Annotated in this window: 51 protein-coding genes and 5 tRNA genes (1 of these 56 running past the window's edge); 39 read left to right on the plus strand and 17 right to left on the minus strand. The window is 72.4% G+C overall.

Annotated elements, in window-relative coordinates:
* Together ABZ714_RS12115 and ABZ714_RS12120 are read left to right on the plus strand one after the other, a co-directional pair.
* Positions 1 to 1557, plus strand: a 1557-nt coding sequence (locus tag ABZ714_RS12115; RefSeq protein ID WP_358825090.1) for an acyl-CoA carboxylase subunit beta, incomplete at its 5' end; no start/stop codon positions are given.
* Positions 1558 to 1625: 68 nt separating this feature from the next.
* Entirely contained in the window at positions 1626 to 1829 is a 204-nt protein-coding gene (locus ABZ714_RS12120; protein WP_358825091.1) for an acyl-CoA carboxylase subunit epsilon, read from the plus strand.
* A gap of 177 nt (positions 1830 to 2006) precedes the next feature.
* Here ABZ714_RS12120 and ABZ714_RS12125 read toward each other — a convergent pair whose 3' ends face one another.
* The 8 genes from ABZ714_RS12125 to ABZ714_RS12160 all read right to left on the minus strand — a co-directional run bounded on the left by ABZ714_RS12125 (position 2007) and on the right by ABZ714_RS12160 (position 12703).
* Positions 2007 to 2588 (minus strand): ATP/GTP-binding protein, encoded by a 582-nt coding sequence (locus ABZ714_RS12125; protein ID WP_130585192.1) that lies wholly within the window; start codon positions 2586 to 2588, stop codon positions 2007 to 2009.
* Positions 2569 to 3282: a DUF742 domain-containing protein gene (locus tag ABZ714_RS12130; protein ID WP_358825092.1), complete on the minus strand. Its 714-nt coding sequence runs from the start codon at positions 3280 to 3282 to the stop codon at positions 2569 to 2571. Before ABZ714_RS12130 ends, ABZ714_RS12125 begins: the two co-directional genes overlap by 20 nt.
* A 98-nt stretch (positions 3283 to 3380) precedes the next feature.
* Complete coding sequence (locus tag ABZ714_RS12135; protein WP_358825178.1) at positions 3381 to 3794, minus strand: roadblock/LC7 domain-containing protein; 414 nt, start codon at positions 3792 to 3794, stop codon at positions 3381 to 3383.
* Positions 3795 to 3804: 10 nt separating this feature from the next.
* Positions 3805 to 7185: a nitrate- and nitrite sensing domain-containing protein gene (locus ABZ714_RS12140; protein WP_358825093.1), complete on the minus strand. Its 3381-nt coding sequence runs from the start codon at positions 7183 to 7185 to the stop codon at positions 3805 to 3807.
* A gap of 337 nt (positions 7186 to 7522) precedes the next feature.
* Positions 7523 to 8107 (minus strand): ATP/GTP-binding protein, encoded by a 585-nt coding sequence (locus ABZ714_RS12145; RefSeq protein ID WP_358825094.1) that lies wholly within the window; start codon positions 8105 to 8107, stop codon positions 7523 to 7525.
* A complete protein-coding gene (locus ABZ714_RS12150) occupies positions 8088 to 8489 on the minus strand; it encodes a DUF742 domain-containing protein (RefSeq protein ID WP_358825095.1) in 402 nt (133 codons plus the stop codon). Before ABZ714_RS12150 ends, ABZ714_RS12145 begins: the two co-directional genes overlap by 20 nt.
* A gap of 131 nt (positions 8490 to 8620) precedes the next feature.
* Positions 8621 to 9034: a roadblock/LC7 domain-containing protein gene (locus tag ABZ714_RS12155; protein ID WP_358825179.1), complete on the minus strand. Its 414-nt coding sequence runs from the start codon at positions 9032 to 9034 to the stop codon at positions 8621 to 8623.
* Positions 9035 to 9043: 9 nt separating this feature from the next.
* On the minus strand, positions 9044 to 12703 hold the full coding sequence (locus ABZ714_RS12160; RefSeq protein ID WP_358825096.1) for a nitrate- and nitrite sensing domain-containing protein: 3660 nt from the start codon (positions 12701 to 12703) through the stop codon (positions 9044 to 9046).
* A gap of 978 nt (positions 12704 to 13681) precedes the next feature.
* Between ABZ714_RS12160 and ABZ714_RS12165 the strand changes: the two genes are divergently transcribed.
* The 9 genes from ABZ714_RS12165 to ABZ714_RS12205 all read left to right on the plus strand — a co-directional run bounded on the left by ABZ714_RS12165 (position 13682) and on the right by ABZ714_RS12205 (position 17719).
* On the plus strand, positions 13682 to 13870 hold the full coding sequence (locus tag ABZ714_RS12165; protein WP_358825097.1) for a hypothetical protein: 189 nt from the start codon (positions 13682 to 13684) through the stop codon (positions 13868 to 13870).
* Between the two features lie 274 nt (positions 13871 to 14144).
* Positions 14145 to 14930, plus strand: coding sequence for a fumarylacetoacetate hydrolase family protein (locus ABZ714_RS12170; protein WP_358825098.1), 786 nt, complete (start codon positions 14145 to 14147; stop codon positions 14928 to 14930).
* On the plus strand, positions 14923 to 16419 hold the full coding sequence (gene gltX, locus ABZ714_RS12175) for a glutamate--tRNA ligase (protein WP_358825099.1): 1497 nt from the start codon (positions 14923 to 14925) through the stop codon (positions 16417 to 16419). The genes ABZ714_RS12170 and gltX overlap by 8 nt, the downstream gene beginning before the upstream one ends.
* A 9-nt stretch (positions 16420 to 16428) precedes the next feature.
* Positions 16429 to 17148 (plus strand): HAD family hydrolase, encoded by a 720-nt coding sequence (locus ABZ714_RS12180; RefSeq protein ID WP_358825100.1) that lies wholly within the window; start codon positions 16429 to 16431, stop codon positions 17146 to 17148.
* A gap of 87 nt (positions 17149 to 17235) precedes the next feature.
* Positions 17236 to 17307: transfer RNA gene (locus tag ABZ714_RS12185), tRNA-Gln, on the plus strand.
* 21 nt (positions 17308 to 17328) lie between these two features.
* Positions 17329 to 17401: transfer RNA gene (locus ABZ714_RS12190), tRNA-Glu, on the plus strand.
* A gap of 61 nt (positions 17402 to 17462) precedes the next feature.
* Positions 17463 to 17535 (plus strand) — tRNA-Glu (locus ABZ714_RS12195).
* Between the two features lie 16 nt (positions 17536 to 17551).
* Positions 17552 to 17623: transfer RNA gene (locus ABZ714_RS12200), tRNA-Gln, on the plus strand.
* Positions 17624 to 17646: 23 nt separating this feature from the next.
* Positions 17647 to 17719 (plus strand) — tRNA-Glu (locus ABZ714_RS12205).
* Positions 17720 to 17901: 182 nt separating this feature from the next.
* On the opposite strand, the gene ndgR is transcribed toward ABZ714_RS12205, so the two are convergent.
* Positions 17902 to 18618, minus strand: a complete 717-nt coding sequence (ndgR, locus tag ABZ714_RS12210) for an IclR family transcriptional regulator NdgR (protein WP_058942291.1) — start codon at positions 18616 to 18618, stop codon at positions 17902 to 17904.
* A gap of 142 nt (positions 18619 to 18760) precedes the next feature.
* Between ndgR and leuC the strand changes: the two genes are divergently transcribed.
* From leuC to ABZ714_RS12230, 4 genes are all read left to right on the plus strand, one after another.
* Positions 18761 to 20188, plus strand: coding sequence for a 3-isopropylmalate dehydratase large subunit (gene leuC, locus ABZ714_RS12215; protein WP_358825101.1), 1428 nt, complete (start codon positions 18761 to 18763; stop codon positions 20186 to 20188).
* A gap of 6 nt (positions 20189 to 20194) precedes the next feature.
* Positions 20195 to 20788 carry a 3-isopropylmalate dehydratase small subunit gene (gene leuD, locus ABZ714_RS12220; RefSeq protein ID WP_358825102.1) on the plus strand — a complete coding sequence of 198 codons (594 nt, stop codon included), beginning with the start codon at positions 20195 to 20197 and terminating at the stop codon, positions 20786 to 20788.
* A gap of 114 nt (positions 20789 to 20902) precedes the next feature.
* Complete coding sequence (locus ABZ714_RS12225) at positions 20903 to 21130, plus strand: hypothetical protein (protein WP_358825103.1); 228 nt, start codon at positions 20903 to 20905, stop codon at positions 21128 to 21130.
* Between the two features lie 164 nt (positions 21131 to 21294).
* The gene (locus tag ABZ714_RS12230; protein ID WP_358825104.1) at positions 21295 to 21945 is read left to right on the plus strand and encodes an HU family DNA-binding protein; all 651 of its coding nucleotides are present in this window, start codon (positions 21295 to 21297) and stop codon (positions 21943 to 21945) included.
* A gap of 136 nt (positions 21946 to 22081) precedes the next feature.
* Here the strand turns inward: ABZ714_RS12230 and ABZ714_RS12235 are convergent, their stop codons facing one another.
* Both ABZ714_RS12235 and cofC read right to left on the minus strand, forming a co-directional pair.
* The gene (locus ABZ714_RS12235; RefSeq protein WP_358825105.1) at positions 22082 to 22285 is read right to left on the minus strand and encodes a hypothetical protein; all 204 of its coding nucleotides are present in this window, start codon (positions 22283 to 22285) and stop codon (positions 22082 to 22084) included.
* Between the two features lie 450 nt (positions 22286 to 22735).
* Complete coding sequence (gene cofC, locus ABZ714_RS12240; RefSeq protein ID WP_358825106.1) at positions 22736 to 23371, minus strand: 2-phospho-L-lactate guanylyltransferase; 636 nt, start codon at positions 23369 to 23371, stop codon at positions 22736 to 22738.
* A 218-nt stretch (positions 23372 to 23589) separates the two neighbouring features.
* Between cofC and ABZ714_RS12245 the strand changes: the two genes are divergently transcribed.
* The 3 genes from ABZ714_RS12245 (at position 23590) to ABZ714_RS12255 (ending at position 26898) form a co-directional block, all read left to right on the plus strand.
* On the plus strand, positions 23590 to 24342 hold the full coding sequence (locus ABZ714_RS12245; protein ID WP_358825107.1) for a lysophospholipid acyltransferase family protein: 753 nt from the start codon (positions 23590 to 23592) through the stop codon (positions 24340 to 24342).
* The gene (locus ABZ714_RS12250) at positions 24339 to 25370 is read left to right on the plus strand and encodes an NAD(P)H-dependent glycerol-3-phosphate dehydrogenase (protein ID WP_358825108.1); all 1032 of its coding nucleotides are present in this window, start codon (positions 24339 to 24341) and stop codon (positions 25368 to 25370) included. The genes ABZ714_RS12245 and ABZ714_RS12250 overlap by 4 nt, the downstream gene beginning before the upstream one ends.
* 370 nt (positions 25371 to 25740) lie before the next feature.
* Entirely contained in the window at positions 25741 to 26898 is a 1158-nt protein-coding gene (locus ABZ714_RS12255) for a D-alanine--D-alanine ligase family protein (RefSeq protein ID WP_358825109.1), read from the plus strand.
* A 117-nt stretch (positions 26899 to 27015) separates the two neighbouring features.
* On the opposite strand, the gene ABZ714_RS12260 is transcribed toward ABZ714_RS12255, so the two are convergent.
* Both ABZ714_RS12260 and ABZ714_RS12265 read right to left on the minus strand, forming a co-directional pair.
* Positions 27016 to 27537 (minus strand): DUF3515 domain-containing protein, encoded by a 522-nt coding sequence (locus ABZ714_RS12260; protein ID WP_358825110.1) that lies wholly within the window; start codon positions 27535 to 27537, stop codon positions 27016 to 27018.
* Between the two features lie 20 nt (positions 27538 to 27557).
* Positions 27558 to 27791 carry an Lrp/AsnC ligand binding domain-containing protein gene (locus ABZ714_RS12265; RefSeq protein WP_358825111.1) on the minus strand — a complete coding sequence of 78 codons (234 nt, stop codon included), beginning with the start codon at positions 27789 to 27791 and terminating at the stop codon, positions 27558 to 27560.
* 329 nt (positions 27792 to 28120) lie between these two features.
* Between ABZ714_RS12265 and ABZ714_RS12270 the strand changes: the two genes are divergently transcribed.
* Both ABZ714_RS12270 and thiD read left to right on the plus strand, forming a co-directional pair.
* Positions 28121 to 29083: a thiamine-phosphate kinase gene (locus tag ABZ714_RS12270; RefSeq protein ID WP_358825112.1), complete on the plus strand. Its 963-nt coding sequence runs from the start codon at positions 28121 to 28123 to the stop codon at positions 29081 to 29083.
* Positions 29084 to 29099: 16 nt separating this feature from the next.
* Positions 29100 to 30005: a bifunctional hydroxymethylpyrimidine kinase/phosphomethylpyrimidine kinase gene (gene thiD / locus ABZ714_RS12275; protein WP_358825113.1), complete on the plus strand. Its 906-nt coding sequence runs from the start codon at positions 29100 to 29102 to the stop codon at positions 30003 to 30005.
* A 391-nt stretch (positions 30006 to 30396) separates the two neighbouring features.
* Here thiD and rpmB read toward each other — a convergent pair whose 3' ends face one another.
* Entirely contained in the window at positions 30397 to 30582 is a 186-nt protein-coding gene (rpmB, locus tag ABZ714_RS12280; protein WP_003957616.1) for a 50S ribosomal protein L28, read from the minus strand.
* A gap of 293 nt (positions 30583 to 30875) precedes the next feature.
* Between rpmB and ABZ714_RS12285 the strand changes: the two genes are divergently transcribed.
* From ABZ714_RS12285 to mutM, 9 genes are all read left to right on the plus strand, one after another.
* Positions 30876 to 32501: a DAK2 domain-containing protein gene (locus tag ABZ714_RS12285; RefSeq protein ID WP_358825114.1), complete on the plus strand. Its 1626-nt coding sequence runs from the start codon at positions 30876 to 30878 to the stop codon at positions 32499 to 32501.
* A 49-nt stretch (positions 32502 to 32550) separates the two neighbouring features.
* Entirely contained in the window at positions 32551 to 34836 is a 2286-nt protein-coding gene (recG, locus tag ABZ714_RS12290) for an ATP-dependent DNA helicase RecG (protein WP_358825115.1), read from the plus strand.
* Positions 34837 to 35124: 288 nt separating this feature from the next.
* A complete protein-coding gene (gene rsmD, locus ABZ714_RS12295) occupies positions 35125 to 35727 on the plus strand; it encodes a 16S rRNA (guanine(966)-N(2))-methyltransferase RsmD (protein ID WP_358825116.1) in 603 nt (200 codons plus the stop codon).
* Positions 35728 to 35753: 26 nt separating this feature from the next.
* The gene (gene coaD, locus ABZ714_RS12300) at positions 35754 to 36233 is read left to right on the plus strand and encodes a pantetheine-phosphate adenylyltransferase (protein WP_358825117.1); all 480 of its coding nucleotides are present in this window, start codon (positions 35754 to 35756) and stop codon (positions 36231 to 36233) included.
* Between the two features lie 73 nt (positions 36234 to 36306).
* Entirely contained in the window at positions 36307 to 37092 is a 786-nt protein-coding gene (locus ABZ714_RS12305; RefSeq protein WP_358825118.1) for a hypothetical protein, read from the plus strand.
* 379 nt (positions 37093 to 37471) lie between these two features.
* On the plus strand, positions 37472 to 38110 hold the full coding sequence (locus ABZ714_RS12310; RefSeq protein WP_358825180.1) for a YceD family protein: 639 nt from the start codon (positions 37472 to 37474) through the stop codon (positions 38108 to 38110).
* A gap of 2 nt (positions 38111 to 38112) precedes the next feature.
* Positions 38113 to 38286, plus strand: coding sequence for a 50S ribosomal protein L32 (gene rpmF / locus ABZ714_RS12315; RefSeq protein ID WP_003965982.1), 174 nt, complete (start codon positions 38113 to 38115; stop codon positions 38284 to 38286).
* A 19-nt stretch (positions 38287 to 38305) separates the two neighbouring features.
* The gene (rnc, locus tag ABZ714_RS12320) at positions 38306 to 39145 is read left to right on the plus strand and encodes a ribonuclease III (RefSeq protein ID WP_358825119.1); all 840 of its coding nucleotides are present in this window, start codon (positions 38306 to 38308) and stop codon (positions 39143 to 39145) included.
* Between the two features lie 138 nt (positions 39146 to 39283).
* The gene (mutM, locus tag ABZ714_RS12325; protein WP_358825120.1) at positions 39284 to 40138 is read left to right on the plus strand and encodes a bifunctional DNA-formamidopyrimidine glycosylase/DNA-(apurinic or apyrimidinic site) lyase; all 855 of its coding nucleotides are present in this window, start codon (positions 39284 to 39286) and stop codon (positions 40136 to 40138) included.
* Positions 40139 to 40194: 56 nt separating this feature from the next.
* On the opposite strand, the gene ABZ714_RS12330 is transcribed toward mutM, so the two are convergent.
* On the minus strand, positions 40195 to 41073 hold the full coding sequence (locus tag ABZ714_RS12330) for a CAP domain-containing protein (protein ID WP_358825121.1): 879 nt from the start codon (positions 41071 to 41073) through the stop codon (positions 40195 to 40197).
* A gap of 196 nt (positions 41074 to 41269) precedes the next feature.
* Between ABZ714_RS12330 and ABZ714_RS12335 the strand changes: the two genes are divergently transcribed.
* The 5 genes from ABZ714_RS12335 (at position 41270) to ABZ714_RS12355 (ending at position 48614) form a co-directional block, all read left to right on the plus strand.
* Positions 41270 to 41551 carry an acylphosphatase gene (locus tag ABZ714_RS12335; protein WP_045852843.1) on the plus strand — a complete coding sequence of 94 codons (282 nt, stop codon included), beginning with the start codon at positions 41270 to 41272 and terminating at the stop codon, positions 41549 to 41551.
* 391 nt (positions 41552 to 41942) lie between these two features.
* Entirely contained in the window at positions 41943 to 42161 is a 219-nt protein-coding gene (locus ABZ714_RS12340) for a hypothetical protein (RefSeq protein WP_358825122.1), read from the plus strand.
* A 324-nt stretch (positions 42162 to 42485) separates the two neighbouring features.
* On the plus strand, positions 42486 to 46055 hold the full coding sequence (gene smc, locus ABZ714_RS12345) for a chromosome segregation protein SMC (protein WP_358825123.1): 3570 nt from the start codon (positions 42486 to 42488) through the stop codon (positions 46053 to 46055).
* Positions 46056 to 46499: 444 nt separating this feature from the next.
* Complete coding sequence (locus ABZ714_RS12350; RefSeq protein WP_358825124.1) at positions 46500 to 47921, plus strand: sugar porter family MFS transporter; 1422 nt, start codon at positions 46500 to 46502, stop codon at positions 47919 to 47921.
* Positions 47922 to 48026: 105 nt separating this feature from the next.
* The gene (locus tag ABZ714_RS12355; protein ID WP_358825125.1) at positions 48027 to 48614 is read left to right on the plus strand and encodes a DUF4231 domain-containing protein; all 588 of its coding nucleotides are present in this window, start codon (positions 48027 to 48029) and stop codon (positions 48612 to 48614) included.
* A gap of 82 nt (positions 48615 to 48696) precedes the next feature.
* Here ABZ714_RS12355 and ABZ714_RS12360 read toward each other — a convergent pair whose 3' ends face one another.
* Complete coding sequence (locus ABZ714_RS12360; RefSeq protein WP_358825126.1) at positions 48697 to 49959, minus strand: GNAT family N-acetyltransferase; 1263 nt, start codon at positions 49957 to 49959, stop codon at positions 48697 to 48699.
* Between the two features lie 292 nt (positions 49960 to 50251).
* Between ABZ714_RS12360 and ftsY the strand changes: the two genes are divergently transcribed.
* Positions 50252 to 51475, plus strand: coding sequence for a signal recognition particle-docking protein FtsY (ftsY, locus tag ABZ714_RS12365; RefSeq protein WP_358825127.1), 1224 nt, complete (start codon positions 50252 to 50254; stop codon positions 51473 to 51475).
* 202 nt (positions 51476 to 51677) lie between these two features.
* On the opposite strand, the gene ABZ714_RS12370 is transcribed toward ftsY, so the two are convergent.
* Positions 51678 to 52391, minus strand: a complete 714-nt coding sequence (locus ABZ714_RS12370; RefSeq protein WP_358825128.1) for a bifunctional DNA primase/polymerase — start codon at positions 52389 to 52391, stop codon at positions 51678 to 51680.
* A 443-nt stretch (positions 52392 to 52834) separates the two neighbouring features.
* Between ABZ714_RS12370 and ABZ714_RS12375 the strand changes: the two genes are divergently transcribed.
* From ABZ714_RS12375 to ABZ714_RS12390, 4 genes are all read left to right on the plus strand, one after another.
* Positions 52835 to 54316 carry a hypothetical protein gene (locus ABZ714_RS12375; RefSeq protein WP_358825181.1) on the plus strand — a complete coding sequence of 494 codons (1482 nt, stop codon included), beginning with the start codon at positions 52835 to 52837 and terminating at the stop codon, positions 54314 to 54316.
* A 434-nt stretch (positions 54317 to 54750) separates the two neighbouring features.
* Positions 54751 to 56109 carry an ammonium transporter gene (locus ABZ714_RS12380; RefSeq protein ID WP_358825129.1) on the plus strand — a complete coding sequence of 453 codons (1359 nt, stop codon included), beginning with the start codon at positions 54751 to 54753 and terminating at the stop codon, positions 56107 to 56109.
* Positions 56106 to 56444, plus strand: coding sequence for a P-II family nitrogen regulator (locus tag ABZ714_RS12385; protein ID WP_358825130.1), 339 nt, complete (start codon positions 56106 to 56108; stop codon positions 56442 to 56444). The genes ABZ714_RS12380 and ABZ714_RS12385 overlap by 4 nt, the downstream gene beginning before the upstream one ends.
* Positions 56445 to 56505: 61 nt before the next feature.
* Positions 56506 to 57130, plus strand: the beginning of a protein-coding gene (locus ABZ714_RS12390; protein WP_358825131.1) for a [protein-PII] uridylyltransferase. It continues 1988 nt past the right edge of the window; 625 of the gene's 2613 nt are visible here — the first part of the coding sequence; the start codon lies at positions 56506 to 56508; its stop codon lies beyond the right edge, outside the window.

The following is a 57130-nucleotide window of genomic DNA, read 5'->3' on the forward strand; positions in this document are numbered from 1 at the left end:
CCACCTCGTCGTCCCGCCGCGGGGGTTGCGGCCCGGCCCCCGGGGGGGGGGGGGGCGGGGCGCGCCCCCCCCCCCCCCGCGACCGAGGCCCAGCACGCCAAGGGCAAGCTGACCGCGCGCGAGCGGATCGCGCTGCTGCTGGACGAGGGCTCCTTCCACGAGGTGGAGCAGTTGCGTCGGCACCGGGCCACCGGCTTCGGCCTGGAGGCGAAGAAGCCGTACACGGACGGTGTGGTCACCGGCTGGGGCACGGTCGAGGGCCGGACGGTCTTCGTCTACGCCCATGACTTCCGGATCTTCGGCGGAGCGCTGGGCGAGGCCCACGCCACCAAGATCCACAAGATTATGGACATGGCCATCTCGGCGGGCGCCCCGCTGGTCTCCCTGAACGACGGCGCCGGTGCCCGGATCCAGGAGGGCGTCTCCGCCCTCGCCGGATACGGCGGCATCTTCCAGCGGAACACCAAGGCGTCCGGGGTCATCCCGCAGATCTCCGTGATGCTCGGCCCCTGCGCGGGCGGCGCGGCCTACAGCCCCGCCCTGACCGACTTCGTCTTCATGGTCCGCGAGACCTCCCAGATGTTCATCACCGGGCCCGACGTCGTCAAGGCCGTCACCGGTGAGGAGATCACCCAGAACGGCCTCGGCGGCGCCGATGTGCACGCGGAGACCTCGGGCGTGGCGCACTTCGCCTACGACGACGAGGAGACCTGCATCGCCGAGGTCCGCTACCTCCTCTCGATGCTCCCGCAGAACAACCGGGAGAACCCGCCGCAGGCCGCCTCGTCCGACCCGGCCGACCGGCGCTCCGACGTCCTGCTCGACCTGGTGCCCGCCGACGGCAACCGCCCGTACGACATGCACAAGGTCATCGAGGAACTCGTCGACGACGGCGACTACCTGGAGATCCACGAGCGCTGGGCCCGCAACATCATCTGCGCCCTCGGCCGGCTCGACGGCCAGGTCGTCGGTGTCGTCGCCAACCAGCCGCAGTCCCTGGCCGGGGTCCTCGATATCGAGGCATCCGAAAAAGCTGCACGTTTCGTCCAGATGTGCGACGCTTTCAATATTCCGATCATCACCCTGCTGGACGTCCCCGGGTTCCTCCCGGGCGTCGACCAGGAGCACGGCGGGATCATCCGGCACGGCGCCAAGCTGCTCTACGCCTACTGCAACGCGACCGTGCCCCGGATCTCGCTGATCCTGCGCAAGGCGTACGGCGGCGCCTACATCGTGATGGACTCCCAGTCCATCGGAGCCGACCTCACCTACGCGTGGCCGACCAACGAGATCGCCGTGATGGGCGCCGAAGGCGCCGCCAATGTGATCTTCCGCCGCCAGATCGCCGACGCGGAGGATCCCGAGACCATGCGGGTCCGGATGGTCAAGGAGTACAAGTCCGAGCTGATGCACCCCTATTACGCGGCCGAGCGGGGCCTGGTCGACGATGTGATCGACCCCGCCGAGACCCGCGAGGTGCTGATCGCCTCCCTCGCGATGCTCCGGACGAAGCACGCCGACCTGCCGTCCCGGAAGCACGGCAACCCGCCGCAGTAGGCGCCGCCCGTGCCGCCCCGCCCACCCGACGACCACCGCGTACCACGAGAACACGGAGCCCGAAGACGATGACTGCCCCGGCCACCGATCCCTCCCTGCTGCGCGTCGAGAAGGGCCACTGCGAGCCCGAGGAGCTGGCCGCGATCACCGCGGTCCTGCTCGCCCGCGCGGCTGCCGCGCCCGCCCCCGCCGCCGACACCCGGACCACCGCGCCCTGGCGCCGGCTGGAGCGGCAGCGGGCCTTCCAGGTCTCGCACAGCTGGCAGGGCTGACCACCCGCTGCACCGTGACACTGTGACACCGCGCCCCGGCCCCGGAACCCCCGGACCGGGGCGCCGGTGCGTCCGGGCCCGGCGAACTCCGGCAGCCCTGTCCTGCCGAAGAAACGCCTGAGGCCCGTACCCCCTTCCCGAAGGGGGTACGGGCCTCAGGCGGAAGCCGGGGTCCTCTTACCGAAGCCGGGCCATGAGGGCGTGTTCGACGAGGGTGATGAGGGCGCTTTTGGCGTCGGCGCGGTGGCGGGCGTCGGTGGTGATGATGGGGGTGTCGGGGCCGATCTGGAGGGCTTCGCGGACTTCTTCGGGGGTGTAGGGCTGGTGTCCGTCGAAGCCGTTGAGGGCGATGACGAAGGGGAGGCCGCTGTTTTCGAAGTAGTCGACCGCGGGGAAGCAGTCGGCGAGGCGTCGGGTGTCGACGAGGACGACGGCTCCGATGGCTCCTCGGACGAGGTCGTCCCACATGAACCAGAAGCGGTCCTGTCCGGGGGTGCCGAAGAGGTAGAGGATGAGGTCCTGGTCGAGGGTGATGCGGCCGAAGTCCATGGCGACGGTGGTGGTGGTTTTGTCGCCGGTGTGGGTGAGGTCGTCGATGCCGGCGGATGCGCTGGTCATGACGGCTTCGGTACGCAGCGGGTTGATCTCCGAGACGGCGCCGACGAACGTGGTCTTGCCCACGCCGAAACCGCCCGCCACCACGATCTTCGCGCTGGTGGTTGAGCGAGGCGCGCCGCCGCTAGAGCTTGCGAAGTCCACTGAGCACCCTTTCGAGCAGTGTCACGTCTGGCTGACCGCCGGCGGTCTCGTCGCCGCCGGGCTGGTGAATGGCGACGAGTCCGGCCTCTGCCAGGTCGGCGACGAGGATCCGGGCAACGCCGAGGGGAATGGAGAGCAGGGCCGAGATCTCCGCGACCGACTTGATCTCGAAACACAACCGGCAGATCCGCTGGTGCTCGGGCAACTGGCCCTGGAGCCTGGCGGGATCCGCGGTGGTGCTGACCAGCGCCTCGATGGCGAGCTGGTAGCGCGGCCGGGTCCGGCCGCCGGTCATGGCGTACGGCCGTACCAGCGGACTGGGCCGACTCGTGCCGGAAGACCCGTAGGGCCCGGAAGACTCGGCACGGTGTCGGCCCGAGCCGTCGTTCGGACGGCGCTGGTACGGCCGGGGTTGCCCGGGGCGGGGTGTCCCCTGCCCCGGACCGGGCTGGTCATGGCCGTCCGGTGGACCCGCCTGACCGGGATCGCCGGTATGGCCCGGGCCGTATCGGGGATCGTACGAAGGGTCGTACTGTTGCTGCTGGTACTGCGGTGGCTGCGGAACGGACCAGGAGGGCGAGCCCTCCGGTCTGCCCGGCGCCGCGGGAAAGGGGTAGCCGTGGTGCGAGTGACCGCCCTGGGGCCGCTGTCGCGTACCGCCGTCGTCGGGGCGTCCGCCCGGGGGTGTTGCCACGTTTCCTCCTCCTGCTGCGCGTAGCGGTGCTGTGTCCCTGTGGAGCCGCCGCCACCGCACCCTAGTGGCGCGGTGGCGCGAGGGGTCCCGACCGCCGGTTAGTTGAGAAGACTGCCCTGCAGCTCCGCTCGGAGATCGGGGGTGAGCACACTGCCCGCCCGGTCCACCAGAAGGGCCATCTCATAGCCCACCAGGCCGATATCGGCCTCCGGGTGGGCCAGCACGGCCAGGGACGAGCCGTCGGAGATCGACATGATGAAGAGGAAACCCCGCTCCATCTCGACCACCGTCTGGTTGACGGCGCCGCCCTCGAAGATCCGGGACGCGCCCGCGGTCAACGAGGTCAGCCCGGAGGCGACCGCCGCCAACTGGTCGGCCCGGTCCCGGGGGAAACCGTCGGACATCGCCAGCAGGAGTCCGTCGGCGGAGACCACCACGGTGTGGGACACCCCGGGGGTGTTGTCCACGAAATTGGTGATCAACCAGTTCAGATTCTGCGCCGCCTGGCTCATCGGGCTCACACTAACGCTCCTGGTTGTAGGTACTGCCCGGGCCACCGTCATGATCGTAGGTGTCCGGTCCGTTCGTGTCGGTCCCCGCGCTGCGCCCCCGCTGGACACCGCGGCGCAGATTGCTCAGCCTGCCACGAACGTCCTCCGGGGCGCGCGAGATCTGCGGAAGCCCGTCCTGCGGCGTCTGCTCCGCCGTGCCCTCGATGAGGTTGGCCTTGGGCACTCGCCGGGGGAGGCCGGACGAGGTGACCCCGCCCGCCTTCGGCTCCCGCAGCTTCCCGGCCCGCTGCCAGCGCTCGTCGTTGGCCGAACGCCAGTCCTCGGCCTCACCTGCGACGGCCTCGTTGCCGCCGTCGGCGAACGCCTCGGGCTGAGCGCCCAGCGGCGCTTGCGGAACCTGATCCCCGGACGGCTGCCACGAATCGGCCCCGGGCCGGTCCTGCTCGGACCGCGCCCGCACGGGGCCACGGCGGGGCAGACCGGCCTCGGTCATTTCATGACCGCTGTTCGGAGATGGTCCCGGACGCTCGAAGCCTACGCGGTCCGTGCCCGGTGTGGGGGTGCTCTGGCCGGATTCCGATTCTCTGCGGTAATCCTGCTCGTATCCGCCCGGGAAACCGTTCTGTTCCGGCCAGCCCTCCTGGTGGGGAGGGGCCGTCCAGCCGGTGTCGTACGGCTGTTCACCCGTCGAGGGATCCGAGAAGCCGGGTTCCGGATAGCTTCCGGTCGGAAGCTGCTGGGACTGCTGGTGCTGCTCGGGCAGCTGATATCCGGGGTCCGCGGACCGGGCCGGATCCGCCGCGAGCGCGGCCGGGTCGACACCCTCCTGGTAGACCGGCATCGGCTGGGTGCCGGGACCCGCGGCGTCGTACGCCCCGTCCTGGTAGCCGGCGTACGGCTGCTGCCCCTGTCCCTGCCCGTAGCCGGGTCCGGCCGCCGGGTGCGGCTGCTCGCCGTAACCGTCGTGGCCGTAGCCGCTGTTCGCGGCCGGTCCGCCCGGCTCGGGCTGCTGCTCGTACGGCTGTTCCGGGTAGGCCGCCGGCCCGCCGGGCTGACGTCCGGTCCGGCCTCCCAGGGCCGCCCGGCGTCCGCCGCGGGCCAGGGACCGGCCCACCGGGTCGAGCCCGGTCGGGGCGCTGGACTGAGGCTGGTCGTAGCGGGAGTCGTCGAAGCCGAGTTCGGCGGCGGTCCGGACGGGGGCGCCCTGGTAGGACTCCTGGGCCGGGATGATGCCCGAGACGGTGAAGTCGGGGGCCGGGGCGGCCTCGCCGCCGCCACCGCCGTGGGTGATCGCGTCCGGCAGCATCACCAGGGAGGTGGTGCCCGCCTGCTCGCCCGAGGGGCGGAGCTGGACCCGGATACCGTGCCGGCCGGCCAGCCGCCCGACCACGAAGAGGCCCATCCGCCGGGAGACCGAGGCGTCCACCGTCGGCGGATTCGCCAGTTTGTGGTTGATGTCCGCGAAGTCCTTCGCGGTCAGTCCGATGCCCTTGTCGTGGATCTCGATCATCACCCGGCTGTCGGGCAGCCGGGTGGCGGTGACCCGCACCTTGGTCTGCGGCGAGGAGAACAGGGTGGCGTTCTCCAGCAGCTCGGCGAGCAGATGGACGAGGTCGGTCACGGACCGGCCGTGGATCTCGGTCTCGGGGACGCCGGACAGCTCGATCCGCTCGTACGACTCCACCTCGGACGAGGCCGCCCGCAGCACATCGACCAGCGGGACCGGCTGGTCCCAGCGGCGGCCGGGCTCCTCGCCCGCGAGGATCAGCAGGTTCTCGCCGTTGCGGCGCATCCGGGTGGCCAGGTGGTCCAGCCGGAAGAGGTTCTCCAGCTGGTCCGGGTCGGCCTCCTTCTCCTCCAGCTCGGTGATCAGGGTCAGCTGGCCCTCGATCAGCGACTGGTTGCGCCGGGAGAGGTTGGTGAAGATCGCGTTGACATTGCCCCGCAGCATGGCCTGTTCGGCGGCGAGCCGGACGGCCTCGCGATGGATCTGGTCGAAGGCCCGGGCGACCTCGCCGATCTCGTCGCGGCTGTCGATCGGGATCGGCTCGACCCGGGTGTCCACCCGGCCCGGCTCGGTCCGGGACAGCTGGTCGACCAGATGCGGCAGCCGCTGTTCGGCGATGGCGAGGGCGGCGGCCCGCAGCTCCCGCATCGAGCGGCTCATCTGCCGGGCCACGGTTCCGGCCAGGAAGAACGCGAGCAGCAGCGCGATCACCACGATCGCGGCATTGACGATCGCATCCCGGCGGGCGTCGGCGGAGATCGAGGACGCCTCGGCGACCGCGCGGTCGACCAGCTCCTTCTCCATGGCCAGATAGGCCTCGAACCTGGTGGTCGACACGACCATCCAGGACTCCGGGGTGATGTCTGACTTCTCGAGGGCGGCGGGGGTGGCACCGGAGCCGATCCGCTGGGCCATCCCGGTGAAGGGGGAGTCGTCGGGTCCGGCCGGGAGGTCGAGACCGTACTGCTGGAGCTGCTTGCGGCCGTCCTCGTCGGCCTTGGCCATCGTGGTCTTCAGCCGGTCGGCGTCGGCCTGTGTGCCGCCCGAGACGAACTCGTTGATCGCGATCTGTTCCAGATAGCTGTACGAGTTGAAGGCGGTGATCTGCCGGTCGCGGACCGACTCGCGGTCACTGGGGCGGACCAGCAGATGGATGCCGATGGACCGCTGGAGGGACTCCGCGGCCTTGGCGAGCTGGAGCGCGTAGACGCTCCGGCCGTAGCTGGTGATATTGCCGGTGCCCAGCCCCAGCTCGTTGCCGAACTGCATCAGCGAGTGCTGGATCTGGACATAGCCCTGCTCGGTGCCGACCGGGTCGAGGGAGGTGGTGTACGCGGCCCGGCGCAGCTCCTGGAGCTTGGGCTCCTCGCGCTTGAACAGTGCCAGCCGGCGCTCCAGGCCCTCCCCGTCGGGCATGTTCAGGGTCGCGCGGTCGAACGCGGCCTTGGCGGCGTCGGTGGTGGCATACGCCCGCTTCACGCCCTCGGACTGGCGGGCTGCCGGGGTGGTGGCCTTGAGCAGCGGTTCGGCGGTGAGGTCGCGCTCGGTGAGCAGGGCGGCGCCGTAGTCGGCGGCGGCCCGGACGATCTCGGCCGTACGTTCCGCGTCCCGGGCCTCGTCCCAGGTCTTGATGGACCCGTTGACCTGGAAGCCCCCCATGAACAGCCCGACCAGTACGGGCAGCAGCAGGATGGCGTTCAGCCGGGTGGGTACGGACCAGTTGCGCGGGGAGAACCGGCTGCCGCCGCCCGGAGGGGCGGGGGCCGGGGAATCACCGGCGGGGGGCGCCGGCGGTTCGTCGCCGGGCGACGCCGCCGCACGCGACGGCGGGGTGAAATTGCCCCGCGCCTGTTGCTCCGCGGAGCCTGTGCTGCTTCGCCTCACTCGACCAACAACCTCTCGGCACCGGCACCTGTGGTGTGCCGTGTTTCGTTCTGAGCCGTACTACTCGGAAGGTTGTCGAATTTCAGCATGCGCACCGGGTCCGTTCCAAACAGTTGGAATCAGCCATTCCGTCTCGCCGGTACGAGCGATAAAACGGGCATAAAGAGCGAGCCCCTTCAAAAGGCAGTCGATCCATGAGCGCAGGGACACCGGATGGCTGCGTCCGGTGTCCGAAGTGCTGCAATTCCATGTCGAAACGTTATGAACATGCGGGCGGACCGTGTCAAAGGACACAGTCCGCACCTGATTGGCTACGGCAACTACCGTATCGCGCCGTCTACTTGAGCCGGGCCATGAGGGCGTGTTCGACGAGGGTGATGAGGGCGCTTTTGGCGTCGGCGCGGTGGCGGGCGTCGGTGGTGATGATGGGGGTGTCGGGGCCGATCTGGAGGGCTTCGCGGACTTCTTCGGGGGTGTAGGGCTGGTGTCCGTCGAAGCCGTTGAGGGCGATGACGAAGGGGAGGCCGCTGTTTTCGAAGTAGTCGACCGCGGGGAAGCAGTCGGCGAGGCGTCGGGTGTCGACGAGGACGACGGCTCCGATGGCTCCTCGGACGAGGTCGTCCCACATGAACCAGAAGCGGTCCTGTCCGGGGGTGCCGAAGAGGTAGAGGATGAGGTCCTGGTCGAGGGTGATGCGGCCGAAGTCCATGGCGACGGTGGTGGTGGTTTTGTCGCCGGTGTGGGTGAGGTCGTCGATGCCGGCGGATGCGCTGGTCATGACGGCTTCGGTACGCAGCGGGTTGATCTCCGAGACGGCGCCGACGAACGTGGTCTTGCCCACGCCGAAACCGCCCGCCACCACGATCTTCGCGCTGGTGGTCGATCTCGGTGCGGTCGCGCCGCTAGAGCTTGCGAAGTCCACTGAGCACCCTTTCGAGGAGCGTCACGTCGGGCGTGCCACTCGCGTCACCGTTGCCGGGCTGGTGGATCGCCACCATCCCGGCCTCCGCCAGGTCCGCCACCAGGATCCGCGCGACGCCCAGCGGCATCGACAGCAGCGCGGAGACCTCGGCGACGGACTTCACCTCACGGCACAGATGGCAGATCCGCTGGTGCTCGGGGAGCAGTCCGCCGAGCATCGCGGGATCCGCGGTGGTGCTGACCAGCGCCTCGATGGCGAGCTGGTAGCGCGGCCGGGTCCGGCCGCCCGTCATGGCGTACGGGCGGACCAGTGGCTGGTCGCCGTCCACTCCGTAGTCGGTTTGGACACCGTACGGATCGTGTGAGGCGGGTGGCGGGGTCATGAGTCCTCCGGGCGGGACAGCAAGTTGGTGGGCGAGCCGTCGGTGCGGCCGGTGGGGGGTGGAGCGACCGAGGTGAGGGTTGACGGCGGCGCGATGGCGCGTGGCGATACGGACCTGCGGGCCGTGACGGATCAGTGCAAGAGGCTTCCCTGGAGCTCGGCGCGGAGATCCGGGGTGAGGACATTGCCCGCCCGGTCGACCAGCAGGGCCATTTCATAGCCCACGAGGCCGATATCGCACTCGGGGTGCGCCAGTACCGCGAGCGACGAACCGTCGGAGATGGACATCAGGAAAAGGAATCCCCGCTCCATCTCGACGACCGTCTGACTGACGGTGCCGCCCTCGAAGATGCGGGAAGCACCCGCCGTCAACGAGGTCAGTCCCGAGGCGACCGCCGCCAGCTGATCGGCGCGGTCGCGCGGAAAACCTTCGGACATGGCCAGCAGAAGACCGTCGGCGGAGACCACCACCGTGTGGGACACCCCCGGGGTGTTGTCCACGAAATTGGTGATCAACCAGTTCAGATTCTGCGCCGCCTGGCTCATCGGGCTCAACTAACGCTCCTGCTGGTGTGTGGGGCCGAGGTGGATGCTGCCGGTCGACGAGCCGTTCTGCTCGCGCCCCTGCTGGATGCCGCGCCGGAGGTTGGTGAGCCGGCCGCGGACGTCGTCCGGTGCCCGCGAGACGGAAGGTCCGCCCTGCGTGCCGTTCTGCTGTGCGGTGCCCGCGACCAGATTGGCGCGCGGGACCCGCCGGGGCAGACCGGACGTGGTGACACCGCCGGCCGCGGGCTTCCTGACCCGCTCGGCCTGGCGCCCCAGTTCGTCGTTGGGAGAGGTACGCCACGCGGCGCCCGCCCCGTCGCCCGGCGCGGCCTGCGGCTCCTGCCGCCTCGGCGCCTGGGCGGGTGCGGACGTCGGCGCGGAGAACTCCCCGGTACCGCCCGGACCGACCCGGTCGTAACCGGACCGTCCGTCATGGACACCGGACCGGCCGTCGTGGCCGTCCGGTTCGGGTCCGGGCCGCGGCCCGGACCGGTCGATCTGCGGGATCGGCTGGGTCTGCTGGACCTGCTCGGGGGCGTACGCCTCCGCCGGGCGCTGCTCGTCCCGGCCGCCCCGCTCCTGGCCGCGGAACCAGTCGGTCTCCAGCGTGTCGTACAGCGGGGTCCCGCCGTCGCCGGGCGCGGGAGGCAGGGCCTCGTGCCGGGGCTGGGGCGGCAGTTCGTTACGGGCGCCGGGGGCGGCGGTCTCCTCGGACCGCCGCTCGTCGTAGCCGTGCGGCGCGGGCGCGAGGCCCGGCGCGGGCGGCTGCGGCGCACCCGTCCCGGGACGGGCGAACTGTCCGGCGGACGACTGTCCCGGCGGGTCGTCGAACCGGGGCTCGCCGACATGGTGGACACCACCGGCGTCGCCGCGCGGCGGCGCGAACTGGCCGTGCGCGGCCTGGCCCGAGTGGTCCGGGCCGGGCCGGTGGCCGTGGCCGTCCGGGGCCGGGGTGCCGAAGAGCGACCCCGCTGAAGACCCCGAACCCGCCGGGGACCCCGAGGGCACCGAGTGGTCCGGGGCGGCCGGGCGGCCGGAGCCGTCCGCCGGGGCACCGAAGACATCGGGACGGACGAACTGTCCCGTCGGGGCGTTCGGCGGCCGGTGCTGCCCCATCGGGGCGTCGAACTCGTGGATCCCGGGGTCCGTACCGCCTTGGTGCGACCCTCCGGGCGGCCCGCCGGCCGGGCCCTGGGGCCGCTCGGCCGTCGGCGCGCCGTACTGCCGGTCCTGCTGGCCCGGGCCCGGGTCCTGGTGGCCGCCGGGGCGCTGGTCGCTGCCCCAGCTGGTGGTCTGCGGGCGGGCGCGGCCCGGGTCGGGCAGCTCGCCGCGGTTACCGGCCGGGCGGCCGTCGGCACCGAGCCGGGGCAGCGCGGCCGTGTCACCGGGGCCGGCGCCCCGGCCGTGGTTCTGGTCGGGGCCCTGGGACCGCTGGGCGGGCCGGTTGCCGAAGGCACCGGCGAGCCCGCCGCCCTGGGGGCGGCCCGGGGCGCCGTCCCGGGACGGCAGCGCCGCCCGGGAACCGGCCGCACCCGCGCCGACCTGGCCGCGCGGGGCACCCGCGCCGAGCAGACCGCCGCCGGAGGGGGCACCCTGACCGCCGCCGGGACGGCCGCCGTTGCCGCCGTTTCCGCCGGGCGACTGGCCGGGACCGAGCGGGGCACCGCCCGAGGGCGGGGTCGAAGCGCCGGGCGCGCCGGGCGCACCGGGCTTGCGGCCGCCTTGGGCCACGTCCACGGGCAGCATGACCAGGGCGGTCGTACCGCCGGAGTCGGAGGGCCTGAGCTGGATCCGGATGCCGTGCCGCAGGGAGAGGCGGCCGACCACGAAGAGACCCATCCGGCGGGAGACCGAGACGTCCACGGTGGGCGGCGACGCCAGCCGCTCGTTGATCGCGGCGAGGTCCTCGGGGGAGAGGCCGATACCGGTGTCGTGGATCTCGATCAGCACCCGGCCGTCGGGCAGGGCGTGACCGGTGACCCGGACCTTGGTCTGCGGCGAGGAGAACGAGGTGGCGTTCTCCAGCAGCTCGGCGAGGAGGTGGACGAGGTCGTTGACGACCCGTCCCGCCACATCGGTCGCGGGGACCGCGGCGAGTTCGATCCGCTCGTACTGCTCCACCTCGGACGCGGCGGCCCGGAGCACGTCGACGAGGGGCACCGGCCGGGTCCACCGGCGGCCCGGCTCCTCGCCCGCGAGGACGAGGAGGTTCTCGCCGTTCCGGCGCATACGGGTGGCCAGGTGGTCCAGCTTGAAGAGGGACGACAGCTGGTCCGGGTCGGCCTCGCGGGACTCCAGTTCGGAGATGAGCGACAGCTGGCGCTGGATCAGACCCTGGGAGCGGCGCGAGAGGTTGGTGAACATCGCGTTGACGTTGCCCCGCAGCAGGGCCTGCTCGGCGGCGAGCCGGACCGCCTCGCGGTGCACCTCGTCGAAGGCCGCGGCCACCTTGCCGATCTCGTCCCGGGAGTGCACACCGACCGACTCGACCGAGGTGTCGACGTCCTCCGGGTCCGCCTCGGAGAGCTGCTTGACCAGCTCGGGGAGGCGTTCCTGGGCGACCTTGGTGGCGGTGTCCTGGAGCCGCCGCAGCGAGCGGATCATGGAGCGGGCCACGATGAAGGCGCCGACCAGGGAGACACCGAGGACGAGGAAGATCACGACACCGTTGATGATGGCGTCCTGCTGCGACTCGTCGCGGAGCTGCCGGGCCTTCTCCTCCATGTCGTCGAGGAGCGACGACTCGATCCGCTTCATGGCGTCGATCCGGACGCTGTAGGCGTCCGTCCAGTCGAGGTGCGACTGCTTCGTCATGCTCTTGAGGGCGTTGGGGTTGTCCAGCGCCCGGCCCGCGACCTCGTTGACCTTGATGATGTCCGGGTGGCCGCGGTCCAGCGGCTCCATCAGCTCGTTGGCGTCGCCGCCGAGGGACTCGTAGATCTCCTTGAACTGCTTCTCACTGTTCCGGCCGCTCTCCAGGGCGCCCTGGCCGTAGAGCCGGTCGGCCTCGGAGAGGCCGTCGCCCTTCTGCCCGGCGCCGCCGGGCAGCGCGGCCGCGATGACGGCCTGCTGGATGGAGGCGTACTCCTTGGCGGCCGAGAAGGCGGCCAGGGCCCGGGTCCGCTTGATCATGTCCTGGTTGTTGGTGGCCTGGGCCATGTCCGAGGAGAGTTCGAGCAGGGAGCGGATGATCCGGTGGTACGACTCGACCGTCAGGGCGTTGGAGCCCTCGGTGACGTACGCCTTGCTCCGGTACTCCTTGAGCCGGTTCAGCTGGTTGTAGATCTGGCCCAGGGTGGAGCGGAAGGAGTCGACGGTGTCGTCGCCGTCGACGATGTCGATGCCCTCGGCGGCCTTGACGAACGCGGTACGCGCCCGGTCGGTGGCCTGACGGGGCTCGGTGACCTTGAAGTCGCTGGCGTTGCTGTTGTTGGCGAGCGGACCGGCTGTGACATCGCGCTCGTACTGGAGCGCGATGGCGAGCTTGGTCGCCTCCTCGGTCATGTCCGTGAGCAGCTGCATGTGCTCCAGCTGTTCCATCTTGTCGAGGGACTCGTTGATCCGCAGCCCGCCCAGGGTCGTCGCGGCGACGACGGGGAGGGTGAGCAGGGAGATCAGCCGGGTGCTGATGCGCCAGTTGCGCAGAGCGAGCCGGGAGCCGGTGTCCACGACGGGCTTGGCCGGGGCGGTGGAGGAGTCATCCGTGCCGCCGTCGGCGGACGACGGTCCGGAGCCCTGGGGGCCCTGCGGCCCCTGGGGACCGCCGGAGCCGGGCGCGCCGGGAGGTCGTCCGGCCTGGGCGGGGGAGCCGCCGGGGCCTGCCGGGCCGGGCCGTGCGCCGCCCTGGCGGCCCGGGCCGCCCGCTCCGCCGTCACGGCCCGATCCGGGTGGTGTCGGGCCCTGTGCCGGGCTCGTGCCGTGCTGGCCGTGCTGGGGCGAGGGGCCGCGGTCGGTCCCACCGCGCGGCTCCTGTCCTGCCGCGGCTTCCCCACGGCCCTGGGGGGCCTGGGGACGCCCCGTGCCATCCCTCTTGAAACGTCCCTGCACTAGCGTCGCAACCTCTGAACCAGGCGTCCCGCTGACGAAGCGGCGGGACGGTGTCGGCGTCTGGCGAGGCGCGCGGGGCGCGCCTGTCCGGTGTGTGAGTACCGGCGCTCTCCCCCTTTCCCGCCGCCGCTCGGCGCTGCGTTGCGCCTCTTGCGCGCCGGACTGTTCCGCGGCGGTGCGTGGAATTCCAGCACAGTGCCGGATCTCCAACAAGGGCCGCGTACTCTGCTGTGACCTGGGTGACGCCATGTGAGCACCGGGTCACCAATCGTTGAAAGACTTACGGTGCGAATCGGACTTTCACGGATGAGTCACTAAGGTGAGGCCCGGGGGTGGGGTGCGTCCAGGTCGTTGTGATCGGCAGCGGAATAGCCGATTCAGGTAGGCAATGTCCGTTTCGCTGGTTGAATTTGACGGTATGTAATGTCCAAAATCAGCCAGATTGGCGGATGTCTGGTGAGGAAACTCACACCAGCCACACATGTCCTCCACGACTTTGCCGGGCAACGGATGTTTAACCTGTCGCGTTAGGCAAGAGCGCCTCTGTTGTAAAGCGCCGCCCGGCGGGCGGCCCGACGCCGATGGGTCCCGAGACAACCGATGAGTCAGCCGAAGACGACGCAGACGCAGCTGCTGCGCAAGATAGCCAACCCCCGCCGGACGACCCTGGCCCATCTCGGCGACGCCGCCGAGCTGCCGGCTCCGGCCCGTCCCGAGCACTCCCTGGCCCTGCCGGCCAGTACGGCCAACCCGCGCCGCACCGTGCTGATGGTCGCGCCCGCGTCCTGAACCGGAGCCCGTCCGGTGTACCGAGCCCGGGATCCGCGCCACCGCGCGGGTCCCGGGCTCGGCCGTCTCCGGCCCCGCTCCCGTGCCGTACGGCCCCGGCCGCGCACGGCGTCCCGGCGGTACGGCCCCGGCCCGCGTACCGCCGCTCTCCGCGCCCGGCGGCCCCGGGGCGGCCCGGCGGGTCCGACGGCGCCACCGGGGACACCCCGCCGCGTTAGCCTTTACAGGTCCGATTCCAGCAGTGTCACCAGCGACAGAGGGGCAGCGGCAACCCGTGCGCATCGCCAGATTCTCCATCGACGGCCATGTGGCCTTCGGCGCGGTCGAGGGCGAGGCCCCTGACGAACTCGTCCTCGACATCATCAAGGGCGTGCCGTTCGCGGACTTCGAACTGTCCGGGACCAAGGTCCCGCTCGACAAGGTGCGGCTGCTGCCGCCGGTGCTCCCGAGCAAGGTGGTGGCCTTCGGCCGGAACTACGCCGAGCACGCGGCGGAGCTGGGCAACGAGCCCGCCGCCGAGCCCTTCGCCTTCTTCAAGCCCTCCACCTCGGTGATCGGCCCCGGCGACCCCATCGGCTACCCCTCCTTCTCGAACGAGGTGCACTACGAGGCCGAGCTGGCCGTGGTGATCGGCCGGATGTGCCGGGACGTGCCCCGTGACCGGGTCGCCGAGGTCGTCCTCGGCTTCACCTGCGCCAATGACATCACCGCGCGGGACGTCCAGCGCCGGGAGAAGCAGTGGGCCCGGGCCAAGGGCTTCGACGGCGCCTGCCCCCTCGGCCCCTGGGTCGAGACCGGCCTCGACCCGGCCGCCGCCGGCGATCTCACCATCCAGTGCACCGTCAACGGCGAGCAGCGCCAGCTGGGCTCCACCCGCGACATGATCCATTCGATCGAGGACCTGGTCGTCAACGTCTCCGAGGCCATGACCCTGCTGCCCGGCGACGTCATCCTCACGGGCACTCCGGCCGGAGTCGGACCGCTCAATGTCGGCGACGAGGTCGCCGTCACCATCCAAGGCATCGGCACTCTCGCCAACAAGGTGATCAAGCGTGGCTAACCCGAACGTCCGCGTACGTTTCTGTCCCTCGCCGACCGGCAACCCGCATGTGGGCCTGGTCCGCACCGCCCTCTTCAACTGGGCCTTCGCCCGCCACAACGGCGGCACCATGGTCTTCCGCATCGAGGACACCGACGCGGCCCGGGACTCCGAGGAGTCGTACCGCCAGCTGCTCGACTCGCTGCGCTGGCTCGGGCTCGACTGGGACGAGGGCCCCGAGGCCGGCGGCCCCCACGCGCCGTACCGCCAGTCGGAGCGGATGGGGATCTACGCGGAGATCGCCGACCGGCTGCTGGCCGCCGGGCGCGCCTACCGCTGCTACTGCACCACCGAGGAGCTGGACGCCCGCCGCGAGGCAGCCCGGGCCGCGGGCCGCCCCTCCGGCTACGACGGCCAGTGCCGGGACCTCACCGACGGGCAGCGGGCCGCGTACGAGGCCGAGGGCCGGGCCGCCATCGTCCGGTTCCGGATGCCCGACGAGCCGATCACCTTCACCGACCTGGTCCGCGGCGAGCTGACCTTCACCCCGGAGAACGTGCCCGACTACGGCATCGTCCGGGCCAACGGCGCACCGCTGTACACCCTGGTCAACCCGGTCGACGACGCCCTGATGGAGATCACCCACGTACTGCGCGGCGAGGATCTGCTCTCCTCCACTCCGCGGCAGATCGCGCTCTACCAGGCCCTGATCGACCTGGGCGTGGCCAAGGAGATCCCGGCCTTCGGGCATCTGCCGTACGTCATGGGCGAGGGGAACAAGAAGCTCTCCAAGCGGGACCCGCAGTCCTCCCTCAACCTCTACCGCGAGCGCGGCTTCCTCCCCGAGGGCCTGCTGAACTATCTGTCGCTGCTCGGCTGGTCCTTCTCCGCCGACCAGGACGTGTTCTCGGTCGCCGAGCTGGTGGAGCGGTTCGACATCGCGGACGTCAACGCCAACCCGGCCCGCTTCGACCTCAAGAAGGCCGAGGCGATCAACGCCGACCACATCCGCCGGCTGGACGTGGCCGCCTTCACCGCCGCCTGCGAGCCGTGGCTCACCGCGCCCTTCGCGAACTGGGAGCCGGAGCGGTTCGACCGTACGGCCTGGGAGGCCATCGCCCCCTACGCCCAGACCCGGCTCACCGTGCTCTCCGACATCACCGCCAATGTGGACTTCCTGTTCCGGGCCGAGCCCGTCGAGGACGAGGCGTCCTGGGCCAAGGCGATGAAGCCGGGCGCGGCCGAGCTGCTGGTCACCGCGCGGGAGAAGCTGGCGGCGGCCGACTGGGAGAGCCCCGAGGCGCTCAAGGAGGCCGTACTGGCCGCCGGTGAGGCCCACGGCCTCAAGCTGGGCAAGGCGCAGGCCCCGGTCCGGGTCGCGGTCACCGGCCGTACCGTCGGACTGCCGCTCTTCGAGTCGCTCCAGATCCTGGGCGCCGAGCGGACCCTGGCCCGGATCGACGCCGCCCTCGCCGGGCTGGCCCGGGAGGCCGCCGCGCAGGACGCATAGGCTGCGGGCATGAGACCACGCGCGATCATCTGGGACGTCGACGACACGATCTTCGATTACCGGGGCGCCGATCTCGCCGGAATGCGCGCGCATCTGCTGACCGAGGGCCTGCTCGGCGGGGACGACTCCGCCGAGCGGGCCCTCGGCCGTTGGCAGCGGATCACCGTCCGGCACTGGGCGCGTTTCTCGGCGGGCGAGACGGACTTCCAGGGGCAGCGCCGGGACCGGGTCCGTACCTTCACCGGGCGGCCCGGGATGGCGGACGCCGAGGCCGACGCCTGGTTCGGCCGGTACATCGTCCATTACGAGGCAGCCTGGTCCCTCTTCCCCGACACCGTGCCCGCCCTCGACCGGCTGAGCGGCTACCGGCACGCGGTGCTCTCCAACTCCTCCTCCGAGGTCCAGGAGCACAAGCTGCGGACCCTCGGGGTACGGGACCGCTTCGAGGCCGTGGTCTGCGCCGCCGAACTGGGGGTCTCCAAACCCGCCGCCGAGGCATTCCACACCGCCTGCGCGGCCGTCGGACTCCGCCCCGACGAGGTGGTCTACGTGGGCGATGAACCCGATATCGACGCCCGCGGGGCCGTCGAGGCGGGGCTGCGGGGGATCTGGCTGGACCGGACCGGCCGGGGCGGCCGGCCCGAGCTGATCCGGATCACCGGTCTCGACCAGCTTCCCGGCCTGTTGGCGGGCGATACCCGTTTTGGAGCGCCGTCCACCTTCGGGTAATGTTCTTCCTGCGCCGCCCGAGAGGGCCGAAAGGCCCGGCAGGACGGCGCAAGCCGAGCAAGCCCCCGTAAAGGGGTTGCGCTCCGGTGGCCTATGGTGTAATTGGCAGCACGACTGATTCTGGTTCAGTTAGTCTAGGTTCGAGTCCTGGTAGGCCAGCTCGCAGAGCTCATCTGCAAAGCCCCCGTTGTGTAGCGGCCTAGCACGCTGCCCTCTCAAGGCAGTAGCGCCGGTTCGAATCCGGTCGGGGGTACAGATCCTTCCCGTGTACGTATCTGGGTCGCTCCCGGTGCTTACGACGCAGGATCGCTAGGGCCCCCGTTGTGTAGCGGCCTAGCACGCCGCCCTCTCAAGGCGGTAGCGCCGGTTCGAATCCGGTCGGGGGTACTGGTCTAAACCACCATGGGCTATGGTGTAATTGGCAGCACGAGTGATTCTGGTTCATTTAGTCTAGGTTCGAGTCCTGGTAGCCCAGCTGGTCCCTAGGATCATGGATTTGCCCCCGTTGTGTAGCGGCCTAGCACGCCGCCCTCTCAAGGCGGTAGCGCCGGTTCGAATCCGGTCGGGGGTACGGAAAGAGAAGGCCCTTCGCGTCAGCGCGGAGGGCCTTCTCTCGTTGTGCTCCCGGATCCGGCGGTCCACCGCGGCCCGGACGGCGAACTCCCCGCCCGGGGCGGCCGGGACGCGACGGCGGGCGTTCCGGGCCCGGCGGGCGGGGAGCGGTGGAGGTTACGGGCGGGAGGACGGGGCCGGTCAGCCGCTGCGGCGCAACGCCTCGCTCAGCCGTCCCGCCGCGTCGATCACGGCCTGGGCGTGCATCCGGCCGGGGTGGCGGGTCAGCCGCTCGATCGGTCCGGAGACCGAGACGGCGGCCACCACACGGTTGGAAGGGCCGCGTACGGGCGCGGAGACCGAGGCCACCCCCGGCTCCCGCTCGCCGATGGACTGGGCCCAGCCCCGGCGCCGTACGCCCGAGAGGGCCGTGGCCGTGAAACGGGCGCCCTGAAGGCCGCGGTGCAGCCGCTCCGGCTCCTCCCAGGCCATCAGGATCTGGGCCGAGGAACCGGCCTTCATGGTGAGGGTGGAGCCGACCGGAACGGTGTCCCGCAGTCCGGACAGCCGCTCGGCCGCCGCCACGCAGATCCGCATATCGCCCTGGCGCCGGTAGAGCTGGGCGCTCTCGCCGGTCACATCGCGCAGATGGGTCAGTACCGGCCCGGCCGTGGCCAGCAGGCGGTCCTCGCCCGCCGCGGCGGCCAGCTCGGCCAGCCGCGGCCCGAGGATGAAGCGCCCCTGCATGTCCCGCGCCACCATCCGGTGGTGTTCCAGTGCCACGGCCAGTCGGTGGGCGGTGGGCCGGGCCAGTCCGGTGGCCGCGACCAGCCCGGCGAGGGTGGCCGGACCGGACTCCAGTGCGCTCAGCACCAGAGCCGCCTTGTCGAGAACGCCGACGCCGCTAGAGTTGTCCATGAAACGATATTCGCGTCTCACACTGTGAAACGCAAGTTCAATTTTCCGGAGAACCCGCCAGTCTGTAGAGGCGGGCCGGGTTCTGCGGGGCCGCACCTGATGTCTAGGAACGCCGGCACCGTGGCCGGGCGGAGGGAAGCCAATGGGTAGGACACTGGCGGAGAAGGTCTGGGACGACCATGTCGTCCGGCGCGCCGAGGGCGAGCCCGACCTCCTCTACATCGATCTGCACCTGCTGCACGAGGTGACCAGCCCCCAGGCGTTCGACGGCCTCCGGATGGGCGGCCGCAAGGTCCGGCGGCTCGATCTGACCATCGCCACCGAGGACCACAACACCCCCACCCTCGACATCGACAAGCCGATCGCCGACCCCGTCTCCCGGGCCCAGCTGGAGACCCTGCGGCGCAACTGCGCCGAGTTCGGGGTACGGCTGCACCCGCTCGGCGACGTCGAGCAGGGCGTCGTCCATGTGGTGGGCCCGCAGCTGGGCCTGACCCAGCCCGGCACCACCGTGGTCTGCGGCGACTCCCACACCTCAACCCACGGCGCCTTCGGCGCGCTGGCCTTCGGCATCGGCACCTCCCAGGTCGAGCACGTGCTGGCGACCCAGACGCTGCCCCTGGCCCGGCCGAAGACCATGGCGATCACCATCGAGGGCGAGCTGCCCGACGGGGTAACCGCCAAGGACCTGATCCTGGCGATCATCGCCCGGATCGGCACCGGCGGCGGCCAGGGCTACGTCCTGGAGTACCGCGGCTCCGCCATCGAGAAGCTCTCGATGGAGGCCCGGATGACCATCTGCAACATGTCGATCGAGGCCGGGGCCCGGGCGGGCATGATCGCCCCCGACCAGACCACCTTCGACTATCTGGCGGGCCGGCCGCACGCCCCCGAGGGCGCCGACTGGGACGCGGCCGTCGCCTACTGGCGGACGCTGCGCACCGACGACGACGCCGTCTTCGACGCCGAGGTCGTCATCGACGCCGCCGAGCTGTCCCCGTTCGTCACCTGGGGCACCAACCCCGGCCAGGGCGCCCCGCTCTCCGCGAAGGTCCCCGACCCGGCTTCGTACGACGACGCTTCGGAGCGGCTCGCCGCGGAGAAGGCCCTGGAGTACATGGGGTTGGACGCCGGACAGGCGCTCCGCGACATCCAGGTGGACACCGTCTTCGTAGGCTCCTGCACCAACGGCCGGATCGAGGACCTGCGCTCCGCCGCCGCCGTACTGGACGGCCGCAAGGTCGCCGACGGTGTCCGGATGCTGGTCGTCCCCGGCTCGGTCCGGGTCGCCCTGCAGGCCGTCGAGGAGGGCCTCGACAAGGTCTTCACCGCGGCCGGCGCCGAATGGCGGCACGCCGGGTGTTCGATGTGCCTGGGCATGAACCCCGACCAACTGGCGCCCGGTGAGCGCTCCGCGTCCACCTCCAACCGCAACTTCGAGGGCAGGCAGGGCAAGGGCGGCCGGACGCATCTGGTCTCCCCGCAGGTCGCCGCCGCCACCGCCGTCGTGGGCCGGCTGGCCGCCCCGGCCGACCTGTCCGACGCCGCCCGTACGCCCGCTGGAGTCTGATCAGCCATGGAAGCATTCACCACCCACACCGGCCGGGCCGTCCCGCTGCGCCGCAGCAATGTCGACACCGACCAGATCATCCCGGCCCACTGGCTGAAGAAGGTCACCCGGGACGGCTTCGAGGACGGCCTCTTCGAGGCATGGCGCAAGGACCCCGAGTTCGTACTGAACCTGCCCGAGCGCACCGGGGCGACCGTGCTGGTCGCGGGCCCCGACTTCGGTACCGGCTCCTCCCGCGAGCACGCCGTCTGGGCCCTCCAGAACTACGGCTTCAAGGCTGTGATCTCCGCCCGCTTCGCCGATATCTTCCGCGGCAACTCCCTCAAGAACGGTCTGCTGACCGTGGTGCTCCCGCAGGAGACCGTGGACGCGCTCTGGGAGCTGACGGAGAGCGACCCGACCACCGAGATCACCGTCGACCTGGAGGCCCGCGAGGTCCGGGCGGCCGGTCTCACCGCCCCGTTCGAGCTGGACGAGAACGCCCGCTGGCGGCTGCTGAACGGGCTGGACGACATCAGCCTCACCCTTCAGAACGAAGCGGACATCGCGGCCTACGAGTCCTCGCGGCCCGCCCATAAACCGTCCACTGCTCAGGTCTGATCGGGTCTGATCAGCGGTTATCCCCGACTGCGCCCCCCACCGTCCGGTGGGGGGCGCAGTCGTCTGTTGAGGGCCCGCCGGGCGACAACTCGCCCCAGATGGCACAATCGGTGCATGGAACGCGACAGTCAACTCGACCTGTACGAGGTGGTCGCGGCCCGATTGAAGGAAGCGCACACCGTGGTGCGCGCACTGCAAGTCCCGGAGGGCACAAAGGTGGCCCTCTCCCGGAAGCTGCTGGTCATCACGGCCGCGGCGAAGCACGATCTCCCGGACGCGGCACGGCGTCTGGACCGCTTGATGCGGGACATCGACGAGCGCCGATTCCCCGAAGGCGACTGAACATCCGGCACGTGAAGGAGCGACATGCGGCGACATGAGCGGTCGACTTCATTGCGGCACTAGGGTGATTAGCCCGTTTCGTGTTTGATTTGCGGTATATATCTGCCTAACGTGCGAAAAAGCCTGGACAGATTCGGTCCGGCAATGTCTCCGAAGGGGAAGACGTGAACAAGGCGCAGCTCGTAGAAGCGATTGCCGACAAGGTCGGCGGCCGCCAGCAGGCCGCCGACGCGGTCGACGCGGTCCTCGACGCGATCGTCCGCGCGGTCGTCGGCGGGGACCGGGTCTCGGTCACCGGCTTCGGTTCGTTCGAGAAGGTCGAACGACCGGCCCGCTACGCCCGCAACCCTCAGACGGGTGAGCGGGTCCGGGTCAAGAAGACCTCCGTTCCGCGCTTCCGCGCGGGCCAGGGCTTCAAGGACCTGGTCAGCGGGGCCAAGAAGCTGCCGCGCGGCGGCGAGGTCTCGGTGAAGAAGGCGCCCAAGGGCAGCCTCTCGGGCGGTGCTTCCACCCGGACGACGGCCAAGGCCGCGGCGAAGAAGGCCACCGCCAAGAAGGCCGCCGCGAAGAAGACCACGGCGAAGAAGGCGGCACCCGCCAAGAAGGCGGCGGTGAAGAAGACCGCGGCCAAGAAGGCGACGACCACCAAGACGGCCGCCGCCAAGAAGGCCACGGCGAAGAAGGCCGCGCCCGCGAAGAAGGCCACCGCCAAGAAGACCGCCCCGGCGAAGAAGGCCACCGCCAAGAAGGCCCCCGCGAAGAAGGCGACGGCCCGTACGACCGCCGCCAAGAAGACCACCGCACGCAAGCGGTAGGGACCGGGGCGGCCGCCACGGCCACCACGGTAAGCGGCACCCGCCGCACGGGCCACTCACGCGCCGGGCCGGGCTCCCCTCGGGGAGCCCGGCCCGCGGCGTGTTCCGCACCGGGGGTTCCGGCGGTTCCCGGGGGTCAGAAGGTCTGCAGCGTCACCAGGGTGATCCGCAGCCCGGCGCCCTCGCCCTCGGTCTCGATCCGCACCCGCTGACCGGGGCGCAGCAGCCGCAGCCCGCCCGCGTCGAAGGCGTCGGAGCCGAACTCCACGGGAGTGCCGTCGTCCAGCAGCACGCTGCCGGCCCGGGTCTCGGAATCGTAGGTGTACGAGGTCGCCTGCATACCCCGCAGCGTAGTCGCCCGCCGCTGCGGCCCGCGCCCTTGAAGGCCCCTCGCCCCGAGGCGTATCCGGGAGCGCGGTCGGCCGCGGCCCGTCGTGGGCTGGTCGCGCGGTTCCGCCCCCTGTGCCTTCGGCGACGGGGGGACCCCCAGCGCCTCGGCTCTCCCGGGCATCGCCCCGAACGAGCCGGGCCGCGTCCGGCAGCCTGATGTCGTCGGCGGCCCGCGGACAGCCACGGACGGCGCGCGGTCGGCGAACACACGGCAAGGACCACGGCGAAGCGCCGCTTGGCGTCAGGCCGGAGACCCAAGGCGTTGGGTCCCTCATCGCCGAAGGCACAGGGGCGCGGGGAACTGCGCGACCAGCCACCGACGGGCCGCGGTCGGATACATGCCGCCAGGGTCACGGCGAAGGGCCGCGCGGGGCCGGTCGAGGGCCCGAGGCGTTGGGGGTCACCCAAGGGGGAGGGGGAGGCGGGAGCGGGTGAAGGGGCCGACGCCCAGGTGGAGCGCCGCTTCGAGGTCCGCCGCCGTGTCCACGTCGCGCCGTACCGAGTCCACATCCCCCGGCCGCAGCTCGACCGCCCCCGACGCCCGGTGGCGGCGCCGGGAAGCGCCACCGAATGCGGGACGCAATTCGACGCCTTCCGAAGCGGCGAGCATTGTCGTTCCCACTCCGGCCGCGTCCGGCAGAAATGACCGGGGGAATCGGGCCGCCTCGGTCAGGACCCGGAACAATTCCACGGACCGCAGTGCCGGGAGATCCGCGTTCAGAGTGGCGACCGGCGCGCCGGGCCGGGACCGCCGTATCGTACGGGCGCCGTGGGCCAGGGCCGCGTCGAGTCCGGCGCCCGGCTCGTCGGGCACGATCAGGGCGCCCAGCGCCGCCAGCCGCGACCCGGCCTCGGGGTCGTCCGTGACAACGGCCACATCCCGTACGGCTCCGCAGTTCAGCGCCGCGACCACGGTGTCCTGCGCGAACGCCAGCACCAGACCGGGCCGGGCGGCGGCCGGGACGGCGCCGGAGAGTCTGCTCTTGGCCAGGGCAAGGGGCTTGAGGGGGACCACCAGGGACCAGGTGGTCCGCACGTCGCTGTCCAGGTCGGCTCTCCGTCCGTGTGTAACGGCCCCCCATTGTCGCCGAGCCCTGTGACAGGACGGGATCCGGTGCGATCACCGGGGCGTACGGTGTCCTCGACAGACGGTGGGACCGGGGCGACACTTGATCCCCGCCTTCCGGGCGAAGGCCCGCTCACCGGCGAGTCCGTCCGGTCTCGTACGCGTCCGCAGAGGGAGAGGATGTCCGCGTGTCCCGCCGAAAAATCGGCTTCTGGTACCGCCTGGCGGCGGTCATCGCCAAACCGCCGCTGCTCGTTCTGTTCAAACGGGACTGGCGCGGCACGGAACACATTCCGGCCGACGGCGGATTCATCACCGTGGTCAATCACAACTCGTATCTCGACCCGCTTTCGTATGCGCACTTCCAGTACAACACCGGACGCGTACCGCGCTTTCTCGCGAAGGCCCCCCTCTTCCGTACCCCGTTCGTCGGGATGATGCTCCGGGGTACCCGGCAGATTCCCGTCTACCGGGAATCCAACAACGCCCTCGACGCCTACCGGGCCGCCGCGCGGGCCGTCGAACGCGGCGAGTGCGTCGCCTTCTACCCCGAGGGCACCATCACCCGGGACCCCGGCATGTGGCCCATGGCGGGCAAGACCGGTGCCGCCCGGATCGCCCTGGAGACCAGGGTCCCGGTGATCCCGGTCGCCCAGTGGGGTGCGAACCTGGTGATGCCGCCGTACGCCGAGGAGAGGAAGATCAGGCTCTTCCCCCGGAAGACCCTGATCGTGCAGGCCGGACCGCCGGTGGACCTCAGCGGGTTCTACGATCTGGAGCCCACGCCCGAGGTGCTGAAAGAGGCCACGGAGGTCATCATGGGCGCCATCACGGCGCTCCTGGAGGAGGTCCGCGGCGAACAGGCGCCCCGGGAGCCGTGGGACCACCGCACAGCCCGTGCAGAACAGCGGCGCAAGGCCGCAGGGGAAGGACAGCAGTGACACAATCGGCCCACCTCGCCGACCGGCCCGTCAAGGCAGCCGTCTTCGGGACCGGTTCCTGGGGGACCGCCTTCGGTACGGTGCTCGCGGACGCGGGCTGCCGGGTGACCCTCTGGGGGCGCCGCGCGGAGCTGGCGGAGGCCGTCAACACCACCCGTACCAACCCCGACTATCTGCCGGGTATCGAGCTGCCCGCCGGGCTGCGGGCCACCACCGACCCGGCCGAGGCACTGGACGGCGCCGACTTCACCGTGCTCGCCGTGCCCTCGCAGACGCTCCGCGGCAATCTCGCGGCCTGGGCGCCCCTGCTGCCCCCCGAGACGGTGCTGGTCTCCCTGATGAAGGGGGTCGAACTGGGCACCACCAAGCGGATGAGCCAGGTCGTCGAGGAGGTCGCCGGGGTGCCCGCGGAGCGGGTCGCGGTGGTCACCGGACCCAATCTCGCCCGGGAGATCGCCCGGCGGCTGCCCGCCGCCGCGGTCGTCGCCTGCCGGGACGAGGAGGTGGCCCGCCGCCTCCAGGCCGCCTGCCACACCCGGTACTTCCGGCCCTACACCAATACCGATGTCGTCGGCTGCGAGCTGGGCGGCGCCGTGAAGAACGTCATCGGGCTCGCCGTCGGCATCGCCGACGGCATGGGACTCGGCGACAACGCCAAGGGCTCCCTCATCACCCGCGGCCTCGCCGAGACCACCCGGCTCGGCCTCGCCATGGGCGCCGACCCGCTGACCTTCTCCGGGCTCGCCGGGCTGGGCGACCTGGTGGCGACCTGCTCGTCGCCGCTGTCGCGCAACCACACCTTCGGGCTCAACCTCGGCAAGGGCATGACGCTGGAGCAGACCATCGCGGTCACCAAGCAGACCGCCGAGGGCGTCAAGTCGTGCGAGTCGGTACTCGACCTGGCCCGGCGGCACGGGGTCGACATGCCCATCACGGAGACCGTCGTCGGGATCGTCCACGAGGGCAAGGCGCCCGCCGTCGCGCTCAAGGAGCTGATGTCCCGCAGCGCCAAGCCCGAACGCCGCTGACGGACCGTCGCCGCCGCCTTCGCGGGCGGCGTGGCATCCCGGGACGTACGACCCTTACCGCGCCCGGCCGTACGGCCCCGTCTCCCGTCCGGTCGTACGGCACCCTTTCCCGCCCGGCCGTACGGTGCCCCGCGCCCGGCCGGACCGGCGGCGCCGGGCCCGGTCCACCGGTCCGGCGGCCGACCGGAGCCGGGCCCGCGGGCCGAACTCCCCGCGACCCGGCCCGCGTCGGGCGGAGCGGAACGGACCGTACCGGTACGGGGGATCCCCCGGTGCCGGGCCATGACCCTCCCGGGGGACCCGTCGCGGCGGATCCCGGCCCCGTGCCGACCCTGGCGGATGACGGTTCGCACGGTAGTCTCAGGACGATATGAGCACCCAGAACCTCCCCCAGACCTCCGATCAGCAGGGCCGCAGGCCCCGGGTGGCCGTCGTCTTCGGCGGGCGCAGCTCCGAGCACGGGATCTCCACGGTCACCGCCGGTGCCGTGCTGAGGGCCATCGACCGGACCCGGTACGACGTCATCCCGGTCGGCATCACGGTCGACGGCCGCTGGGTGCTGACCGCCGACGACCCGGAACGGATGGCCATCACCGACCGGCGCACCCCCGAAGTCGCGGAGCTGACCGACGGCGCCGACGGCGCCGTGGTGCTCTCCGCCGAACCCGGCAGCCGTGAACTCGTCTACAGCGAGCCCGGGGCCGTCCCCAAGACGCTCGGCGAGGTCGATGTCGTCTTCCCCGTACTGCACGGCGTCTACGGCGAGGACGGCACCATCCAGGGCCTGCTGGAGCTCGCCGGGGTGCCGTACGTCGGCTCCGGCGTCCTCGCCTCCGCCGTGGGGCAGGACAAGGAGTACATGAAGCGGATCCTGGTCTCCTACGGGCTGCCCGTCGGCCCGTACGAGGTGATCCGCCCCCGCGAGTGGGAGCAGGACCAGGGCGCCGCCCGCAAGCGGCTCCTCCGGCTCGCCGACGAGCACGGCTGGCCGCTCTTCGTGAAGCCCGCCCGGGCCGGTTCGTCGATCGGGATCAGCAAGGTCACCTCGGCCGACGGGCTGGACGCCGCGATCGAGGAGGCCCGCCGCCACGACCCCAAGATCATTGTCGAGGCGATGGTCCGGGGCCGCGAGATCGAGTGCGGAGTGCTGGAGTTCGAGGACGGGCCGCGGGCCAGCGTCCCCGCCGAGATCCTGGTCGACCAGGACGGCCAGTTCTACGACTTCGAGGCCAAGTACATCGACTCGGCCGACGGGGTCGTCCCCGCGAACCTCACCGAGGAGCAGACCGCCGAGGTCCGCCGGCTGGCCGTCGCCGCCTTCGAGGCCACTAGCTGCGAGGGCCTGGTCCGGGCCGACTTCTTCCTCACCGACGACGGCCGGTTCGTGATCAACGAGATCAACACCATGCCCGGGTTCACCCCGATCTCGATGTATCCGCGGATGTGGCAGGAGACCGGGGTCTCGTACCCCGAACTGATCGACCTGCTGATCGGCGCTGCGCTGCGCCGCTCCACCGGCCTGCGCTGACGGACCGCGCCGGGGCGAGAGCGCCGGAGCGCACGGCCCGTACCGGGCCCGGTGAACCCGGGCCCGGCCGCCGGGCCCGGGTGCACCGGATCCCGCCGGGGAACCGGGAGCAGGGGGCTACGGGACGTCGAGCACGGCCGGGACGGCCTCCTTCACCGCGTCGGCGAGCTGGGCCAGCGGCGTGGAGTCGTGTGCGTACCGCTCGTCCATCGACACCTCCACATAGGCCGTGCGGAACGTGGTGGTGAAGCGGGTACCGCCGTCGGTCTCCTCCAGCAGCCAGCCGACGCCCTCCGCCTCGATGCCCTGGGCCGCCGGATCGCTCATCCCCTCGGGCCGCGGCACCCCGCAGCGCAGTACGATCGCCGCGTCACCCCAGCCGGCGGTCAGCGCCGACGCGGGCTCGGGGTCGGAACGGTCCTGTCCGCCGACCGTCTCCGGCAGGGCCCCGTCCAGCGCCTCGCAGACCGCCGACTCCTCGGCATCGGGACGGGGGACGGCGACCTCGGGCCGGTCCGCGGTACACGCGGAGACGGCGAACAGCACGGCCGCGGACAGAGCGAGCGGAAGGGCCGGGACCGCGCGGCGGGAACGCGCGGGAACGCGGTGGCGGGAGCGGGACCGACGGGCGGAAATCACCGCCCCAGGGTAGACGGGGGCTACAGGTGCACGACCGGGCAGGTGAGGGTACGGGTGATGCCGTCGACTTGCTGGACCTTCGCGACCACCAGACGGCCCAGCTCGTCCACGGTGTCGGCCTGGGCCCGCACGATCACGTCGTAGGGGCCCGTCACGTCCTCCGCCTGAATCACTCCCGGAATCTTCCCGATGGTCTCGGCGACGGCCGACGCCTTGCCCACTTCGGTCTGAATCAGGATGTACGCCTGTACCACGGAACCTCCTGGGCGGCCCTGGGTCCGCTTCCCCGTTCGACGGTGTCATCGGCGCCCTCGGCGCCCCGGGCGGGGAAACCCCAGGGGGGAGAAAGGGACGCCACGGTATCGCGTCGCCGCGGGCGACGGGGAGACCCGCGCGCCGGGTGGCGTCCGTAGTGTGGCGCGGGTCGAGCGCACATTGACGTATCCCTTGACGGTACCGAGCGGCCCGGCGGGTCGCGACCGCTCGGTGACGGGGGCGCCCGGCGGCCCCGTCCGGCGCGACCCGCCACAGCACGACAGCCCGGCCGGGTGGTCCGGCGGGACGACGGAGAGGTGAGACTCGGGTGAAGGGCACTGTGGGCGAGTTGGGAGAGTTCGGCCTGATCAAAGAGCTCACCTCCCGGCTCACCTCCACCCCCGCGGTCCGGATCGGACCCGGTGACGACGCGGCCGTCGTGGCCGCGCCCGACCGGCGGGTCGTGGCGAGTACCGACGTACTGCTGGAGGGGCGGCACTTCCGCCGCGACTGGTCGACGGCGTACGACGTCGGACGCAAGGCCGCCGCGCAGAACTTGGCCGACATCGCGGCCATGGGCGCCGTCCCCACCTCCCTCCTGCTCGGTCTGGTCGTCCCGGCCGACCTCCCCGTCACCTGGGCCACCGAACTCATGGACGGCATCCGCGACGAGAGCCAGGTGGCGGGCGCGGCCGTGGTCGGCGGCGACGTCGTCCGCGGCGAGCTGATCACCCTCGCCATCACGGCCCTCGGCGATCTGCGCGGCCACGAGCCCGTCACCCGGGGCGGCGCCAGACCCGGTGACGTCGTCGCCTACACCGGCTGGCTCGGCTGGTCGGCGGCCGGTCACGCCGTCCTCTCCCGGGGATTCCGCTCACCCCGCGCCTTCGTCGAGGCCCACCGGCGGCCCGAACCCCCGTACCACGCGGGGCCCGCCGCCGCCGGGCTCGGCGCGACCGCGATGTGCGACGTCAGCGACGGGCTGATCGCCGACCTCGGGCATATCGCCGAGGCCAGCAAGGTACGGATCGATCTGCGCTCCGGCGCGATCGACATCCCCGGCCAGATGAACGACATCGGGCAGGCCGTCGGGGTCGATCCGGTGCAGTGGGTGCTCACCGGGGGTGAGGACCACGCGATCGTCGCGACCTTCCCGGCCGACACCAAGCTCCCGGCGCGCTGGAAGGTGATCGGCGAGGTGTTCCGTCCGGCGGCGGCGCCCCAGGTCACCGTGGACGGACTGCCGTGGACCGGCGGAAGCGGCTGGGACCACTTCGGGGACGGATCATGAGAGGGGCGGGCAGGATATGAGCGCGGACGCGGGTACGGACACGGACACGGACGCGGGTGCGGTGGTGCCGGGCCGGGTGCCCGGCGCGCGGCCGGGCGGCGATCCGGGCGGCGGCGGTACGGGACCGGGCGCGCGGGTCGCGCCGCCCCGGGTCCTGACGGTCGCCGGATCCGACTCCGGCGGCGGCGCCGGAATCCAGGCCGACCTCAAGACCATGCTCGCCCTCGGCACCCACGGCATGAGCGTGATCACCGCGGTCACCGCGCAGAACTCCCTCGGTGTCCAAGGGGTCTGGGAACTCCCGGAGGAAGCCGTCCGGGCCCAGTACCGCAGCGTCGTCGACGACATCGGCGTCCAGGCCGTGAAGACCGGCATGCTGGCATCGGCCCGGCTCGTGGAGACCGTCGCCGCCCTGCTCGCGGAGGTCGAAGCGCCGGTCGTGGTCGACCCCGTGGGGGTCTCCAAGCACGGCGACTCACTGCTCGCCGAGTCGGCGCTGGACGCGGTACGCGGCGTACTGCTGCCGCTGGCCACCGTCGCCACCCCCAACCTCGACGAGGTGACCCAGCTCACCGGAGTCGCCGTCGAGGACGAGGACGGAATGCGCCGGGCCGCCGGGGCGATCCTGGCGTACGGGCCCCGCTGGGCACTGATCAAGGGCGGCCATCTCGCGGGCGACGCGGTCGATCTGCTCACCGACGGCACCGCGGAGCACTGGCTGCGCGCCCCGCGCCACGACAACCGCCACACCCACGGCACCGGCTGCACCCTGGCATCGGCCATCGCGGCGGGGCTGGCGAAGGGGATGACGGTGCCGGAGGCGGTGGCGGCGGCGAAGACGTATGTGACGGCGGCGATTCTGGAAGGCTTCCCCCTGGGCGGCGGAGTGGGCCCGGTCCACCACGGCGTCACGCTCCCCTGAGGACCCGTGCCCCTGTGCGGTGCTCGCCGTAGTGCTTGCGGTGTATACCGACTGCGGCCCGTCGGTGGCTTGTCGCGCAGTTCCCCGCGCCCCTCAACGCTCTCCCGCTCCTCGCCCCTGAAACGACGAGGTCCCGCCTCTCTCTGAGGGCGTTCAGGCGGGCAACCAGGGGCGCGGGGAACTGCGCGAACGGTCACCGACGGGGCGCAGTCGGCATACACCGCCAGGGTTACGGCGGAGCGCCGCTTGGCGCCGGGCCGGAGAGCCAAGGCGCCGGGGGCCGTGGGCGCGGTCGCCCACGGAAAAATCCCCGGGCGGGCCCACCTTGGTGAGGTGGGCCCGCCCGGGGTAAAGGCAACCGGAAGGCTGCGCTAGCGACGGAGCATCCGCGTTAGCGCGAGACCTTGCCGGCCTTGATGCACGAGGTGCAGACGTTGAGCCGCTTCGGCGTCCGACCGACCACGGCACGCACGCGCTGGATGTTCGGGTTCCAGCGACGAGACGTACGGCGGTGCGAGTGCGAAATGTTGTTGCCGAAGCCCGGCCCCTTGCCGCAGACGTCGCAGTTGGCAGCCACGGGTCACTCCAAAGACTTCAGATGCACGTACAGTGAATTCCGGCGTGCCGGAAATCAGTAACTGACTCGGTGGCTTTGCCGGGAGATGGACGGCCTGATTTTCATCAGGCAACCGGAGCAGCATACAACGGCTTCGTCCTTTCCATGAAACTACCATGTCCGCCCGCCCCGCCCCCGCCCCCTGCCTCACCGGCGCACGGGGTCTACCCTGCGGTGCGACCCCGCCGACCGGGCCCGCCCGGGACCGCGCGTGCCCGGCAGCGGACGAGCCCACGACGGAGGAGGACCCCCAGGTGCCGCAGAAACTCGACGCCGCAGCGGTACGGGTCTGGTGCGCCGGGGCGCTGGAGTCGCTGGGCCGGGAGCGCGAGGAGATCGACGCGATCAATGTGTATCCGGTCGCGGACGGTGACACCGGTACCAATCTCTATCTGACGGTCGAGTCGGCCGTGACGGCCGTCGAGGCGGTCTTCGCCGCGCACGAGACGGCGGATCCGGACGGCGGCGAGCCGGAGACGGCGGCGGTGATCGGGGCCATGGCGCACGGCGCGCTGCTGGGCGCCCGGGGCAATTCGGGCACGATCCTGGCCCAGCTGCTGCGCGGGGTCGCGGACCGGGTCGGCGCGGGCGCCGGGCTCGCGGAGGCGCTGGACCGGGCCGCCGTACTGGCCCGGGAGGCGGTGGCGCACCCCGTGGAGGGCACCATCCTGACCGTGGCGTCGGCCGCCGCCTCGGCCGCGGCCGAGGCGGAAGCCGAGGGCGGCCCCGGGGACGCCGGTGCGGCCCGCGCCGCGTACGACGGCGCGCGTACGGCGCTGGCCGCGACCCCGGGCCAGCTCGACGTGCTGAGCCGGGCGGGCGTGGTCGACGCGGGCGGCCGGGGGCTGCTCGCCGTACTGCGGGCCCTGGTGGCGGCGCTGACGGGGGAGTCGCCCGCGGTGCCCGCCCGCTCCCACGCCCCGGTCGCGGCGGTCGGCCCGGCCGGTCCCGGGGAGTGCGGCGACGGCGGCCCGGCGTTCGAGGTGATCTATCTGCTGGAGGCCGGCGACCCGGCCGTGGCCCGGCTGCGGGCCCGGCTCGACGCCCTGGGGGAGTCCCTGGTGGTGGTCGGCGGCGACGGGCTGTGGAACATCCACGTCCATACCGACGACGCGGGCGCCGCCGTCGAGGCGGGTGTGGAGGCCGGCCGTCCGCACCGGATCCGGATCACCCATCTCACCGGGGCGGCCCCGGGACCCGTACCGGAGCAGGTCCAGCGGGCCGTCGTGGTGGTCGTCCCCGGCGAGGGCCTCGCGGAGCTCTGCGCGGAGGCGGGCGCGACGCCCCTGCTGGCCCGCCCCGGGGAGCCGCCCGCCAGCGGGGAGCTGGTGGAGGCGATCCGCCGGGCCCACGCCCGGGAGGTGGTGCTGCTGCCGAACTCCGCCGAGCTGCGGCACACCGCGGCCGCGGCGGCCGAGCAGGCCCGTACGGAAGGCGTCCGGGTCGCCCTCGTGCCCACCCGCGCCGCCGTCCAGGGCATCGCGGCCCTCGCGGTCCACGAGCCGGGCCGCCGGTTCGACGAGGACGTGGTGGCGATGACGGCGGCGGCCGGGGCCACCCGGCACGCGGAGCTGGCGGTCGCCGAACACCGGTCGTGGACCAGTGCCGGGGTCTGCCAGGCCGGGGACGTCCTCGGCCTGATCGACGGGGACGTCGCCGTCATCGGCCAGGACGTCGCGGAGACCGCCGTCGCCGTACTGGACCGGATGCTGGCGGCGGGCGGCGAGCTGGTCACCCTCGTCCTCTCCGGGGACCTGCCGGACGGCACGGCGACGGCCGCCCGCCTGGAGCGGCACGTCCGGGAGGCGTATCTGGCCGTGGACACCGTGGTCTACCAGGGGGGACCGGGCACCAGCCCGCTGCTGATCGGGGTGGAGTGAGGGCCGTCCCGTACGGCCGCGGCCCCGGATGTCGGTGCCGTGGTGTGCAATGGACGATGTGTCCGTCCTGAGTGAACCCCTCAAGAAGACGCTCGGCCCCGCCACCGCGAAGGTGCTCGGCGAGCAGCTCGGCCTGCACACCGTCGGGGATCTGCTGCACCACTACCCCCGGCGGTACGAGGAGCGGGGCCAGCTGACCCGCCTCTCCGAGCTGCCGCTGGACGAGGACGTGACCGTGGTCGCCCAGGTCGCCGACTCCCGGGTGCACACCTTCAACGGCGGCCGGGGCAAGCGTCTCGAACTGACCATCACCGACGGCAGCGGCCGGCTCCAGCTCGTCTTCTTCGGCCGCGGCGTCCACAAGCCGCAGACCGAGCTGCCGCCCGGCAGCCGGGCCATGTTCGCCGGGAAGGTCTCGGTCTTCAACCGCAGACTCCAGCTCGCCCACCCCACCTACGCCAAGCTGGGCGCCGAACCCGGCGGCGGAGACGGTGCCGGGGGCGGGGGCGGGGGCGGCGAGCCCGGGGGGCCGGGCGCCGCCGGGGGAGACGACGCGGCCGTGGAGTCCTGGGCCGGCGCCCTCATCCCGATCTACCCGGCCTGCAAGGGCATGGAGTCGTGGAAGATCGCCAAGGCGGTGGACGCGGTGCTGCCCAGGGCCCGGGACGCGGTGGACCCGCTGCCGGACGCGCTGCGCGAGGGCCGGGGCTTCGTACCACTGCCCGAGGCGCTGCTGAAGGTGCACCGGCCCCGCACCAAAGCCGATGTCGAGGACGCCAGGGCCCGGCTGAAGTGGGACGAGGCGTTCGTCCTCCAGGTCGCGCTGGCCCGGCGGCGGTTCGCGGACGCCCAGCTCCCCGCGGTCGCCCGCCGGGCCCCGGCGGACGGGCTGCTCGCCGCGTTCGACGCCCGGCTGCCGTTCACCCTCACCGAGGGCCAGCGGAAGGTGACCGCCGAGATCTTCGACGACCTGGCCACCGAACACCCGATGCACCGGCTGCTCCAGGGCGAGGTCGGCTCCGGCAAGACGCTGGTCGCGCTGCGGGCCATGCTCGCGGTCGTGGACGCGGGCGGCCAGGCGGCCATGCTCGCGCCCACCGAGGTGCTGGCCCAGCAGCACCACCGCTCGATCGTGGAGATGATGGGCGAGCTGGCCGAGGGCGGGCTCCTCGGCGGGGCCGAGCACGGCACCAAGGTGGTGGCCCTGACCGGCTCCATGGGTGTCCCGGCCCGGCGGCAGGCCCTGCTGGACCTGGTGACCGGCGAGGCGGGGATCGTGATCGGTACGCACGCCCTGATCGAGGACAAGGTCAAGTTCCACGATCTCGGTCTGGTGGTCGTGGACGAACAGCACCGGTTCGGGGTCGAGCAGCGGGACGCGCTGCGCTCCAAGGGCAAGCAGCCGCCGCATCTGCTGGTGATGACCGCCACCCCCATCCCGCGGACCGTCGCGATGACCGTCTTCGGCGATCTGGAGACCTCCGTCCTCGACCAGCTGCCCGCCGGGCGGTCCCCGATCGGCAGCCATGTGGTGCCCGCCCGGGACAAGCCGCACTTCCTCGCCCGCGCCTGGGAACGGGTCCGCGAGGAGGTCGGCAAGGGCCACCAGGCGTATGTGGTCTGTCCGCGGATCGGTGACGAGGCCGACGAGAAGCCGAAGGGCAGGAGCGCGACCGCGGCCGACACCGCCGCTGAAGGTGGCGCCGACGCGGCGGAGAAGCGGCCTCCGCTGGCCGTGCTGGACGTCGCCGCCGATCTGGCGGGGGGCGCGCTGGCCGGACTGCGGGTCGAGGTGCTGCACGGCCGGATGCCCCCCGACGACAAGGACGACGTGATGCGCCGCTTCGCCGCGGGCGAGGTGGACGTCCTGGTGGCGACGACCGTGATCGAGGTCGGGGTGAACGTCCCCAACGCCACCGCGATGGTGATCATGGACGCGGACCGGTTCGGCGTCTCCCAGCTCCACCAGCTGCGCGGCCGGGTCGGCCGGGGCTCGGCCCCCGGGCTCTGTCTGCTGGTCACCGAGGCGCCGGAGGCGAGCCCCGCCCGGGCCAGACTGGGCGCCGTGGCCGCCACCCTCGACGGCTTCGAGCTGTCCCGGATCGACCTCGAACAGCGCCGTGAGGGCGATGTGCTGGGCCAGGCCCAGTCCGGGGTCCGCTCGTCGCTGCGGATGCTCGCCGTCATCGAGGACGAGGAGGTCATCGCGGCGGCCCGGGAGGAGGCCGTGGCCGTGGTCGCCGCCGATCCCGAGCTGTCCGGCCTGCCCGAGCTGCGGACGGCGCTGGACGCCCTGCTGGACGCGGAACGCGAGCGTTATCTGGACAAGGGCTGAGCCGCGCCCGGAGCCGTACCGCCCGAGGCCGGGCCGGGGCGGGACTCGTACGGCTCCGGGAACCGCGCGGCGCCCGGACGGCCCGGCGGCGTGTGCGGTCCACGGGTCGTACGGCGGGGCCCGCCGCGCGCCGGGGCGCGGGCGCGCGGCGGGCGGCCGGGAGCTGAGAGAATGATCGCGGCGGCCGTGCTCCCGCGCGATCCGCCGGTATCCGACCCCGCCCCGGCCGAACCGTCCGGCCGGGGCGACCGCCGACCCGACCGACCCGCTTCGACCACAAGGACCGAGATGACCCGCGTGATCGCCGGTACGGCCGGCGGGCGTCGGCTCGCCGTACCGCCCGGCACCGGTACCCGCCCCACCTCCGACCGGGCACGGGAAGGGCTCTTCTCCACCTGGCAGTCCCTGCTGGGCACGGTCGACGGGATCCGGGTCGCCGATCTGTACGCGGGCTCCGGCGCCGTCGGTCTGGAGGCGCTCTCGCGGGGCGCGGCCCACGCCCTGCTGGTGGAGGCCGACGCCCGGGCCGCCCGGGTGGTCCGGGAGAACGTCCGCGCCCTCGGGCTGCCGGGCGCGGAGGTCCGTACCGGCCGGGCCGAGCAGTTGATCGCCGGGCCCGTGCCCGGTGCCCCGTACGACGCCGTCTTCCTCGACCCGCCGTACGCGGTCGGGGACGATGATCTTCGGGAGATCCTGCTCACACTCCTGGCCGGGGGGTGGCTTGCGGACGGCGCCCTCGTCACCGTGGAACGGAGCACCAGAGGCGGAACCTTCCGCTGGCCGCCGGGTTTCGAACCGCTGCGGTCCCGTCGCTACGGCGAGGGAACGTTTTGGTACGGTCGCGCCGCCTCTGTCTGCGACGAGGCATCCATGGGCGAAGACGCCTCATGACCGGACCGGAGAGCGAGGGACTTCCAGTGCGCCGCGCAGTCTGTCCCGGGTCGTTCGACCCGATCACCAACGGACACCTCGACATCATCGCCCGCGCCTCCAAGCTGTACGACGTCGTCTACGTCGCGGTGATGATCAACAAGTCGAAGCAGGGCCTGTTCACCGTCGAGGAGCGGATGGAGCTGATCCGCCGGGTGACGGCCGACTACGGGAACGTGGTCGTCGAGTCCCACCACGGACTGCTGGTGGACTTCTGCAAGGAGCGGGACATCCCCGCCATCGTCAAGGGGCTGCGGGCCGTCAGCGACTTCGACTACGAACTCCAGATGGCCCAGATGAACAACGGGCTCTCGGGCGTCGAGACGCTCTTCGTCCCCACCAACCCCACCTACAGCTTCCTCTCCTCCAGCCTGGTCAAGGAGGTCGCGGCCTGGGGCGGGGACGTCTCCCATCTGCTGCCCCCGGCGGTCCGGGAGGCGCTGGCGCGGCGGCTCGCCGAGAAGTGACCGTCCGTACCGGTTCCGCCCCGTACAGTCGTCCGCGCGACTCCCGTACCAGCGCAGGAACGGCGGAACCCCGGTGGACGTGCAGAAGAAGCTCGACGAGATCGCCGCGGCGCTGGACGGCGCCCGGTCGCTGCCCATGTCCGCCTCGTGCGTCGTCAACCGGGCCGGACTGCTCGCCCTGGTCGACGCGGCGCGGGCGGCGCTGCCCGGCTCCCTCGGCCGGGCCCGGGAGCTGATCGGCGAACGGGAGCGGCTGGTCGCGGGGGCCCGGGCGGAGGCGGGCCGGATCGTCGACGAGGCCCGCGCCGAACGGGCCGCCCTGCTGTCCGGGACCGGGGTCGCCCGGGAGGCGGAAGCGGAGGCCGCACGGATCCTCGCCGAGGCCCACCGGGCCGCCGCGGAGATCCGTACCGACGCGGACCGGTACGTCGACTCCAGACTCGCCAACTTCGAGGTCGTCCTCACCAAGGCCATCGGTTCGGTCGCCGTGGGCCGGGAGCGGCTGCCGGGCCCGTACGCGGAGCCGTACGCCGCCCCCGCGGTCCCCGGCCCGCGCCCGGAGGCGCCGGAAGCGGCGGCAGGTCCGGAACCGGCGGTACCGGATCCGGTGGCGGCCGCCGAGCGGGCCGACGCCTCCGCCCGGGCCACCCTCGACGCCTTCGAGACCGTGCTCACCAGGACCCTGGAGGCGGTCGGGCGCGGCCGCCGCACCCTGTACGCGCGTACGGGAGACGATCCGGCCGGGTTCCGGGACGCGCTCGCCGCCCCCGAGCGGGCCACCAGCGACGCCGAGTATCTGGCCGGTCTCGCCGAGCCGCCCGGCCGCGCCTTCCCGGCCGGGCCGGTGACCGGGGGCTGAAACCGCCCCACCGGGCCCCGGCGGGGCCGCCCGGCGCCGTACGGGATCGACCGCGCGCGGCCGGCGCCGTACGGGATCCGCCGCGACCCGGCCCGCCCGGCACCGGACCCGTGCGCCGGTGTCACGGTCCGTAGGGACAGCTCGCGGATATCTCGCGTGACCCGGCCGCAGAACCCGGCCGACGGCGGCGCTCCGGCCGTCCGAGGCCGGGACGATCGGGACCGGATTGGGCCGATGGCGCCCGGTCCAGTATCCTGGCTCTTCTGGTCGCGCCTCGTTCGCGATCCCGGCTGCCCGTATCCCCTCGCCGGGGACGGCGGCCCTCCCCATCCGACGCATCAGCCCGGCGCGTCGGCACGACCCGAAAGCAGGAAGCGCCCTGAACGCCCGCCTCGACCACCGCGACCCCCTCGTGTTCGACACACACGAGCTGGGGCGGCGTCCCGGCGCGCTCCAGCGGCTCTCCCGCTCCGTGCCGGCGCCGAAGGACCTGGGCATCGAAGACGTCGTGGCCGTGCCCGAGGGCGCGCCCGTCGAACTGGAACTCCGCCTGGAGTCGGTCATGGACGGAGTGCTCGTCACGGGCACCGCCCGTGCGTCGGCCGAGGGGGAGTGCGTAAGGTGTCTGGAGCCGCTGCGACTCGATGTCGTCGCGGACTTCCAGGAGATGTTCACGTACCCCGCCGCCGACGACCGGGGCCGCGGCCGTGCCGCGGAGCCCGGCGACGACGACGAGGACGAGGACATCCTCTTTCTCGAGGACGGCCTGTTCGGCCTCGAACCCGTGCTGCGTGACGCGGTGGTGCTCGCCCTGCCGATGCAGCCGGTGTGCCGGGAGGACTGTGCCGGACTCTGCGCCCAGTGCGGAATCCGGCTCGACGACGACCCGGACCACCACCACGACGCCGTCGACATTCGTTGGGCGGCACTGCAAGGACTCGCCGGCACCGTTCGGGACGGCGAGAAGGACAACATGGGCGGCGCCGGCTCCGGCGTCGACGAGAAGCAGGAGAAGTAGCCGTGGCTGTTCCGAAGCGGAAGATGTCGCGCAGCAACACGCGCCACCGCCGGTCGCAGTGGAAGGCTGCGGTCCCCACCCTGGTTTCGTGTGAGCGTTGCCAGGAGCCCAAGCTGCAGCACATCGCGTGCCCCAGCTGCGGCACCTACAACAAGCGCCAGGTCCTCGAGGTCTGAGCGGCTGGTGAGAGGCCCGATGTCTGAGCTGTCCAACGCCGGAGACGAAAAGCCGGCGGACAACGCCGACGCGGTCGACGCAGCCTCGCCCCACGCGCTTCTGGAAGGGCGGCTCGGCTATCAGGTCGAGTCCGCCCTTCTGGTGCGTGCGCTGACCCACCGCTCGTACGCGTACGAGAACGGCGGTCTGCCCACCAACGAGCGGCTGGAGTTCCTCGGGGACTCCGTCCTCGGCCTGGTGGTCACCGACACCCTCTATCGCAGCCATCCCGACCTCCCCGAGGGGCAGCTCGCCAAGCTGCGGGCCGCGGTGGTCAACTCGCGCGCGCTCGCCGGGGTGAGCCGCGGCCTCGACCTGGGCTCCTTCATCCGGCTCGGCCGGGGCGAAGAGGGCACGGGCGGCCGGGACAAGGCGTCCATCCTCGCCGACACCCTCGAAGCGGTGATCGGCGCCGTCTACCTCGACCAGGGGCTCGACGCGGCGTCGGAGCTGGTGCACCGGCTGTTCGACCCGCTGATCGAGAAGTCGTCCAACCTGGGCGCCGGTCTGGACTGGAAGACCAGTCTTCAGGAACTGACCGCCGCCGAGGGCCTCGGAGTCCCGGAGTACCTCGTCACCGAGACGGGTCCGGACCACGAGAAGACCTTCACCGCTGCTGCCCGCGTCGGTGGTGTCTCGTACGGCACCGGCACCGGCCGCAGTAAGAAGGAGGCGGAGCAGCAGGCCGCCGAGGCGGCCTGGCGGGAGATCCGCAGCGCCGCCGACGCGCGGCTGGCCGCCGAGCAGAAGAACCAGCAAGCGGAAGCCCCCGGGACGGACCGGGGCGAGACCGGGAACGGTGGCCGGGCCGACGCCTGACCACTGCTTCCGCCCTATGGGGCGACCGCAGGTCCGAGCCCCCTTTCCGGCAATGCCGGAAAGGGGGCTCGGCGCCGTTCACGACCCCCGTTCGGCGGTACGCTGCGGGCGTCGGCGAGAGCGCAACCGGAGGATGCCGTGCCCGAACTGCCCGAGGTCGAGGTCGTACGCCGGGGACTCATGCGATGGGTCACCGGGCGGACCGTCGCCGAGGCCCAGGTCCTCCATCCGCGGGCGGTGCGCCGCCATCCGGCCGGCGCCGTCGACTTCGCCGCCCGGCTGACCGGGCAGAGCCTCGGCTCGGCCTGCCGCCGGGGCAAGTACCTGTGGTTCCGGATCGGGGCGGGGGACATGTCGCTCCTCGGCCACCTCGGAATGAGCGGCCAACTGCTGGTCCAGCCCGAAGACGCGCCCGACGAGCGGCATCTGAGGATCCGGTTCCGCTTCGACGACACCATCGGGACCGAGCTGCGCTTCGTCGACCAGCGCACCTTCGGCGGACTCTCGGTCCATGACAACACCCCCGACGGGCTGCCGTCGGCCATCGCCCATATCGCCCGCGACCCGCTCGACCCGGCCTTCGACGACGAGGCGTTCCTGGTCGCCCTGCGGCTGCGGCGGACCACCGTCAAACGGGCCCTGCTGGACCAGACGCTGATCAGCGGGGTGGGAAATATCTACGCCGACGAGGCGCTGTGGCGGGCGAGGGTGCACTACGACCGGCTCACATCGGGCCTCGACCGGCCCCGGGCCGCCGAACTGCTCGGACATGTCCGCGATGTGATGACGGCCGCCCTCGCGGAGGGCGGCACCAGCTTCGACAGCCTCTATGTGAATGTGAACGGCGAATCGGGATACTTCGACCGGTCGCTCGACGCCTACGGGCGGGAGGACGAGCCGTGCCGCCGCTGCGGTACGCAGATCCGGCGCCGCCCGTGGATGAACCGCTCCAGCTACTACTGTCCCCGCTGCCAGCGCCCGCCCCGGCCCTGACGGCGGGCGGTCCGGCCCCGGGCCCCCGGATCGCCGGGCTGACCGGGCCCCCGGGATCAGTAGCCGAAGTTCTGGGTCCACCAGGGGCCGCCGTCGCCCAGATGGACACCGACGCCGAGGGTCTTGTAGTCGCAGTTCAGAATGTTCGCGCGGTGGCCTTCGCTCTTCATCCAGGCATCCATCACCGCCGCCGCGTCGCCCTGGCCGCGGGCGATGTTCTCGGCCGCCAGGTTCTTCACCCCGGCCTGCTCGGCCCGATCCCACGGAGTGTCGCCGTCGGGGTCGGTGTGGTCGAAGAAGCCGCGCCCGGCCATGTCGGAGCTGAAGTTCCCGGCGAGCTTCGCCAGCCCCGCGTCGTAGCGCAGGGGAGAGCAGCCCGCTTTGGCGCGCTCCTGGTTGACCAGCTCCAGGACCTCGGCCTCCATCGTGGACTCGGTGGTGGTCGCGGCGGTCCGCTTCCGCTCCGGGGCCTTGCTCTTCGGCGCCGGGGACGGGCTCCGCTTCGAGGCCTTGGCGTCGTGTCCGCCGGTGCGCTGCGCGGGGACGGTCGCCTTACGGGACGCCGGGGCCTCCCGCTCGATCCGCTCACGGGCCGACTCCTCCGCCTTCTCCCGTTCCGCGGGGGAGGGGGACGGCTTCGCCGCCGGGGAGCCGCTCGGGGAGCGCGACGGCAGATGCGGGGCCGCCGGGCCCGAGCCGGTCGTACCCGCCGTGGGGGACGAGCCGCTGTCGCCCTGGGTCTGGAGCGTCGCCGGGCCCTGGGACCTGACGGCTCCGCCGGGCGCGGCCTCGCCCCCGGTCACCAGGGTGTCGCCGCCGGGCAGCAGCCCCGACGCCATGGCCACGGCACCCATGGCCACCGCGGCGGAGGCGCCGAGCAGCCCCGTACGCAGGGGTACTCCCCGGCGTTTGGTGGTGCTTCGATGACGTCCCATCTGGCTGTGCCTTCCTCGTACCGCGGAACCCGGAGCGCACGAACACATCGCTTACCGGACCCCATCCGGGCAAAACCGGAGACGGGCTCGCCCGAACGGGTGACGTTCATTGCGAGGGGACTGTACGCCATGAGCCGAGTGACGGAAGTGCCTCCTGAGGAAGCAGTGCGGACCGTGCGACGGCTACCTTGACGCCATGAACGACGCGGCACGACTGACGGCCTGGGTACGCGGGCGAGTACAGGGAGTGGGCTTTCGTTGGTTCACCAGGGCAAACGCCTTGGAGATCGGCGGGCTCACGGGATTCGCCCTCAATCTCGACGACGGCCGGGTACAGGTGGTGGCCGAGGGGTCACGTGAGAATTGCCACCGTCTCCTGGAGTGGCTCCGCTCCGGCGACACACCCGGGCGCGTCGACGGTGTCACTGAGATCTGGGACACGCCTCGCGGGGGATACGACGGTTTCGCGATTCGTTGACCCGGCGCCCCGGACGCCACCCGCACGGCGGACGCCGCGGATCGCCCCCGGCACCCGCCCGAGCGGGAAACGGGCTGGTGGTTGCCAAGGTCGACGGTTCGTGCCAGGCTGCGCGGGAACGGATGATCTCCACGCCCCCGGGCCCCGGAAGACCGCCCGCGCCGCCCCTGAGGCGGTCGGATGCCGGTCGGTGCCGCCCCCGCAGCGGGGCGTGATCGTGTTGACCGTCAAACTTTTTGGTGAGACTCTGGAATCCCCGCGCACCCTAGCTGTTCGGCAGTAGGAACCGCAGCGAGATCAGCGTCAGCCACTCTGTCGGGCACCAGCGGGTGCGAATCCCTCACGACCCACACCGCATCGGTCGGTCACTCATTGTGGAGGACCATCCATCATGGCAAAGGCGCTTCTCGGTTATGTCGGCGGTTCCGACCCGCGACTCCTCGCCGAGATGCGACGGCTGCAGCAGCGCGTCCAGGACCTGGAATCCGAACTCGCACGGATCCAGACCGAGAACGACGCGCTGAACGCCGCTGTCGCCCAGCACCCCCGAGAGTCGCTGCTCGACGGCATCGACATCGACGTACCGCAGGCGGAGCCGGCGCTCACCTGAGCCCGGAGATCCACCGGAGATCCATCGCGCGAAGATATGCAAGGGACGCCTCGGCGTCCCTTCTTTCTTTCTCTTCCCTCTCGGTCTTCCCTCGTCCCCGTCCGTCCTTCGGCCGCCGGTCGCCCCGTGCGATATCCGAACCCGTCCGCCCTGCCCCGCCGATCCGCCCCTCGTCGCTCCCCGGACACTCCGCCACGGTCGGGGTCCGACCCCGGTCCCGTGCCTTACCGACAGATGTGCCCTGCGCCTCCCCCGGTGAAACCGCGACCGAACCACGGGTGGCCACCGGGGTACCGGGCGCCCCGAAAGGTAGAGTCCGGCTGCGTGCACCTCAAGGCCATGACCCTCCGCGGGTTCAAATCCTTCGCCTCCGCCACCACCCTGCGGTTCGAGCCCGGCATCACCTGTGTCGTGGGCCCCAACGGCTCCGGGAAGTCCAATGTGGTGGACGCCCTGTCCTGGGTCATGGGCGAGCAGGGGGCCAAGTCGCTCCGCGGCGGCAAGATGGAGGACGTCATCTTCGCCGGGACCACCGGCAGGCCCCCGCTCGGCCGGGCCGAGGTGTCCCTGACCATCGACAACTCCGACGGCGCCCTCCCCATCGAGTACGCCGAGGTCACCATCACGCGGATCATGTTCCGCAACGGCGGCAGCGAGTACCAGCTCAACGGCGACACCTGCCGCCTCCTCGACATCCAGGAACTGCTCTCCGACTCCGGCATCGGCCGGGAGATGCATGTCATCGTCGGCCAGGGCCGCCTCGACTCCGTACTCCACGCCGACCCGATGGGCCGGCGGGCCTTCGTCGAGGAGGCCGCGGGCGTGCTGAAACACCGCAAGCGCAAGGAGAAGGCGCTGCGGAAACTGGACGCCATGCGGGCCAATCTCGCCCGGATCCAGGACCTCACCGACGAACTGCGCCGCCAGCTCAAACCCCTCGGCCGGCAGGCCGCCGTCGCCCGCCGGGCCGCCGTCATCCAGGCCGATCTCCGCGACGCCCGGCTCCGGCTCCTCGCCGACGACCTGGTCGGGCTGCGGGCCGCGCTCAGCGCCGAGATCGCCGACGAGGCCGCCCTCAAGGAACGCAAGGAGCGCACCGCCCGGGAGCTGCGCGACGCCCTCGCCCGCGAGGCCGCGCTGGAGGACGAGGTACGCCGGATCGCGCCGCGCCTCGAACGCGCCCGGCAGACCTGGAACGAACTCTCCCGGCTCGCCGAACGCGTCCGCGGCACGGTCTCCCTCGCCGACGCCCGGGTCCGCAGCGCCACCGACCGCCCGGCCGACGAGCGGCGCGGCCGCGACCCGGAGGACATGGAGCGGGAGGCCGCCCGGATCCGGGAGCAGGAGGCCGAACTGGAGGCCGCCCTCGAAGCCGCCGAGCACGCCCTGGAGGACACCGTCGCCCACCGCGCCGACCTGGAGCGGCGGCTCGGCGCCGAGGAACGCCGCCTCAAGGACGTCGCCCGGGCCATCGCCGACCGCCGGGAGGGCCTGGCCAGACTCGGCGCCCAGGTCACCGCCGCCCGGGGCCGGGCCGCCTCCGCGCAGGCCGAGATCGAACGGCTCACCGTCGCCCGCGACGAGGCGCGGGAGCGCGCGGTCACCGCCCGCGAGGCGTACGAGGAACTCCGTGCCGAGGCCGACGGCGTCGACGCCGGGGACACCGAACTCGCCGGACGCCATGACGCCGCCCGCCGCGCACTGGCCGACGCCGAGACCGCCCTGACCGCCGCCCGGGACACCCTCGGCGACGCCGAACGGCGCCGGGCCGCCGTCGCCGCCCGCCGGGACGCCCTCGCCCTCGGGCTGCGCCGCAAGGACGGCACCGGCGCCCTGCTCGCCGCCCGGGACCGGCTGACCGGCCTGCTGGGACCGGCGTCCGAACTGCTCACCGTCACCCCGGGGCACGAGGTTCCGGTCGCCGCGGCCCTCGGCGCCGCCGCCGACGCGGTCGCCGTCACGGGCCCGGCGACCGCCGCCGAGGCGCTGCGGCTGCTGCGCAAGTCCGACGCGGGACGGGCCGCGATACTGCTCGGCGACGCCCCCGAGGCACCCGGGCCGCCGCGCGAGGAACGCCCGGGGCTCGTCTACGCAGCCGATCTGGTGCGGGGCCCCGCCGAACTGATGCCCGCCGTCCGGGGGCTCCTCCGCGACATGGTCGTCGTCGGAACGCTGGAGGAGGCCGAGGAACTGGTCTACGCCCGCCCCGGGCTCACCGCGGTCACCGCCGAGGGCGACCTCCTCGGCGCCCGCTTCGCCCAGGGCGGCTCCGCCGGGGCGCCCACCCTGCTGGAGATCCAGGCGTCGGTCGACGAGGCCGCCGCCGAACTCGCCGAACTGGAGATTCGCTGCGCCGGACTGGCCGACGCCCGGGAGAGCGCCGCCGCGCGGCGGGCGGAGAGCGCCGCGCTCGTCGAGGAGCTGGGGGAGCGCCGCCGTACCGCCGAACGGGAGAAGTCAGCCCTCTCCGGCCGCCTCGGCGCGCTCCAGGGGCAGGCCCGGGCCGCCGCGGGCGAGGCCGAGCGCACCGGCGCGGCCGTCGACCGGGCCCGGGAGGCGCTGGAACACGCCCGCGACGAGGCCGACGAGGTCGCCGGACGGCTGGCGGCGGCCGAGGAGGCGGCGCCTTACGGGGAGGACGCCGAGGAACCCGACACCCAGGAGCGGGACCGGCTCGCCGCCGACGGCGCCAACGCCCGGCAGACCGAGATGGAGGCCCGGCTCCAGGTCCGTACCCACGAGGAGCGGGTGAAGGGTCTTACGGGCCGGGCCGACGCCCTTGACCGGGGGGCGCGCGCGGAGCGCGAGGCCAGGGCGCGGGCCGAGCGGCTGCGTGCCCGGTTGCGGTACGAGGCCGAGGTGGCGGCGGCCGTCGCCACCGGTACCCGGACGCTGCTGGCCCATGTGGAGGTGTCGCTGGGCCGGGCGGAGGAGGAACGTACCGCCGCCGAGGCCGCCCGGTCCGAACGGGAGGGCGCGCTGGGTACCGCCCGGTCCCGGGGCCGGGATCTCAAGGCCGGTCTCGACCGGCTGACGGACTCGGTGCACCGGGGGGAGGTGCTGGGTGCCGAGAAGCGGCTGCGGATCGAGCAGCTGGAGACCAGGGCCTTGGAGGAGCTGGGCGTCGAGCCCGCCGGGCTGGTCGCCGACTACGGCCCCGACCAGCCCGTACCGCCGTCGCCGCCCGCCGAGGGCGAGGAGTTGCCGGAGGACCCCGGCCATCCGCGCAATCTGCCCAGGGCCTTCGACCGGGCCGAACAGGAGAAGCGTCTCCGGGCCGCCGAACGCGCCTATCAGCAGCTCGGCAAGGTCAATCCGCTGGCCCTGGAGGAGTTCGCGGCGCTGGAGGAACGCCACCAGTTCCTCTCCGAACAGCTGGAGGATCTGAAGAAGACCCGGACCGATCTGCTGTCGGTGGTCAAGGAGGTCGACGAGCGGGTCGAGCAGGTCTTCACCGAGGCGTTCCGGGACACCGCACGCGAGTTCGAGGGCGTCTTCTCCCGGCTCTTCCCGGGCGGCGAGGGGCGGCTGGTGCTGACCGATCCGGAGAACATGCTGACCACCGGGATCGATGTGGAGGCCCGCCCGCCGGGGAAGAAGGTCAAACGGCTCTCCCTGCTCTCCGGCGGTGAGCGGTCCCTGACGGCGGTGGCGATGCTGGTCGCCATTTTCAAGGCCAGGCCCAGCCCCTTCTATGTGATGGACGAGGTCGAGGCGGCGCTGGACGACACCAATCTCCAGCGGCTGATCAGGATCATGCAGGAGCTGCAGGAGTCGTCCCAGCTGATCGTGATCACCCATCAGAAGCGGACGATGGAGGTCGCGGACGCGCTCTACGGGGTCTCCATGCAGGGCGACGGGGTCTCCAAGGTCATCAGTCAGCGGCTGCGGTGAGCGCTCCGCGCGGCACGTGAGGCGCGGGGAACCGGCCGGGCGGCGCCGCGTACGGCCCCGGCGCCGTACGGCCGGTCGTCCCGCCGGCCGGCCGGTGGCGCGGGTGCCGGGGGAGTGGCCGTACGACATCGGGGCGCCGGGCCGCGCCGCGGCGCCGTACGGCCGTACCGGCGAGGTCGCGGTGGTCCGAGCCGTTCGGGTGACGGGGGCTCAGTCCCCGGCGGGGCGCGGCGGGGACGGGCGCGGGCGGCGGCGGGGATGATCCGGATGGGGCCGGGTAGGCGACGTCCGTGCCCGCCCGGCCCCCGGGCGGGTCCCGCCGTCCCGGCCACAGCCGACGGAACCGGGCCGCCGCGGACACCGAAGCAGCAGCTCAAGTGGTGCGCGGCGACAAGGTGTGCGCCACTTGAAGGGCTCCCACCGGAGTCGGCCCCAGGAGTAGACGTGTCGAGCACCGCCCAGCCACCATCCCCGCCGGGGCCCTCTCCGGCCCACGCCGAACACCTCGGCCACGTCGTCTTCATCACCGCCGCCGCGGCGATGGGCGGCTTCCTCTTCGGCTACGACAGCTCCGTCATCAACGGGGCCGTCGAGGCGATCCGCGACCGTTACGACATCGGCTCCGCCGAACTCGCCCAGGTCATCGCGATCGCCCTGATCGGCTGTGCGATCGGGGCCGCCACGGCGGGCCGGATCGCCGACCGGATCGGCCGGATCGCCTGTATGCGGATCGCCTCCGTCCTCTTCACCGCCAGCGCGATCGGCTCGGCCCTCCCGTTCGCCCTCTGGGACCTGGCGATGTGGCGGATCATCGGCGGCTTCGCCATCGGAATGGCGTCGGTGATCGGGCCCGCGTACATCGCCGAGGTCTCCCCGCCCGCCTACCGGGGGCGCCTGGCCTCCTTCCAGCAGGCGGCGATCGTCATCGGTATCGCCGTCTCGCAGCTGGTCAACTTCGGCATCCTGCAACTCGCCGACGGCGAGCAGCGGGGCGAGATCGGCGGCCTGGAGGCCTGGCAGTGGATGCTCGGGGTGATGGTCGTCCCCGCCGTGCTCTACGGGCTCCTCTCCTTCGCCATCCCCGAATCCCCCCGCTATCTGCTGTCGGCGGGCAAGGTGGAGCGGGCGAAGAAGGTCCTGGTGGAGGTGGAGGGCGAGCACATCGACCTCGACCACCGGGTCGCCGAGATCCAGCAGGCCATGCACCGGGAGCACAAATCGACCTTCAAGGATCTGCTGGGCGGCCGGTTCGGCTTTCTGCCGATCGTCTGGGTCGGGATCGGGCTCTCCGTCTTCCAGCAGCTCGTCGGCATCAATGTGGTGTTCTACTACTCCACGACGCTCTGGCAGTCGGTCGGTATCGACCCCGCGGGCTCCTTCTTCTACTCCTTCACCACCTCCATCGTGAATATCGTCGGCACCGTGATCGCGATGGTGCTGGTGGACCGGATCGGCCGCCGCCCGCTGGCCCTGATCGGCTCCGCCGGGATGGCGATCGCCCTGGCCTTCGAGGCATGGGCCTTCTCGGCGCCGCTGGTCGACGGGAAGCTGCCCAGTACGGAGGGCGCGGTGGCGCTGGTCGCCGCCCATGTGTTCGTGCTCTTCTTCGCCCTCTCGTGGGGTGTGGTGGTCTGGGTGCTGCTGGGCGAGATGTTCCCCAACCGGATCCGGGCCGCGGCCCTCGGCGTCGCGGCCTCCGCGCAGTGGATCGCCAACTGGGCGATCACCGCCAGCTTCCCGAGCCTCTCGGACTGGAACCTGTCGGCCACGTATGTCATCTACGCCTGCTTCGCGACGCTCTCCATCCCGTTCGTCCTGCTCTTCGTGCGGGAGACGAAGGGGAAGGCGCTGGAGGAGATGGGCTGACCGGTCGGACCGGCCGACCGGGTCGTGGTGCGGTGGGCCCGGGTTGACGATGTATCAGATCAACAGGGGTGGGACGCCGGGCGGCCGGTGCGGCAGCATGGGCCCATGTCGACGAGCTCTCCGGAATCCTCCACGACCGCAGAGACGGCGCCGGAACCCCGGGCCGAGCCCGCGGTGGCACCGGCCTCCGCCGTGCCCGCCGTGCCCGCCGGGCTCTCGGCGTCCGTGGTACGGGACCCCTCGGCGTCCGGCCCGGACGAGGCGGCCGTACTGGCCTACGCCGAGGAGCAGCTGGCCTGGTTCGCCCGGATCCGGGACCAATCCCGCCGCCTCCACCGGACCGTGGAGCTGACCGCCCTGCTGACCGGTGCCGCCACCGTGGTGGCCGCCGGGATCCAGGCCCCCGCCGCGATCACCGCGTCAGTGGCCGGAGCGGCCGTCTTCATCGGCGGATTCCGGCAGGTCTTCCACCACAACGAGCGTTATGTACTGGCCGCAGAGGCATGGACCCGGCTCCATCTGGCGGTCCGGCGGTACGGGACCGTACCCGAGGCGGGCCGCGACGACGAGACCCGGCGCCGGCTGCTGGCCGAGATCGAGGCCACGGCCACGACCGAACTCCAGAGCTGGGCCGCGTCCAGCCGGGGCGCGGCCGGAGCCCTTCCCCCGGGGCCGGGCGCGCCGATGCCCTGACGGCGCCAACCGGAACGCCGGCGCGAAGCGGGCGGCCCGGCGGCCCGGCCCGGCCGCGCGGGACCGCCGGGCCGCCCCGCCGTCAGAACTCGTCCGTCGTATGCGGCAGCAGCTCCGTACGCGACGCCGCGCCCAGCCGGGCCGCCGCGCCCGGGGTGTGCTCGACGGCCAGTCCGGCCCGGACCAGCTCGGCCGGGTCGAGATCGCCGAGATAGCAGGCGGCCAGCTCCCGTACGTCCAGAGTCAGATCCGGCGCCTCCTCCGTACGGTCCACCCGGACCACCGGACCCGCGTCATCGGCCCCGTGTCCGTCGGCGCCCGTGCCGGTGACGGTGAGCCGGTACCGGCCCGCGTTCTCCGGCAGACCGGTGTCCGTCACCTCCAGCACCAGATCGACCGGGGCCGACCAGGCGCGTCCCGCCAGCGCCCCCGGCACGTCCACCAGCCGCAGCCAGAGCGCCGGGAACTCCTGGACGACGCTCACCTGGTCCCGGTCGGCGGCGAACCGCAGCAGCGGATCGTCCAGCGGCCGGCCCCACGCCCTGACCTGGTCGACCAGATCGACAGAGGTGACGTACCGCCACAGCGCCGCCGCCACCGCGGGCGACTCCGCCTCCAGCTCACCGATGTGCAGCCGCCCCCGGCCCTCGTCGTCCGACTCGGTCCGGTAGATCACATACCCCGCGGGCGGAGCGCCCGGATCGCCGATCGTCACCACGCGCGGCACGCTCAGATCGTCGTTCTCCCCGTCCTCGTCGGGAAGGATGTGCGTACGCCACCAGAAGTCGTCCCGGCCCACCCGGCCCGCGCGACCCTCCCGCGCGGACTGATGGGCCGCGCCGATCACCTTCGGCGCCTCGTCCACCGGCACCAGCCGCAGCGGTCGCTCGTCCGGGGCGATCCGCAGCGCCAGCGGACGGTCGGTGTCGATCTCCACCGTGTAGGAACGGGTCGCGGGCTCGAAACCGAACCGGCCGTAGATCGTCGCCTCCGAAACCCAGAGCGCGGCCAGCGGCACCTCGCGCTCGGCGCACCGGCGCCACAGCTCCGCGATCATGCCGCTGAGCACACCCCGCCTGCGGTGGGTCGGGGCGACCGAGACAAAGGTCACCCCCGCGCACGACAGCTCCCCGCCGGGGACCGACAGGGACATCGGGTGCGCCCCCAGCAGCCCGACCAGCTCCCCGCCCTCATAGGCGCCGATCCGGAGACAGTGCTCCAGAGTCTCCCGGTGCAGCTTCCGGAGGTCCCCCTCCGGGTCCTTCTGCAGAAAGACCAGATAGTGCAGATCCAGGGCGCGGTCGAGCTCCGCCTCCGGAATGGTCCGATATTCCACAACGGTCATGGCCGGGACGCTAACCCGGGCATCCGTGAGGAGTCACCGGGTTTTCGGCCACCGGCGCCACCCGCCCCCGGCCCTTCCGCTTCCCGCCCCGACGGCTCCGCCTCCCCGGCCCGGACCCGCTCGTCCCCGGGGGTCCGTACGGCTCCGGAGCCGTACGCCCGTTCCCGGTCCCGGGTCCGCGGCGGTCCACGAGCTCCGCGCGTCCCCGGCACCGCCCCGGCACAGGACCCGGGGGCGTCGTCCGGGCGCGCCCGGCCCGGGCGGAGGGGGTGTGACCGATACTGGGTGGGTTATGGAAATCGTCATCCTTGCTGTAGTCATCGCTCTGGTCGCGGTCGGCGCCATCAGCGGGCTCGTGATCAGCGGTCGCCGCAAGAAGCAGCTGCCGCCGTCGGCCCCGCGGACCACCCCGACCATCACCGCTCCGCCCGCCGAGCCGCACGTCGGCGACGAGGCCGAGACCCCACGGGACGAATCGCGCCGCACCATCGAGGAGGTCGGGCTCCCCGACACCGCCGAGGCGCCCGTCGAAACCGTCCCCGAGACCGCCGCGGAGGCCCCCGCCGAGGCCGCGCCTGCGCTGGACGTCCCCGAACCCACCGCGGGCCGGCTGGTCCGGCTGCGCGCCCGGCTCGCCCGCTCCCAGAACTCCCTCGGCAAGGGGCTGCTGACCCTGCTGTCCCGGGAGCACCTCGACGAGGACACCTGGGAGGAGATCGAGGAGACCCTGCTCACCGCCGATGTCGGTGTCGCCCCCACCCAGGAACTGGTGGAGCGGCTCCGCGAGCGGGTCAAGGTCCTCGGCACCCGGACCCCCGCCGAATTGCGCACCCTGCTCCGCGAGGAGCTGCTGACCCTGCTCGGCACCGACTTCGACCGCGCGGTGAAGACCGAGAGCGGCGTGGACACGCCCGGTGTCGTGATGGTCGTCGGCGTCAACGGCACCGGCAAGACCACCACCACCGGCAAGCTCGCCCGGGTCCTGGTCGCCGACGGCCGCTCCGTCGTCCTGGGCGCCGCCGACACCTTCCGGGCCGCCGCCGCCGACCAGCTCCAGACCTGGGGCGAGCGGGTCGGCGCCCGCACCGTACGCGGACCGGAAGGCGGCGACCCGGCGTCCATCGCCTTCGACGCCGTCAAGGAAGGCATCGCCGAGGGCGCCGATGTCGTCCTCATCGACACCGCCGGGCGGCTGCACACCAAGACCGGCCTGATGGACGAGCTGGGCAAGGTCAAGCGCGTCGTGGAGAAGCACGGCCCGCTCGACGAGGTCCTGCTGGTCCTCGACGCCACCACCGGTCAGAACGGACTGGTGCAGGCACGGGTCTTCGCCGAGGTCGTCGACATCACCGGCATCGTCCTGACCAAGCTCGACGGCACCGCCAAGGGCGGCATCGTCATCGCCGTCCAGCGCGAGCTGGGGGTGCCCGTCAAGCTCGTCGGACTGGGCGAGGGCCCGGACGACCTGGCGCCCTTCGAACCGGAGGCGTTCGTCGACGCGCTCATCGGCGACTGAGCCCACCGGGCGCCCGGGCACCGCGGCCGGGACCCGTCGGCACTCTGTGGAGTTGTCGGCGGCCCGGCGGCGGCACCGGACCACGACCCCGCCGGAACGGGGGTGGCGGCGCCCGGCGCACGGGGGTGAAACGCGGGGCACCGCCGTCGGCGGGGGACCGGGGGAAGTACCGCCCGCCGCGGCCGGATCCGCGGGACCCGGCCTACTTCCGAGCATGCCCCACACAGCGCCGCGCGGCGGCGCGATGGCAGATGTACGCCAGAGTTCCCAGCAGCAGCCGGGCTTCCGGCGGGGCCGCCGCCGTGTCCAGCGACGGCGGCCGCAGCCAGCTCACCGGGCCCAGACCGGCGTGATCCGACGGAGGCGCGGTGATGAATCCGCCCGGCCCCGGACAGCGCAGATCCAGCTCCGCGTCGTCCCAGCCCATCCGGTACAGCAACTCCGGGAGCGCCGCCGCGGCGCCCGGCGCCACGAAGAACTGGCAGCGCCCGTCCGGTGTCGCCGCGACCGGACCCGGCGGCAGCCCCATCCGCTCCATCCGCACCAGCGCGCAGCGGCCCGCCGCCGCCGAGACGTCGAGGACGTCGAAGGCCCGCCCCACCGGCAGCAGCACCGTCGCGTCCGGTGTCGCGGACCAGGCGTCGCCGACCTCGTCGAGGGTGGCGCCCGCCGGGATCTCGAAGCCGGGGGAGAGCGGATGCGCCCCCGGGGACGCGCACCCGGCGAGCCCGCAGGAGCAGCCGCCCGGCGCCGAGGCCGCCACCCGGGCCCCCGGCACCACCGCCCAGCCCCACAGCCCGGTGTACTCGGCCACCGCCGTCACCGCGCGTTCCGCCGCCCGCCCGCGGCGCCGGGAACCGGGCCGGGCGGACCGGATGTCCCTGATCCCCCGGCTGCCGCCGATTGTGAAGCCCATGCCCCCTCCAACGTGTCCCGCTCGCCGGTGGTTACGACCCGAAGTCAACTCATGACACAGCGTCGCCGAGCCGTTATTCGCGGGCGCGTCGAGGCGGGACCGGTAGTGCGTATCGCGCCACGCGCCGGTGAATACACCGATCCGCCGACTGCTGATCGTCCTCTGTCAAGTGAATCGCGCCCGGCGGCGGGGGAGTTCATTCGAAGGGGTGGCGAATGGTGGCGTTTCTGGATTCCCGCGCCCGGCACGGTGATCGTAGGATTACTTTCGGTAGGCGAACCCCGGCGCCGTGCGCGCCGTTGGAGATCCCGGGGCCACCCCTCCCACCTGTGCGGATCCGGTCGATGTTTCCGCAAGTTCCGTACATAAGGCCCCGGGGCACGGCATTCTGACGGCATCCGGCGAGGGCTCGGCTTCAGGCTTCATGGATGGGGGCTCAACCAGTGGACGGCAGCGGAGCCGGTACGAACACCGGTACCGGCAAGCGCCCGAACGAGATGCTCGGTTCGTGGTTCGTACGCAGCGGCTGGTCCAAGGGAGAACTGGCCCGGCAGGTCAACCGCCGGGCCCGGGAGATGGGCGCGCACCACATCAGCACGGACACCTCCAGGGTCCGCCGCTGGCTCGACGGCGAGCAGCCGCGGGAACCCATCCCGCGCATCCTCTCCGAACTCTTCTCCGAACGGTTCGGCACCGTTGTCGCCGTGGAGAGCCTGGGGCTGCGCACCGCCCACCAGACGCCCTCGTCCTCCGGGGTCGACCTGCCGTGGGCCGGGCCGCAGACGATCTCCCTGCTGAGCGAGTTCTCCCGGAGCGATCTGATGCTGGCCCGGCGCGGCTTCCTCGGCTCGTCCCTGGCCCTGGCCGCCGGACCGTCCCTGGTCGAACCCATGCAGCGGTGGCTCGTACCCACCCCCGGCGACCCCGGCAAGGCGGTCCCGCCCCAGGCTTCCGCCGCACCCGGGATCCCCCGGCTCTCCGGGCCCGAGCTGGACCTGCTGGAGTCCACCACCGTCATGTTCCGCCAGTGGGACGCCCAGTGCGGCGGCGGACTGCGCCGCAAAGCGGTCGTAGGACAGCTCCACGAGGTGACCGACCTCCTCCAGGAGCCGCACCCGGACACCACCGCCACCCGGCTCTTCACCTGCGCCGCCGAACTGGCCGAGCTGGCGGGCTGGATGAGCTATGACGTCGGACTGCAGCCCACCGCCCAGAAGTACTTCGTGCTCGCCCTGCACGCCGCCAAAGAGGCCGGGGACAAGCCTCTGGGCTCGTACATCCTCTCCTCCATGAGCCGCCAGATGATCCATCTGGGCCGCCCCGACGACGCCCTGGAACTGATCCATCTCGCCCAGTACGGCAGCCGGGACTGCGCCACCGCCCGCACCCAGGCGATGCTCTACGCGATGGAGGCCAGGGCCTACGCCAACATGGGGCAGCCCAGCAAGTGCAAACGCGCCGTCCGGATGGCCGAGGACACCTTCGGGGACGCCGGGCTCGACGGCGAACGCGAACCCGACTGGATCCGCTTCTTCACCGAGGCCGAGCTGAACGGCGAGAACGCGCACTCCTACCGCGACCTCGCCTATGTCGCCGGACGCAGCCCCATGTACGCGTCCCTCGCCGAACCGCTGATGGACCGCGCCGTCCGGCTCTTCCGCGAGGACCCCGTCCACCAGCGGTCCTACGCTCTCAACCTGATCGGGATGGCCACCGTCCATCTGCTGAAGAAGGAGCCCGAGCAGGCCACCCAACTGGCCTCCGAGGCGCTGACCGTCGCCCGCCGGGTCCGCTCGGAACGGGTCAACAACCGGCTCCGCAAGACCGTCGACACCGCCGCCCGAGACTTCGGCGACGTCGCCCAGGTCGTCCAGCTCACCGACCAGCTCACCGCCCAGCTCCCCGAGACCGCGCAGGCCGTCTGACCGGCCCCCCGAACCCTCCGCCCCGCCGCACCGGCGGGCCCCCAGGGCCCCGGCCGCGGCGCCCGCCCCGGACCGCCGACCGGCTCCCCCGTGCCAGGTCACCCGGGTGGGCGCCGCGGCCGGTTCCGTACGGCCCCGCAGCGCTTCGGACAGCCGCGGGCCCGCCCCCGGCCGCCCCGGGCCGTTCATGGCCGCGTAACACACCCGACGCCTTCGTCACCGCCGTGAAACATCCCGCGGCACCGGCCGAAACCGCGCGCCGCCACGCTCGACGCCACGGCCCCCACACCGCCGACGAGCCCCCGGGCCGTGTCTGATCCCCGCCCGTCCCACGCCGCCCTCACCGGCCCGGGACACCCCCGTCAGGCACGGCCTGAGGCCCGCCCCGCCCGCGGCCCACCCGCACGCGGCCGACCGACGACGAGGAGACGCCGATGCCAGCAGGCATCCCGACGCTAGCCGCCGAAGCCCCCGCACTGTCCTCCGCCAACACCGGCTTCATGCTCATCTGCTCCGCCCTGGTGATGCTGATGACCCCCGGACTCGCCTTCTTCTACGGAGGCATGGTCCGGGTCAAGTCCACCCTCAACATGCTGATGATGAGCTTCGTCAGCCTGGGCATCGTCACCGTCCTGTGGGTGCTCTACGGCTTCGGCCTCGCCTTCGGCACCGACACCGGCGGCGTCATCGGCTGGTCCGCCGACTACGCCGGGCTCAGCGGCATCGGACTGACCGAACTCTGGGACGGCTACACCGTCCCCGTCTACGTCTTCGCCGTCTTCCAGCTGATGTTCGCGGTGATCACCCCCGCCCTGATCAGCGGCGCCCTCGCCGACCGGGTCAAGTTCTCCGCCTGGGCCCTCTTCATCGCCCTCTGGGCCACCGTCGTCTACTTCCCCGTCGCCCACTGGGTCTGGGGCGCGGGCGGCTGGCTCTTCGAGATGGGCGTCATCGACTTCGCGGGCGGTACCGCCGTCCACATCAACGCCGGCGCCGCCGCCCTCGGCGTCATCCTCGTCATCGGCAAGCGGATCGGCTTCAAGAAGGACCCGATGCGCCCGCACAGCCTGCCCCTGGTGATGCTCGGCGCCGCCCTCCTCTGGTTCGGCTGGTTCGGCTTCAACGCCGGATCCTGGCTCGGTAACGACGACGGCGTCGGCGCGGTGATGTTCGTCAACACCCAGGTCGCCACCGCCTCCGCGATGCTCGCCTGGCTCGGCTACGAGAAGATCCGGCACGGCGCCTGCACCACCCTCGGCGCCGCGTCCGGCGCCGTCGCCGGACTGGTCGCCATCACCCCCGCGGGCGGCGCCGTCTCCCCGCTCGGCGCCATCGCCGTCGGCGCGATCTCCGGAGTGCTCTGCGCCGTCGCCGTCGGCTGGAAGTACAAGTTCGGCTACGACGACTCCCTCGACGTGATCGGCGTCCACCTGGTCGGCGGGATCGCCGGATCCCTCCTCGTCGGGTTCTTCGCCACCGGAGGCGTACAGTCCGAAGCCAAGGGCCTCTTCTACGGCGGCGGACTCGACCAGCTCGGCAAGCAGGCCATCGGCGTCGCCGCCGTCCTCGCCTACTCCCTCGCCGTCTCCGCCCTCCTCGCCCTGATCCTCGACAAGACCATGGGCATGCGGGTCGACGAGGAGACCGAGATCGCCGGGATCGACCAGCGGGAGCACGCCGAGACCGCGTACGACTTCAGCGGCGCGGGCGGCGGCACCGGCACCCGTAGCGCGGCACCCGCCCCCGGGGACGCCCTCGTGACTGCGGACCGCACCAGGAAGGTGGACGCATGAAGCTCATCACCGCCGTCGTCAAGCCGCACCGGCTCGACGAGATCAAGGAGGCCCTCCAGGCCTTCGGGGTCCACGGCCTGACCGTCACCGAGGCCAGCGGCTACGGCCGCCAGCGCGGCCACACCGAGGTCTACCGGGGCGCCGAGTACACCGTCGACCTCGTCCCCAAGATCCGGATCGAGGTCCTCGTCGAGGACGACGCCGCCGAACAGCTCGTCGAGGTCGTCGTCAAGGCCGCCCGCACCGGCAAGATCGGCGACGGCAAGGTGTGGACCGTCCCCGTCGACACCGCCGTCCGCGTCCGGACCGGCGAACGCGGACCCGACGCGCTCTGAACCGAGGGCCCCGCCACCCCGGGGGCGGGGCCCGTACCACCGAACCGACCAGGGAGCAGCGGTGCACGGTCAGCACACACCGGCGAGCGGCACGGACCCGGCACGGGACAAGTACGTGACCCGCGAGACCGATCCGGTACGGCACAAGGGCCCGGCCGGGACCACCGATCCGGTACGCGGCCCCGGCCCCGGAAACCCCGCGCCCGGCGGCGGATACGCCGCCGACCGGCTACGGCTCCTCAACGACCCCGCCCTCCCCGGCCCCGCCCGGCGCACCGCCCTCGCCGCCCTCACCGACCACTGGCTCGCCGACCTCTTCCACACCGCCCGCCGCGACACCGGCGTCCACGACGCCACCCTGATCGCCGTCGGCGGCTACGGCCGCACCGAACTCTCCCCCCGCAGCGACCTCGATCTGCTCCTCCTCCACGACGGCGAAGCCGACCCGCGCGCCCTCGCCGCCCTCGCCGACCGCGTCTGGTACCCCGTCTGGGACCTGGGCATCGCCCTCGACCACGCCGTCCGCACCCCCACCGAGGCCCGCGCCACCGCGGGCGCCGACCTCAAGGCCCACCTCGGCCTCCTCGACGCCAGGACCGTCTCCACCGACCCGGCCGGCCTCGCCGCCCCCCTCCGTACCGCCGTCCTCGCCGACTGGCGCGCCCACGCCCCCGCCCGGCTCCCCG

This window comes from Streptomyces sp. NPDC006798 (assembly GCF_040635975.1).
Classification (GTDB): domain Bacteria; phylum Actinomycetota; class Actinomycetes; order Streptomycetales; family Streptomycetaceae; genus Streptomyces.

Excerpts from the sequence above, each read along its gene's own strand:
- ABZ714_RS12360 (WP_358825126.1), bottom strand. The coding sequence starts at position 49,959 with ATGACCGTTGTGGAATATCGGACCATTCCGGAGGCGGAGCTCGACCGC.
- ABZ714_RS12180 (WP_358825100.1), top strand. The coding sequence starts at position 16,429 with ATGAGACCACGCGCGATCATCTGGGACGTCGACGACACGATCTTCGAT.
- ndgR (WP_058942291.1), bottom strand. The coding sequence starts at position 18,618 with ATGGACAACTCTAGCGGCGTCGGCGTTCTCGACAAGGCGGCTCTGGTG.
- ABZ714_RS12335 (WP_045852843.1), top strand. The coding sequence starts at position 41,270 with ATGAACGACGCGGCACGACTGACGGCCTGGGTACGCGGGCGAGTACAG.
- ABZ714_RS12385 (WP_358825130.1), top strand. The coding sequence starts at position 56,106 with ATGAAGCTCATCACCGCCGTCGTCAAGCCGCACCGGCTCGACGAGATC.
- ABZ714_RS12340 (WP_358825122.1), top strand. The coding sequence starts at position 41,943 with ATGGCAAAGGCGCTTCTCGGTTATGTCGGCGGTTCCGACCCGCGACTC.
- ftsY (WP_358825127.1), top strand. The coding sequence starts at position 50,252 with ATGGAAATCGTCATCCTTGCTGTAGTCATCGCTCTGGTCGCGGTCGGC.
- ABZ714_RS12225 (WP_358825103.1), top strand. The coding sequence starts at position 20,903 with ATGGAACGCGACAGTCAACTCGACCTGTACGAGGTGGTCGCGGCCCGA.
- thiD (WP_358825113.1), top strand. The coding sequence starts at position 29,100 with ATGAGCGCGGACGCGGGTACGGACACGGACACGGACGCGGGTGCGGTG.
- ABZ714_RS12235 (WP_358825105.1), bottom strand. The coding sequence starts at position 22,285 with ATGCAGGCGACCTCGTACACCTACGATTCCGAGACCCGGGCCGGCAGC.
- ABZ714_RS12380 (WP_358825129.1), top strand. The coding sequence starts at position 54,751 with ATGCCAGCAGGCATCCCGACGCTAGCCGCCGAAGCCCCCGCACTGTCC.
- ABZ714_RS12120 (WP_358825091.1), top strand. The coding sequence starts at position 1,626 with ATGACTGCCCCGGCCACCGATCCCTCCCTGCTGCGCGTCGAGAAGGGC.
- ABZ714_RS12135 (WP_358825178.1), bottom strand. The coding sequence starts at position 3,794 with ATGAGCCAGGCGGCGCAGAATCTGAACTGGTTGATCACCAATTTCGTG.
- rnc (WP_358825119.1), top strand. The coding sequence starts at position 38,306 with ATGTCTGAGCTGTCCAACGCCGGAGACGAAAAGCCGGCGGACAACGCC.
- ABZ714_RS12155 (WP_358825179.1), bottom strand. The coding sequence starts at position 9,034 with ATGAGCCAGGCGGCGCAGAATCTGAACTGGTTGATCACCAATTTCGTG.
- recG (WP_358825115.1), top strand. The coding sequence starts at position 32,551 with ATGGACGATGTGTCCGTCCTGAGTGAACCCCTCAAGAAGACGCTCGGC.
- ABZ714_RS12165 (WP_358825097.1), top strand. The coding sequence starts at position 13,682 with ATGAGTCAGCCGAAGACGACGCAGACGCAGCTGCTGCGCAAGATAGCC.
- ABZ714_RS12355 (WP_358825125.1), top strand. The coding sequence starts at position 48,027 with ATGTCGACGAGCTCTCCGGAATCCTCCACGACCGCAGAGACGGCGCCG.
- ABZ714_RS12255 (WP_358825109.1), top strand. The coding sequence starts at position 25,741 with ATGAGCACCCAGAACCTCCCCCAGACCTCCGATCAGCAGGGCCGCAGG.
- ABZ714_RS12370 (WP_358825128.1), bottom strand. The coding sequence starts at position 52,391 with ATGGGCTTCACAATCGGCGGCAGCCGGGGGATCAGGGACATCCGGTCC.
- ABZ714_RS12150 (WP_358825095.1), bottom strand. The coding sequence starts at position 8,489 with ATGACCCCGCCACCCGCCTCACACGATCCGTACGGTGTCCAAACCGAC.
- rsmD (WP_358825116.1), top strand. The coding sequence starts at position 35,125 with ATGACCCGCGTGATCGCCGGTACGGCCGGCGGGCGTCGGCTCGCCGTA.
- leuD (WP_358825102.1), top strand. The coding sequence starts at position 20,195 with ATGGAAGCATTCACCACCCACACCGGCCGGGCCGTCCCGCTGCGCCGC.
- ABZ714_RS12330 (WP_358825121.1), bottom strand. The coding sequence starts at position 41,073 with ATGGGACGTCATCGAAGCACCACCAAACGCCGGGGAGTACCCCTGCGT.
- leuC (WP_358825101.1), top strand. The coding sequence starts at position 18,761 with ATGGGTAGGACACTGGCGGAGAAGGTCTGGGACGACCATGTCGTCCGG.